Genomic DNA, 56,875 nt, shown 5'->3' on the forward strand with positions numbered 1-56,875 from the left:
CGATACACAAAGCAAAATCATGAACTTGCAGATCACAATCATACTCTGCAAAAGCTTCCTTATATGCGTGAAACCAAACTGTTTCTGTGTCCACAATCAGTCCATCAAAATCGAATATTACAGCTTTAATCATGATAGTGGTCTCCTTACTTATTAATATTCTACTCTAAATTCTATTACTTTAAGTAAATACTAATCTTATAAAAATTCAAGTAATACTTCTTAATCACACTTTATGATATATAATTAGAATAATCAGATAAATATATGAAAAGGGAGGCGACTGTATGACCTTTGTCTATAAAGATTATGACGGATTAGGATTGGCTACACTCATTAGGAACAAGGAAGTAACGAAAGAAGAAGTCCTTCAAGCTGCCATTCAAGAGATTGAAAGTCATAATGGAGCACTAAATGCTGTTAACAACAAGTTCTATGGAGACGGTAGAGTTCCTAGGTCAGTAGAATCTGGTAGATTTGAAGGAGTTCCTGTTCTATTAAAGGATCATTTACAACAAGAAGTGAGTGGAGAAACCATTACATCTGGTTCAAGAGTGTATCAGCATTATAAAGGGAAAGTAGATTCATCATTTGTCAAAAAATTAAAGTCTTCAGGGGTAGCCATTTTAGGGCAGACGAATATCCCTGAATTCGCTTTAATGGGTATCACTGAGCCAGCACTACATGGTCCTACCCGCAATCCGTGGAATGTTGACTATACTCCTGGTGGGTCAAGTGGTGGTTCAGCGGCAGCAGTATCAGTAGGTATGGTTCCCATTGCCGGGGCCAATGATGGCGGTGGATCCATTCGAATACCCGCAGCATTTTGTGGAATATTTGGTCTAAAACCCACCCGTGGAAGAACCCCAGTTGGACCTTCCTATGGGCGTAACTGGCAAGGGGCATCCGTTGATCATGTTCTCTCTCGAACAGTCAGGGATAGTGCAGCAATGTTAGACGAGCTCAAAACAACCGAAAGAGGAGCAGCCTATCAAGCCATTCCCTTTGACCAGTCATACTTAGAAATAATGAATAAACCTATGGGCAAGCCCCTAACCATTGCTTATTCCACACAGTCACCTATTGGTAGTGACGTTGATGCAGAATGCAAAGAGGCCGTCCTAAAAACAGCCAAGCTTCTTGAAGAGATGGGACATCATGTTGAGGAAAAAGATGCTCCTGTCGATGGAGCTAAAATTGCAAAGAGCTATATTCACATGTACTTCGGTGAAGTTGCTGCTAGCCTTCGTGGAATGGAAGAATTATTGGGACGAACTACTAGATTTGGAGATGTTGAACCTACCACTTGGCTACTAGGATTATTAGGAAGAGTAACTACAGCTGAGGAGTTTGTGCTAAGCATCCAAGAATGGGACAGAGCTTCATACCAGATGGAGGAATTCCATCAACAATATGATTTATATTTGACTCCAACAACCGCTTTTCCACCCTCTAAAATAGGAGAGTTGAATTCTACAGGCTTTGAGAAAGTACTGATTGAACTTGTTGGAAGGCTAGGTTGGGCCGGACTTTTAAAAAAAGCAGGAATGATTAATCAGATTGTAGAGAATAGCTTAAGACGAACCCCCTTTACTCAACTTGCTAATTTAACTGGACAACCTGCAATGTCTGCACCACTTCATCTAACAAAGGACGGACTTCCTTGTGGTGTTCAATTTATCGCTCCAAAAGGTAAAGAAGACATACTATTCCAACTAGCAGGAGAGTTAGAACGAACTGAGCTTTGGTTACCTCCTGTATATAAAATAAAAAACCATACATAGCTAGTATGGTTTTTACACTTCTTTTATGATTAAAGAAACTTCATTTCCCTTGTCATTAAATACTACCTGACTTACCATCTTACACATCATATAGATTCCTCGGCCGCGGGTAGAAAACTTTTGTTCGTCCAGTAGCTGATCTAACCCTTGTTTTTGGATTAGATTTATTTTTTTGCTGACTAAGAAGCCTTCTCCCTGGTCTCTCACTGTAATCGTAACATCATTAGGTTGAGTAACAAATTGAATTGAAATTGGGAAATCTCCATGCTCCATTGCATTGTGAACTGCTTCATATAAGGCAACTTTTGTTGAGAATTGTTGGGAGGTGGAGTGAAGTATGGTCAATTGCTTATTTAATTGAACACAAACCTCATCATATTGCTCCATATTATTAATCGTGAATCTGGTATTGTTCTCTAATAATGGCATCAATATTCCCCTCCCAAACGACCACTAATCTGTCACATCTAAAAATATTATAGTAAATTCAGAGTAGTTATTTTCAGAATTGCTCTGAATTGTAGACATCCAAGTATAAAATGTCGAATCGTGTCCTTTATTGTAATTATCGGTCGGACACGACTTTTCATAAGGCTATAGTGGAAAAAACCAAAATTTACTTTTTTAGTTTATTGTCCGTTTCTCTTTTAAACACCCCTACATAAGATGTATTAACCTTTTAATTGGAGGTGTGATCTATGAGTGGTGGATATGGTGCTGGATTTGCGCTTATCGTTGTATTGTTCATCCTACTAATTATTGTAGGTACTTCTTATGTAAGCTACTAATTTATTAAGTGAAACCCTAGAGGTCAAATCAAATATTTTGGCCTCTAGGCCGTTTTACTAATAACGAAAAATGTACAAACAAACCCTCCTTCAAATACATATAATACAACAACACCTTAATAAGGAGGGAACAGCATGAGTGATATGTTTAAAGGGATCGAGAAAAAAACTGGAGTGAAAATGCAGGATATCATGAAGGTAGCTCAATCCCTGAATGGTGCCAATTTACAAGATGAGAAGACCATTAGAAATCTAGTAAAAGATTTAGCTCAAATGGCTAATAAAAATGTGCCGAAACAATTAGAAGATAAAATAGTAGAAACTCTTGTCAATAATAAACAAAAAATTGACGCATCGACTATTTCTAAGATGCTTGGCAAAAAATAAATTCTTCACGTAAAAAGGAAAGCTGTTTCATTAAACAGCTTTCCTTTCTTTCTTTAATTTCACTTTCCATTTAGGAATTTTGTAAGAACTGGGCTAACCTGGTCCATTAATTTTTTCATTTGCTTCGCAGTACCATCAATCTTCTTAAAGTCAATGCCCCCATCTGGTGTTTGATAATAAGAGAATAAGTTTGTTTTTTTTCCCGGCTGAGCATTTCCTCCCTGTGGTCTAGGGGGATAAGGTGGCGGAAAATAACGTCTATTTGGAAACATATCAAATCCCTCCTCTTATATTTAGTAGTCCATATATCCTATGAATCGTTCGTTTATTATGTTTAGTATACATGTCCCTAGTTCATAAAATTTCGTACAAAGAGTTCAGCCAAGTTAATAAAGAGCCGGTACATGCTCCTTCCTCTTGCCATATACTATGGAAAAAGGAGTTGTATATATGTTTAACTTAATACTTGGGCCCGTTATCTTTAATAGCAATGAAGGAATCATAACAGGAGCTACACAAAATGCTTCACCTACTAGCACGGGTAAAACCATAACCGGTTCGGGAAGTTTTAACACAGGATTTTCGGTTGCTACTAATAACGGAATTAGTGCCTCTTCTACCATTGACCCAGATACTGTAGATTCAACGACAACAGAGGCTATATAACGAATAGTAGTACACTTTTTACAAACCAAAAAGAGCAAACCTACTTTTAAAAAGTAAGTTCGCTCTTTTTCTTTTTGGTAACGCCTATCCGTTCTGTCATTTTTTCGTATAAAAATATACAAATCATTAAGTATATAAAACCAATAGCAAAACCAGCTATAACATCTGTAAGATAGTGTGCTCTGAGTAAGATTCGACTTACCCCAATAAGAAATATATACAAGCCAAGGGATATCAAAACTCCAGTTTTCACAGTCGAAGACGTCATGTGCTTACTAATTAAGTATAGGATCATTCCATAAAAAGCCATGGAAACAGTGGCATGTCCACTTGGGAAACTATACCCTAACGCATCTATAGCAGGATCTAGGATAGGACGCTCCCTTAAGAAAATGCCTTTTAGAATTTGGAACAGTTCATTACTACCAATTAATACGACTGCCAAAGTCACCATTCCTATGTAATCTCTTGTTTTCCACCATAAAATAATCAAGGAAATTATACCGATTGTGATGACCACTAGCTTATGCCCAAGATTCGTAAATAAGGAAATGAAACTATACAGGCTTCCTGTAATTGATTGTTCTGCCCACTCAACTATACGATTATCAAGTGACAAACCACCGCTCGAATGAATCACAAATGCTAGCGAACAGAATACTATAAGGCTAGCTAAAGTAGCCAGGAGCTTTACTGATATCACACGTCTATTTTCTATTTTTCTACTAATCTCCATTTTATTCCTCCTCATCCCATTTAGTATATAATGAATGGCTAACAGAATGAACCACTTTCTAGACATTCTTTCTCTAAAAAATGATATAGTAATAGTATAAATGTTTTTAAAAATCTGATAAACATTAGGAGGTTATCCACTTGTTACAATCCCTTTTTCAAGAACTAGAAGCCAATTACTCAAAAATGGTGGAGATTCGTAGATATCTACATATGAACCCTGAGTTATCGTACAAAGAAGTGAAAACAGCGGAATACATCGCTAATTTCTATAAAGAGCTTGGAGTCGACGTTCGCACTGGCGTTGGTGGGAACGGGGTTGTTGCAACTATTAAAGGTGATCTTCCTGGGCCAACCGTTGCGCTACGCGCTGATTTCGACGCCCTTCCCATTCAGGATGAAAAGGATGTGGAATATAAATCAACAGTACCTGGTGTCATGCATGCCTGTGGCCATGATGGACATACTGCGACACTACTAGTTTTATCTGAAGCATTTTTAAAGCTAAAGCATCAACTAGCTGGAACGGTTGTCATGATTCATCAGCATGCAGAAGAATTTGCACCTGGTGGAGCCATCACTATGATTGAAGACGGTTGTTTAAATGGAGTCGATGCAATTTTCGGTACCCATCTTTGGGCTTCAGCGCCAACAGGGACCATCCAATACCGAGTTGGTCCAATTATGGCCGCAGCTGATCGGTTTGAAGTGACGATTAACGGATCTGGTGGACACGGTGCACAGCCTCATAAAACAAAGGATTCAGTTGTCATTGGATCACAGTTTGTCATGAATCTTCAGCAAATCGTTAGCAGACGCGTAAATCCTGTTGAACCTGCGGTTGTATCTGTAGGAAATTTCGTAGCTAAAAACGCTTTTAACGTCATTGCCGATAGTGCAAGTCTCATCGGAACGGTTCGAACGTTCAGTGAAGACGTCCGTGACCAAATCGAAGAAGAGATTGAAACAGTACTAAAAGGAACTTGCATGACAAATGGAGCTACGTATGACTACACTTTCTATAGAGGTTACCCGGCTGTAGTGAATCATAAAGAAGAAACAGATTTATTAGTCAATGCCACAAAAGAAATTGCAGAGGTAAATGTGATTGAAGAAGCCGAACCACAAATGGGAGGAGAAGATTTCGCCTACTATTTACAACACGTGAAAGGATCTTTCTTCTTTACCGGTGCTAAGCCTGAAGGTGTGGAAGTTCCATACCCACATCATCACCCCAAATTTGATATCAATGAAAAAGCAATGCTAATCGCTGCTAAAACACTAGGAAATGCCGCATTAACTTATCAAAAAGAGCATAGCGTTGCTGCTGTTAAGTAAATAGAGACGTCTGAAAACCAAGTGCTGCTCTCAAAACAAAAATGGCGTGGAAACTAATGACAGTTTCGACACGCCTTTTTTAAATTTAAGGTTTTTTTAGTCCTGGAAACATAGAGGGTCTTCTTCAATTAAAGCCCCCTTTAGCTTAACAAGCATTTCAACAGGTTCAATCTAATTCTACTTGACGAAGTATATAACTATTCGGGATATTCCCTGCTTTATAAAAATTCTCGAAAACCTTAATTGCATCATTGATATTTAAGACTTCATTCCTTTGGAGTGATATTGCCCCTCCACTGTAATTTATTGAAATTCCCTCCTTGTTTTCCTTTTCTAGTCCTAAAACATTTAATTTCTGTAAATGTTTATATTCTAGTGTAAGTCGTAATTTTGCCCCAGCACATTGTACAAAATCACCTGAATCATTTGTGAGTATGAAAAAAGACTTATTACGGGGGTTAATTTCATTTAGGTTTTCTAAAATAGTTTCAAGTGTTGGATTTTCTATCGTCTTTGTCTCTGAATTCATTTCATATTCAAAAATCATATTTTTCCCTCTCTAAGCGACTCATTTTTTTACGTACATCATTATAAATTCGCTGAATCAATAATATAACCCTTGTTCCACTAAACTCACCCTTTACTTCAACAACAAAGCCCACTGATCCAATCTCTCCCTTTCCGGGGTTTATACAAAAACCATATTGCTAAATATTATTGTTCAGTCATGCTATCATGATTCCACTTCCATCTGAATGGTCAGTCATGCCATCTACAAAATAAAAATAGTGCCAATTTCCATTTCTTGAAATCGGCACCTCGTTTTTTCCAATATTCTTAACGTGACTCTTTTGGAGGCTGGCACACGTCACATTTACGTTGGTGATTATTTCTAAACTTTGTAAATGTTTTTTCAAAATTGCTGCCACATGCACATTTAAATACTAGCTTTTGAGAAAATCCGTGATATTCCGTAGTTAGTAACTTACTATCAGAATTCTTCTCAACAAACTCTTTTATTTTACTAATTGTCCAACGTTTGTTCATTTCCTTACACCACCATCATTAATCGCTTACATAAGATTTTTATTATAACATATAAAGTCATAAGATTTCGCAACTTGCCCAACATTGGAGATGGCATTCTTAATTTTCCTAATAAAATCAATTACTACAACGGAAATGTTTCACAAGAACTGTCCTTTTTTCCTTAAATTTAACTCTCAAGGTTCCATATTGTATTAACGAACCCTTTAGTTTATGAAGACACTCACAAATTTTCAATAGAAAAAGACAGTTATGAAGTTTTTGCTACCTTACTGTCTGCTTAATCTCTCTATTTCAGATTCAACTTTATAAACTCTTTTATTCAATACTTTGATTTTGTCATCAATAAAACCCTAGGTGATCATAAACCATTCCTTGTTAAATAATCCTTACCATTAGTTCAATTAATTCCTTTTTTTCAGCCATACAAATAGGTTTGTAATCAGTTTAGACACAATGAAAAATGCTACATAGAATATAAACAAATATACATAATTTACTCCCTTATACATATGGAAAAAGTGGAAGTTTACCATGATTGGTTTTAACACAAATGCAAAAAATGCAGATAGAAATAACGAGTATAGATAGATATTCTTTTTGTGGTTTAACGTCCACTGGTATAACAACATAAAACTAACAGGGACTAAGGAAGCATCTAAGGCAAAGCTTGGTATAAAGGAGAGTATCTGATACGGATATTCCCATAACCCTAAATTAATCCCAATAGAATTAACATAAGCGAACCAGATATGATAATTAAGTCCAAAAAAACCTAGAAGTAATGTTTTATTCTTATCAATTGAAACGAATAAAACAATTAGTGGTACGATTAACATCAAAATAACTACCCAAAATTGCCATGTTTCGAAATTTGAGAATGATTTCCAATATTCTATTTGAAACTGACTTAATTCTTCAGCCATTGATCTAATTTTATTCAAATAATCTGTTTGTCCATCTTTCATTTACTATCCCACCTAATAATGAAACATTATCAAGTATTCTAACCATTTATTTGTTATACTAAACTGCTCCATTACAAAGGTGATCCATTGTTATTTAAGAGTATCGCACCCGTTTGTGAAACAAAAACATTATCATGATAATTTAAGAAAGTAATCTCTTATATCTTTTGGTAACTCTTCAACTGCAAGAACTTTTAACTTTTGAGTACATTGTGAACCTGGTGAAGTTATTATCAGATAAGATTTTTCATCGTATTCAAACAAGGTAAATTGGCTTATTCTGTTTGGAACTTAAATATGGGACAAAGAAGGCTTATTTAAGCGCCATTCGCGATCTATACGATGGATCAATTATTAGCTATGTACTTGGGCATTCCAATAATAATAACCTTGTATTAAATACGCTTGACCAAGCAACAGCGCTTTTGAATGGAGATCGCCCCCTTATTCATAGTGACCGTGGATTTCAATACACCTCTAGGGGATTCAAACGAAAAATTGATGCAGCGAAAATGAAGCAAAGTATGTCCCGAGTTGGTAGATGTATTGATAACGGACCAATGGAATCTTTTTGGGGAACCCTCAAATGTGAGAAGTATTATAGGCGTAAATATAAGACATTTGAGGAACTTTCTCTTGCGATAGATGAGTACATCCATTTTTATAATCATGAAAGATACCAAAAACGATTAAACGGCCTTAGTCCTATGGAATATAGAGCTAAAGCCGCTTAAATCATTTTATTTCCACTGTCTACTTGACGGGGGGCAGTTCACAATCCCCATGCCAATTAGTATGTCTTTTAATTATAATGCACCTCAAAACAGAACGGTTTATCACAAGAAGGTAGAGAATCTTTTGAAACTAGTTCTATGCAGTTACATCGTGACTGTTAATCTTACGTAAACCTGTTTTTCTAAGTCCCCAAAGGTCTAGAATACTAAAACCAACTTTTGAAAAGATCGGCAAAATAATGAAAGAAAGTATAGCTATACTATCTTGCAATATTGCAAGTCCAGATGGTCCGAGTATCCAAACAGTTGGATAGCCAATCCAAAAAAAAGTAAGATAAGCAGCTGAACGATTATAGTGTTTATATAATTCAGCAGATGAAGATTTTGCTATTTTCCTTAAAGGATACCACGTTATGTAAAAAATGATGAGAAGCGACCCTACACCTATAAAGTACCATATATATGTTTGAATACCAGAGGAGAAATCTGCAATTAACCCCGTCAAAATCATCACAACATCTGCACCCATTAGAGAGGCAATTAGCGCTTTATCCTTTTTTTCCTTTTCAAACATTGCCGTAAGTGCCAGTGCAAGTAATAGCAAAGGCGTTGTCACAACCCAGTCTATATATCTGGCAAAGAATATAACCCGCTCACCTGCTTCAAGAAAGCCTTGTCCAAGCGCAATTGATAAATAGGCTGCCCCTGACCAGCACGGAATAAAAATAGCAATGACATACTCGTACTTTGGAACCCCTCGAGGCTTCTTGCTTAACAAATAAAAATACAAGGCTCCTAGAGCCATGACTACAACATAAAACCAATGTAATGTGTAAACCAATATCATCCCACCTCTAGTACTAGATTATTACTTCAGTATCGGAAAAAGTTACTTTTTTCATACTTCACGGTGGATGACGTTTGGAGCAAGAACATTTTTTCCACTATGTTTTTTTGAATGCTTCTCACCCTTTTTCAATAATCAGTGTTGTTGCTTTTTCTTAAACCAGCAAAAATCACACACATAAATAGGCCGAAAATAATATAATTCATCTTCAACCTCTGGTATGTTAATTCGTTTTCAGTATTATTGTTCAGGTATTCTTGCCATTTATAATATTGCTGTTTTCGTATAGATTGTTGCTTACGTAAAAATCCCAAAAGCCGGATTTTTACATGTTAAGACAAAATCTCTGCTTTAAATTTAGAGAGTTGTTCTTTTCTAAGCTTTAAAAAATCAGTTTAATCATATTAAATTTGGCGAAATTGCTGAAATATAGATTGAAAAGCAACAAAGCTTTAGAAAAGAGCCTATAATAAAACGAATTATTTGCAATTTTCATCATAATATTTTCCTTGACTAGGTGATTTACCTTCAGGAGGCGACCAAGCGCTTTGGCAGATTTTCTTATCATGAACAGTATAGGTATATGTCCAATCTTTCTCACCTTCAAATGTTACTTTTAATTGATATGGGTTATATTGCCTACCTTCTTGACGACGTACCTCCCAAACTTCATTTGGATACTTTTCCTCAAGATATTGGTTTAGTTGGTCTATCTTTATTGAAACTTGGTAATCTATCCACTGGGGACGTATTGTAAAAAATAAAAGCATTATTAACATGAGCGTAGAAGCTATAAGTAAACTAAGTCTCCTAACTTTCTTGGGTACTAGCAATGCAATACCCAAAATAACGATTACAAGAAAAACTGAAATAGTTATTTCACTTACTGTTATTGGATGCAATAATGCCCCCTCCTTTATATACATTAACTGCTACGGTTAATTTAATAATACTTAAAACAGATTTTTGACCTTTTCGCGTTTAGTTCCATAATAATTACCCACTTGAACATTTCCAACATATTTAAAACCTAGCCTATAATAATAATGGTTAAGTTTTGTATTGGTAGATTGACAATCTAGCCTAAGTCTATCCTTACCATTCCTACTAGCTAGTTTTTCACATAAGTCAATTATTCTATTCCCAATCCCTGGTACTTCTGTATCACTTACTAGATTATGAAGATAGTAGCTTTTTACACCATCTTTTTTCCAACGCTGATCTTCTTCCAATAATACTACCGCTCCAACAACCTTATCAGAACTTTCATCTTTCATTACATATAGCTCTCCACTTGTAACTTTCTCTTTAAAATATTCTATCGGATATGATTTAAGATAATCTGTCTTATTCCATTGTTCTATTTTATTTGAATCCATCCAATTAATTCGTTGTTTAATAATCTGATAGATAGTTTCAACATCCTTATTTGAACCCTTTATTAATACAAAGTTCTCCATACTTCACCGTCTTCTGTGTTTTATTAATCTATTTCCACCTTTATGATAATAAGTAGTTCAACAAAAAGAGGTGCTAATCCTGCACCGGATCAACACCCTGTTAATGTTATAATGTTTCTACTACTATTTATGGTACTTAATAATTGACTGAATGACTTTACCTAGTGAATACATAATAAATAACGTAGAACCAACTAAATATTCCGTGAATGATTGCCCAGAGAATTGATTTATGAAGACTCCAAGATATAGTAATGGCTAAAGCAGAACCAAAAGTAATTGCATTTTTAGATCCAGCTGAAACATTAAATCCTTTTTCTATCCTCTCTTTCATACCACCACTCCCATGTTCTTTATGACCTGCATTTTCTATATTCAATATTTATTCTTTACAGAGAAAGTTTAGTACCCTCATTGTTAATTACTCTAAATACAATTACTCACTCCAATCTTCCATATCATATGATGATACCCTATCCCCCAATAATCTTTTAACAAGTAATTAGGTTCTCCGAATTTGTTTTTCCAAACTTTTTGTGCTTGAATATACCCACTATCTAAGCAACATTCTTTGATCCCTTGGCTTTGTAATGTATTAAACATTTTGTTCAATAGTAGTTTCCCTACGCCCCTCCCTTGATAGTCTGGGTGGACAAAAACCGTACCAACTTCCAATAAATCTTTGAAGTTATTATTTGTACATTCAATTATGAGATTGCTTGCTGGTCCAAATTCGATGCAACCGATAATTTTATCATTCCTACCATCAACAGCTATCAAAAAATTGCGTCTGTTACCATTGCTTTTATAATCATCTTCTAAATACGCTTCTTTCGTTTTAATTTCATCCTTCATATCATCTAACTTTTCCCCGATGCCTTCTTTATTAAATGTATCTATGATGACAAGTCTAAAAAACTCTTTTACCTGTTCTCTGTCCTCAATTTCGGGTCTTCTTATCTCTACATTCAACACCACAATACCCTCCTATTACTATGGGTAAAAACTCGAAAACTTGAGTAGACTCTTCCAAAAACTACTCCCAAATTTCATCTAATTTATTTGAATAAAAATCAATTGCCTTTTTATAAATTAGAATATCTTCGTCTTTCGTTGTTTCTATTAAACATTTTAGTAATAACTCCATTGCTTTACTATGTTCGTTCAAATTATATAAAGTCATTGAGTAGAATGTTTGAAGGGCTCTATTGTTTGGAAATGTTTCAATTCCCTTTTGAAGTGTCTTTTTTGACTTCTCATATTCTCCAAGTGTTCTATATGTACTCCCTAATCCTAATAAAGCCCCTTCCAATTCATCAGGTGGCAACCCTAACTCAATTGCTTTTTCATAAAAAGGTACTGCTTTAGACTCTTCACCTAATAAATCAAAACTCCAAGCACATTGATAGTTTACCGAAGCATTTTCTGGATGCTCCTGTACCAGTTTCATAAGTAGGACATTTGATTCCTTATTACTCCCAATCTTCCGTAAATGTACAGCTTTGTCTAGTTCTTTTTCCAATCTCCTCAACTCCAATATTTATTCTATATGTACCACCACCTGTTAGACTATTTCACTGATTGACGAATAGAGAAAAAGAGTACTAGCTGCACCCAAGTTTTTTTAATCTATTTTTTTGTATAACTTCTTCCCATTGATGAAGGTGAGAACTTAACTTTATATTTCCCCCAAAGTTCTGACTGAACTTTTTCTGTTAAAAAAGCACCTTTTCTGTTGTGCACTTCCTCCATTTCCATACCATTTTCAATCACCTGGTCTAATTCCCAATCCATCCAATCACCATACTGTGTTGCCCAATTGCTCAATTCTCGCTTTAATTCATTTGATAGTGGTATATCATCTAACTCAAAATTACAGCCACATTGATTACACCAAATTGGATCAGCTCCTACATCGCCTTCCACCTTTAACTTACATGTTTCTTGTTGTTCACAATCACACTTCATTTTCTGCTCCACACTTTCTTTCAATCACTCGTTATTCAAAAAAAAACTTCCGGATAAAGTAGTTCTCCTTTTACCTTTTCTAATTCACCATTCCGGATCTCTACTACCATAAAAACGTCATCTGGTACTTTGTATTGTTTCAATTCTAGACCGAATTCTCTCGCAGGCTTAAAGCCAAATTTAGGATAGTACGTTGGGTGTCCAATTAAGAAGATAAGTCCGAATCCCAATTCTTTACTTCTTCTTATTCCCTCTTCCATTAATTTCTTACCTATACCCGACCTTTGTACCTGTGGATCCACTGCAATAGGAGCTAATACTAAAACCTCTTTTTCCTGTTGTTCATTCATCACTTTTGCTTTACTAATAAGGATGTGACCTACAAGAAGTCCCTCTTGTTCAATCACGATAGAGAGTTCACGAATAAACCCGTCCGACTTTCGAATTCTTTCAATTAATCTTGATTCATCTTCCCGATTTCCAAAGGCACTATAATGAAGATTAAAAACATTTTTATAATCATGATGATTTTCAGTTCGTATTAACACATTAACTCCTCTATCTGCCGTTTTCATTATTAAAGGCTCTTTTCCACTTTTTTAAACTAGTTTATCTGAGGTTAAGCTTATTCCACGTGATAAAATGAAGTATATATCGTTAGAAAAGAGCCTTATTATAAGAAAAGGCATACGTTGATTCGTATGCCTTTCGTGTCATTTACCCGCTATGTACTCTATCTCTTGTTGAAAATTAGGGCTCTTTTACCCTTTATAAAACATTCTCAATCGGTAGCATTGAATGGCTGTTTCTCCTAAATGATCTAATAAATGATAATTAGCGACCGCACCTACCACTGCACCTACACCTGGCACGAGTTGAAGCATCTTTATTAAATCAATATAATCACGGTAATCCTGCTGCCAGGTTTGCCATTCTATACTTCTCACTTTTACGTTTGTATCCCATGCTTCTATGACCTCTACTAATTCTTCTTTTTGCTCTTCTCTTGAGAAAGCAAGCTGAAAAACATGTAAAAGGAAAAGTCGTTCACTCTCTTCACTAGTTGGAAAGCCGTATATCTTACCGACATCAAATAAGTATCTCATTTTTATTCCAAGTAAGAGTGGGAAATCGGCTAAACCTAAAAAAATCCCGCCAGCTCCTGTTCCTGCTCCCTCAAGAGCGGCTGTTCGTTTATAAGCTTGAAGTTTTTCTTGGATTAACTTTTCCCTCTCAAGTAAAGTTAAGTTTGTATTATATGAGCTCTTGGATAAGTACTTTGTACTCGTCATCGTCCATTCGACCATTTGCTTAATGCTATCCGTGATGATATTATGCGCTTTTTGAGGAATCAGACGATTCATTTTAGATTGAGCATTTTTAGAAAAGCGCTCTACCATTCCTTTTCTACGAACTAATTTCTTCTTCCATACCAGTGATTCGAGTTGTATCTCTTCCTCATATGTCATACCTACTTCACCTTATTCCGTAACCTTTACCAGTTTATTTTTCAAGTACATAAAGATAAACAGATAAGTAAAAATGGTTGAAATCACTGCACATAGAAGTGCTACAGCCGCCCCCTTAATAAAGATAACCAGCACTGATAAGAGGATGACATAACCGAGCATTAGTCTAAAGAGCAATTTCAAAAAAGCCGTCCTTCTTGCATCCATTCTAATCGGATATAAACTTAACCATAGTTTTTGATCATGCTGTTTAAACATAGCAAAAAGCTGTAGACCGGACAGATAGATAAAAAATGGAACAATAATAAGAGAACCGTAAGTAAAGTGAACACCTGATAGTATAAATCCTCCTATTACGAGAAGGCGCATATAGATACCTAAGTATTCCCCCGTTCTAACAAACGTTTTTAAATATAGGAAGTCAAACATTTTATCATGTTTTAATGGGATGCTAGAAAAAAGCCAGTTTAACCATCTTCTTGGCTTCACTTCACTTCTTAGGTGTGGAACATCTACAAATAAATTAGCCAGTTGATAGAAGCGATTCATTTGTCTTTGTTCCATTTGAAGTAGAAGCTCCCACTTCACTGTCTTCCCCTTCGTCATCCTGTCAAAAGAAATAGCCCATAGTATGGCAATTGCAAATAGTATGTATAGAAAGGCAGACGACGCTTCTTGGAACAACAATACCAAGAATACAGTCGTAAAGATAAACCGAGTACCGAAATCAAGCCATGTTGATTGCCCGTCAACTTGATGGAGCATCCGCCACGTCAGAAACAAATTCCATCCTTTAAGGACTAGCATAATAAAAAACAAGATCATCAGCTTAACAAGGCTACTGTCGGAAAACTGATTGTACATCGGAACCATGATGAGAAATGTCACTAATATTCCAATCGCATGCATGAAAAAGCTGTATTGAATGCCTTTTCGGAAATAGTCATTCATCTTGTGTTCAACTGGTAGTAAAAAGACAAGATCAGGCTCTTTTAAAAAGGACCTGATTGATGAAGTACTAATGACAAGTCCCAAGATTACCCCCATAATCCATTCAAATGGAAATGTTTCTGGCAATTGAGCAAGCCACTGCCTGTAATAAACGGCACCTGCACTCGCACCGATAAAAGCAACAATCATGAGATGATCATTAAACATATACTTCAAATAACGGCTGAGTTCTTTTATATAGTCTGAGAAACGCTGTCTCCAAATATTATTTAGGTCCATTAGTTATTTCTTCCTTTGTTAATTGAACGTATATATCATCTAATGTGGCACCAGGCATGTTAAATTCCTCCTGAAGTGCCTGAAGTGTTCCCTTTGCTCTTACTTTCCCTTCATGTAGAATGACAAAGGAATCACAATACCTCTCTGCTGTTGAAAGGATATGTGTGGACATCAGGATGCCTGCTCCTTCCTCTTTTTTAGCTTGAAGCAGCTGTAAAAGAGATTGTATTCCAAGTGGATCTAGGCCAAGAAACGGTTCGTCTATAATGTAAAGAGAAGGCTGCACAAGAAACGCGCACAAAATCATGACCTTCTGCTTCATCCCCTTTGAAAAATGAGCCGGGTACCATTTTAAGCGCTTCTCCATATGAAATTCTTTTACAAGAAAATCAACTCTTGTTTTATAATCTTCCTCATTAATGGAGTAAGCCATTGCGGTCATTTTTAAATGCTCTTCAAGCGTAAGCTCTTCATACAAAATAGGCATTTCTGGTATATAGGTAAATTGTGAACGATATCCCTCTGGATTTTCTTTGAGAGTTTGTCCATTTATTGTGATCGAGCCACCTTTTTGATCCATTAATCCTATTATATGTTTAATCGTCGTACTTTTTCCTGCTCCATTTAATCCAATTAGCCCCACTAGCTCATTGGAATGAATGGAGAAATTCACGTTATGAAGTACAGGATTTTTTGTATAACCACCTGTCAGGTCTTTTATTTCTAATAATGGTTTCATACAATTTCCCCACCTAATTTGACTTTCTTCTATCTTACCAAAATTTTCTTTTAAAGAAAAAAATCTTTTTCACATATTTTCGAGTGCATCGGACAAAATATTTCATGAAGAGGAGTTGAAGAAAAAAAGAATCGAAACCAAGCAAATAAACAACCAAATGAGGTGTTTACGGCAGGGATTAATCGATTCAACTCAGAGCCTTCAGTAAATTTATAAAAAAATTGATGAAGGAAGTGGTAAGCTTGAACAAGGATCCTAGATCACGTTACTAGCTCTTACCAAAATTATAAATGAGGTGTTTGTCAAAGACCATTTTGTATAGCAACCAAACACATTCTATTTTAAATGAGGTGTTGGCGGTAAACCATTTTCCATTATTTCTATAATGATTGACTGGTTTATCAAAACTGCAAATGAGGTGTTTATCAAAGACCATTTTGCTAAAGTTACCAAACACATTCCACTTTAAAAATGAGGTGTTGGCGGTAGACCATTTTCCATTATTTCTATAATGACTGGTTTATCAAATTGCAAATGAGGTGTCTACGAAAAATAACCTACCCTTATAATTTCTTTTTTCTTCTATCGCTCCTCTTCAACCGAACAGGATGCAACTAAACGTTGCATCCTGTTTTTTGTCATAACGGCTGACGGGCTGACGGGTATACAGTGGTGGCGAGTGACCGGGATACAGTGCCCGAAAGTAACGGCGACAAGTGACAGGCACTTGTCGATTAATCTTTACCAGACGTGGTGACAGGCACTTGTCGAATTTTCTTTATTTGTAAATTTACCCATCTGTCTATACAATATAAAAAAAGCTATTTCTTGAAAGGATGAGGTGTACATGGAACATAAGGATGATTGTATTTTCTGTAAGATTGTAAAGGGTGAGATTCCTAGTGCAAAGGTGTTTGAAAATGAGCATGTTTTGGCGTTCCTTGATATTAGCCAGGTTTCTAAAGGACATACGCTGGTCATTCCAAAGGTACATAAAGAGAATGTGTTTGAATTGACGCCAGAAATTGCTCAAGAAATTTTTAAGGTGGTCCCTAAGATTTCTAACTCCATTAAGAAGCAGTTTTCACCTATTGGGCTTAACTTGCTTAATAATAACGGGGAGCAAGCTGGGCAATCTGTGTTTCATTTTCATCTTCACATTATTCCTCGTTATGGTAAAGGGGATGGATTTGGGGCTGTATGGAAGTCTCATGCGAATGATTACTCGCCGCAACAACTGTCTGATATTGCTAGTAGTATTTCTTCTGGCATTGAATAACCTGTCGCTTGAGACGACAGGTTTTTTTATGTCTTCTGTTCTTCAATTGTATAGAAGTGTTGAGTAGGTACCCAGTCGGGGTGATCGATTGTTACTTCAAATGTTTTTAACACTTCTTCAACACTTAAGCGAAATGAATGGTTCCACCTCAGTAAATGAATAAACTCTTCTCTCGTTCCACCAAATTGACATAGCTCTTTTACATGTACAAGCATATCTGCTTGCCATATGGCCGGTAATGGTGAGTTACCAGGGATATCCGGGAAACGAACGAAGGAATCTTTAAACCATAAGGCTTTATCACAATAATATGCATAATAGGTATGAATCTGATTCTCTACAGTCCATTTAATCTTTCCATTACTTAGTTCACGTAATTGATAGCCACCCTCTGTTTTATTCATATGTTCTAATTGTTCGGGCTCTAAAAAGGTCACCCATACCTCTGTCTCTGCCCCTTTTACTGGCGCCATTATTGCAGGTAAAGCCCCATAAGGTGCTAAAAAGGAGCCATAAACAATGTCGGTATCTAATAAGGTCGCCCGAAAACAAATATAAAGGTCTGAGACGTTGTGATTTAAATTTGCTTTATATAATAACTGAGCCAAACAAACATTTGAACCATACGCCAACACCGGTATTCTCTTATGAAGTGGTGTATGACCTTCTTCATCAAGAAATTGTGCTAGTGTTACAGCCTTACTTGAACCGGGTAAAAAGGAGCCAAACCTTTCTCCTCCTGTTGATACGTGGATCATTGACTCTTCTAAGCAGACTCTTTCCTCTATACGATGAGCCACTCCCTTATAAAAAACAAACGAACTCCAAGGTCTCGGACCTGGATAGATATCTGGATGATCATATGGACTTATATGTAATGGTTTATTTTCACGGTACATTATGGTGAGCTCCTCTCTATCAAAATTATTCTACTCAAGTCCCCGTTTATACAACAAATTATACATGGTAATTATTAAAAAAAATTGCTTTTTTGGGAATATGTACCTGTATTTAGGTAAAAATGATTCTGTACATAGGCTGTTTTTCGTAGTAAAGGTTGCTTTCAAGGATTTTTTTCCAACTAGTACAATTTGATGTACTTTACATGTAGCGAGCTGCTCTTTTTTAAACCATTACATACGGCTTTTATTGTATCGAAATGAACATCAGATAAAGTTGGTTGAAAAGCAACAAACCTTTAGAAAAAGCTGTACATAAAAAGGAGGTATGGTGTGTGAAGGAAGAACATACTAACAATCAACATTCCGATGATACCCTTACAAACCGTCAGGGTCATCCCGTTACAAACAATCAAAATGTCAGAACTGTGGGAGATCGTGGACCCACTACTTTAGAGAATTATGATTTCCTAGAAAAAATCAGTCACTTTGACAGAGAAAGAATTCCAGAACGCGTTGTTCATGCTAGAGGTGCTGGCGCACACGGGTATTTCCAGTCATATGGAACAATAAACGACGAACCACTCTCGAAGTATACTCGTGCTAAGGTTTTTACAAATACTGACGTACAAACTCCAGTATTTATCCGCTTTTCTACCGTTGTTCATGGAGGGCATTCTCCGGAAACCTTACGTGATCCAAGAGGATTTGCCGTTAAATTCTATACAGAAGATGGTAACTGGGATTTAGTAGGTAACAATTTAAAGGTATTCTTTATCCGTGACCCACTTAAGTTCCCAGATATGGTACACGCCTTTAAACCTGATCCAGTGACAAATGTTCAAGATCCAGAGCGCATGTTTGACTTCTTATGCAATCAACCTGAGTCCATGCATATGATTACCTTCCTATTCTCACCATGGGGAATTCCAGCTAACTACCGTGAAATGCAAGGTTCTGGGGTACATGCTTACAAATGGGTGAACGAAGAAGGAAAGGCTCATCTTGTAAAGTATCATTTTGAGCCAGTACAAGGGATACGTAACCTTTCTCAGAAAGAAGCAGATGAAATTCAATCAACGAATTTTAATCATGCTACTCAGGATTTATATGAAGCAATTAAGCGTGGAGAATATCCGGAATGGGAGCTATATGTTCAGGTTATTGAAGATCATGAGCACCCTGACCTTGACTTCGATCCATTAGATCCAACGAAACTTTGGTACAAAGATAAATTCCCATGGCATAAAGTAGGTAAGCTCGTCCTTAACAAAAACCCTGAAAACTACTTCACCGAAGTGGAACAGGTTGCATTTGGTACGGGGGTTCTTGTAGATGGTTTAGATTTTTCTGATGATAAACTTCTACAAGGTAGAACGTTCTCTTATTCTGATACACAACGTTATCGTGTAGGTTCAAACTATCTGCAATTACCAATTAATCGCCCTAAGAAGCATGTAGCAACAAACCAATCGGGTGGCCAAATGGACTTCCGTACTGATTATGGAAAAGATCAAAATCCACATATCAATTACGAGCCTTCTCTCATTGGTGGGTTAAAAGAAGCGAAAAACCCTGGTAAAGAGCACGAGCCATATGTAGAAGGTAACTTGAAAAGAGAGACAATTTCTCGTGAAAACAACTATGGTCAAGCCGGTGAAACATACCGACGCCTTAATGATTGGGAGCGCGATGAGTTAATCTCTAACCTAGTTGGTGCGCTATCCTCTTGTCGCAAAGAAATTCAAGACCGTATGGTTGAGCACTTCACTCAGTGTGATGCCGATTACGGTAAGCGTGTTGCAGAAGGCCTGAAAATGGCCTCAGAAGGTAATAAAATGGATGAAGCAGTTAGCAAAGCGGAAAAAATGGGGCATCCTTCAGATCCGTATTAATAAGTCATAAAAGCTGAACAAATTAGTTCAGCTTTTATTTCCCTAACGAACAAAAAAATAGAAAATCAAGCAAAATACAATAAAGACGGTCCCAATTCCACCCATCGCCATAGCTTTTTGTTTTAAGATTCTTACAGGTGGATATGCACCTGTTGTTTGAGAAGAGATAAAATATTGAATCATTTTTATATAAAAGAATAAGCCTATAATTCCACAACAAATCATTAATCCTGCTAGCATAGTACGTTCCCCCTCTTTAATTAAATGTATGCTTACAATACTTGATATATGAAGTGTTTAACTCTACTAACAGAAGGGTAAAGTTTTAAAAAGGATTTTGCACCAATCATGTCGAATATAGTAAAAAAATCTTTGGACAAGCTTCTTAAATGTCCAGAATCTTTAATGGAGTGGTGAAAGAAATGAAAGGAAATACGTTTTTTCTTGGAGTACTTGTTGGTGGTGTAATTGGTGGTATGACCATGCTACTTTCAGCACCCAAATCTGGTGTACAGCTTAGAGCTTCTATCAAGGAAAACAGTCAAGAGCTGTCAGAAAAACTGTATGACTTAAAAAGTGAAGCAAAGCAGTTCCTCCAACTACTTGAAAAGTCCACAAGAGAAGGGACGGAAGTTGTAAGGGATTTTACCGAAGACGTGCAAGAAACAATTTCTTCTTGGAAGAAGGACATAGCTCCACATCAGGTTAACATTCATAATGAAATCAAAGAGATTGAAGATACTCTTAACAAGTTAGAGTCCGCTCTACAATCAAGCCGCCACAATGCTCTAAACTAGAGCATGGGTGGCTTTATTTTTAGCTCAATTCCCAGAAAAATATTATCGTATAGAAAATATTTTTCAATTTATGAAAACCTTTTCTTTATTATTTACTAGTTTATTGGCATAATAGATATATAATTCTAGCATAAAGAAAATGCTACGTTAGTAGGTGATTATTCTGAATCATGAAAATGAGTATTCAATGAAAGAAGCTTTAGTCTATAGTCAGAGGATTGCACAACTTAGCAAAGCCTTGTGGAAGTCGATTGAGAAGGATTGGCAACAGTGGATTAAGCCGTATGACTTAAACATTAATGAGCACCATATTCTGTGGATTGCTTATCATCTCAAGGGAGCTTCCATCTCTGAAATTGCAAAATTTGGGGTCATGCACGTTTCAACGGCCTTTAACTTCTCAAAGAAGCTGGAGGATCGAGGGTATTTACAATTCTCGAAAAAAGAGGATGATAAGCGTAATACTTATGTGGAATTAACAGAAAACGGCGAAAAACTTTTACTAGACTTAATGGAAAACTATCGCCCTTCTACTTATTCTGTATTTGGTGGTTCGTTACCTTTGAAAGAGATATACGGTAAATTCCCAGAATTCTTAGATCTAACTAGTATTATTCGTCAAATTTATGGTGATGAGTTCTTACAAATATTTGAGAAATCCATTGAAAATATTGAAGGAGATTTCATTGAAGTCGACGGAAAGCTTTATAAAAGAGTTGAGTAACTAACTGCTCTTTGTGTGTTGTTCAATGATGATATTTTTAAAAATCGTCATTAACGGTACATACATTTGTTCTTTATAAAGCGCTTCAATTGTTTCGATTGCCGTAATTTTTCTGTTTAAACGATCAATAAACATATGTAAAAGCGGAGAGAAGCCCACAAAGCCCTCTGCTTTTTGTCTTTTATACTCCTCCGTTAATTCCTCACATAAACAAAATAATTCATCTACCTCTTCTTCCGTTAACTGTCTTTTAATAATGAGTTGATGTAAGGGCCATTTTTCTAGGTTGACCAACTCTAACATTAATCGCTGATAGTACTCAAGTCTCTCTAATCGTTTCTCTAGTGTATCCAAATATATCCTCCTTTCTTAAAACTTAATTTTCAATACCAAATATGCAAGTTTTAAATCAACATTATTTTAAAAAATTTGACTAAAAAAATTGGTGCAATTCCTATTGACCTTTAACTATAAAGCGAGTAAAGTATCAGAGGTAAAGAGTTACTTAAAGTTCGAGGTGAAGATCATGACCTGCTGGAAAACCATTAATCTATCAAAAGATTACGGATTCCATCGATTATTTTTTCTTTCTTTTTTAATTTCCATATTAGCCTTTATCGTCATGTATGTATCCATGCAGCTATTTTTCCACTCTAGACCACTTGAAGATAATGGCTTAATCTATGTATGCCTAATAGCTCTATTGCTTGTCCCAGGTCATCAGATCATCCATATCATGGCATTGAAACTTATGGGTAAAAAAGTACAAACTAAGATTGTCAAAAAAGGTATATTTCCTATTATAACCATTAAACAATGTGGATTATTATCAAAACCGGTAGCACTACTAACCATTCTTGCACCAATTATGTTCTTTTCAATGGTATTATTCTTATTTAGTTTAATGTACCCTGCTTATATGCACTATGTTTCAATCTTAATTGCGATCAACATTGGAATTTGTGTTTCTGACTTATTATACAGCTACCACATCTTCAAAGCACCTCGTAAATGTATGCTAGACGAAAACAATGGTGGCTATGACATTATTTTATACGAAGAAAACATGTAACTAGACTACAGCAGTAGTCTAGTTTTTCTTATCTAGTCAACTGAAACACTAATTGGTCTTTTTCTAAGTCAAAGTCTTTTACTGAAAGCACCATGTCTTTTTGGAGTTCTATATCTCTAACGTTCACAATAATTTCGTGGCTAGCTGGTCGAACTGTCACCCAACTCGGAAAATGGACTTGTTCTGCTAATAAGCCAAGCACAAGGTCTCCTGGCAATTGAATACGCCCAAGACTAATCTCACGTTCCTGTAGCGTCAGCCCTCCCGTTTCATTTACGACAGGTTCAAACGTCATCTGAAAGGGAATTTCACTGTTAAATACGACGAGATGCCCTCGAAGGTAGATATAATCTTCCAATGAAACCGTATAGTTTATGTTTTGGACCGTTCTCTCTTCTTCATCTAGCTCTTCTTGTATCCATTTATTAATAGCAGTCTTTGTTGTAGATAAAGTAAAGAAGGGCTTTCCCAGGTCTTTATTTTCATTAGGATCAGATGTTAAAGTTGGTTCCGCAAGCAATAACCGAATGGCTACTCCCACAATGAGCAATACCATGGCTAAAACAGTTCCTAATAAAATAAAAAATGCCTTTTTCCAATCAGGGGTTCGCCTCATACTATCACCTCTCCTATTCCCTTTAGATAAAAGCTCTTCTCTATATTTATATTTATGCTCTTGTCTAAAACTTTGTTGCTTTATAACCTTCTTTATCTTAAGTAAAGCTTACTCTAAATGATAAAATGACGTATTTAACGTTTTAGAAAAGGGGGCCTTTCTAGATGATAAGTAGAAGACAATATACTAGTAAGTAAAAATCCTGTTTTTGGATTTTTACTTAAGCAACAATTTATTCGAAAAGAGCCTATATTTAAAAAGCTAATTTAGAGATGTTAGTTACTTAAAAGTTTTAGTACAATTTAACATTTAAAAGCATATCTTCCTAATATATGTTATTTTTCCCACTCTCTCTTAGTTGAAACCGTGAGCTCTCTAAAAATGAATAGTGATGTCGTCCATGTATCAACAGGTTAAATCCGATTTAGATTTTCACCCAAGCAACAATAAAAATTTAAGACCTTAAGATTCCCCTTCATCAAGCAGTATACCTCATAGTTAACCTAATTTAACCGTATGAAGTAAAAATTGGTTCTTTTCGTATAGATTGTTGCTTCGTAAAAATCCCAAAAACCGGATTTTTACTTACTAGTTTAATGTCACCTGCTTTTCATCTAAACAGTTACTCTTTTCTAAACGATAAATACTACATGTACCGTCAAAAGTAAGTTCAACTCCAGATGAATAGATTAAAAAGCAACAAAGTTTTAGAGAAGAGCCTAAAAATTTCATGTTTCCATGTCCTTGTAATTATCTTATACTATAAAAAGGAGGTGCTCAAATATGATCATTGTATTTATTCCTTTTGCTGTATTCATACTCTATTTCATAAACAGCTTAACTAATGCATTATGTATTCAGAAAGAGATACCTGTGGAGCGCCAGCCAAAAGTTTTCCGTACAATTAATATCCTGGTCACCATCTTGCTCATTTCATCTTTTGTTGAGGTAATGTTTACATAATCAGTTAATCAGTTAGATCCTCAAACTATAGACAATAAGACAGGCCCTTGCCTGTCTTATTTGCATTCAAAAAAAAGTGGTGAATGATTCACCACTTTTCTATCATTAGCTTAGTAAGCCCAAGAAGCTCCGATGATAATTAAAAGAATAAATAAAACTACGATTAACGCGAAACCTGCACCATATCCGTGTGACATGAATACATTCCTCCTAAAAATTTATTATTTTTATACAATCTTTAAGATTAATTTAAGTGATCAGGCAGAGATCAACTCTGCCCTAGCTGGCATTATAACCAAGCAGCACCAACAATGATTAAAAGAATAAACAACACAACGATTAACGCGAAACCTGCGCCGTATCCGTGGCTCATGAGAACACCTCCTTTAGCAAAAGGATAAGATATCATATGCAATTACCTTCTCAAACGAATAGGCGTTTATCATGCAATGAAAGAAAATTTTATTTTAGTATCCAACGTAAGCAGAACCAACAATAATCAGTAAAATGAACAGCACGACAATTAACGCAAATCCACCAGTAAACCCGTGACTCATTCAAATTACCTCCTTTTTATCTGAAGTTGTTGTAGCATTTGTTGCTTCCCTAAAGACTGTTTTCTTTAGGATTACTACATACTATACAGCTCGCAAATTTTTGACTAAACGAATGTCCCGGTTTCATTCATAAATGGGCACTTGCCCTAGATAAAATGTATTTGTTCTTCCTCTGTAGAAAAATATGGTATAGTAATGGATGTAGTTTTTTTGGGACATGCTAATTAAGGAAGTCAACCCAGAATTCTACAAATTTCCCAAGATTATAGGAGTGTTTACAGATGAGGAGATACTTACTTGCGCTTGCGCTCTCAATTGGAGTTTTAGCCCTTACAGCATGTAATAACGATGCAGAAGGCGCAGATTCTGAAGTAATTGTAGAATCAGATGCTGGTTCTATAACAAAAGAAGAATTTTATCAAGCCATGAAAGAAAGATATGGTGAACAGGTTCTTCGTGAGCTTGTATATGGAACAGTATTAAGTGAGAAGTATGAAGTAACAGACGAAGAAGTGCAAAAAGAAATTGATACATTGAAAGAGCAATATGGAGATCAGTTCCCAATGCTACTTCAACAAAGCGGATTTAAATCAGAGGATCAGCTAAAGAAAACTTTACGTGTAGGTTTACTACAGGAAAAGTTAGCAATGAAGGATATAGAAGTAACAGAAGAGGAAATTCAAGAGCACTATGATGCATTGAAGCCTGAGATTAAGGCAAGTCATATTTTAGTTGCAGACGAGGAAACCGCTAAGGAAGTAAAGAAGAAACTTGATGAAGGCGCTGAATTTGAAAAGCTTGTAGAAGAATATTCTACTGATACTGGTACAGTACCTGCAGGTGGAGATCTTGGATATTTCGGTTCTGGCGTCATGGACCCAGCATTTGAAGAAGGTGCTTATTCTTTAGAAGTAGGGGAAGTTAGTGAGCCTGTTCAATCAAGTTTTGGCTGGCACATTATCAAGTTGACTGACCGTAAGGAGCTTGAACCTCTAGAAGACATGAAGGCGTCCATTGAAGAAGAGCTTGGTCGCTCTAAAGTAGACTTCACTCAAGTTGAAACAATGGTTCTTAAAGAACTTGAAGATGCTAAAGTGAAAGTTAAAGACAAAGATTTAGAGAACATGTTTGAGGTTACAGAACAATAACATAAGCTAAAAATTAAAAGAAGGTGTCTGCTGACACCTTCTTTTAACTTGCAACTGAATTTCCTTCATCAGAGCCTTGTTTTCTTTTTTCTCTTTCATTCTTTATTCGTTCAATGAAGACCTGACCTTCACGTTCAATATAGAATTGCTCCATTTTTCTTTCTCTTTTTCCTGATTGAACCATCATAACACCACTACCTACAATTCCTACCATTACTAAATAAATCCACCACGGAAGAGTAATCATATCCTATCCCCTTTCAAGACAAGCTCTACTTACGAACAATATATGAAATTCTTCCTCTAATTATGACAGTTTGTTAGCTAGCTGCTTTTAACAATGCAACAAAGTTTTTGAAAAGAGCCTTATTATTTATGGAATGTAGGTTTATAAAATGATCGATTATCTAATGCAAAGACACGATCTGAGAATTCGCCTGGCTTCACGCGCTCTAGTGCACGATCTAACATATTCATCTTGGCATCTAAATTATCAATATAATGTAAGATTTCCGCTTCCTTTATGAGTGGAGGCTTTGGACTTCCCCATTCTGCTTTACCATGGTGACTTAACACGATATGTTGAAGGACGGTAATCTCTTCTGAGTGAATACCAAGTTCTTCTGCTGCTTTACCGATTTCATTTACCATGATAGAAATGTGACCTAATAGGTTACCCTCTACGGTATAAACAGTGGAGATAGGTCCGGACAACTCCATTACTTTTCCTAAATCATGAAGAATAACACCTGCATATAGTAAATCCCGATCAAGTGAAGGATAAAGTCCTGATATTGCCTTCGCTAAGTCCAACATAGATACAACGTGATAGGCAAGTCCTGATACAAATTCATGGTGATTTTTAGTTGCTGCTGGAAATTCTAAAAATGATTGTTGATACTTCTTTACTAAGTGTCTTGTTACACGCTGAATATTAGGATTCTTCATTTCAAAAATATATTGGGTAATCTTGGACATCATTTCGTCCTTTTCAAGAGGAGCAACCTCAAGAAAATCACTAATGGAAACAGCATCATTTTGACTAATAGGACGAATATTTCTTATTTTTAATTGGTTTTTCCCTCTATAACTATGAATATCGCCATATATCTTCACAATGGACTGTGCTGTGAATTCACTTTCACTTTCTGGTGTACAATCCCAAAGCTTGGCCTCTATGTCGCCAGTTTGATCTTGCAGAATGAGGGTAAGAAATGGCTTCCCATTACTTGCAATCCCTTTGGTACTAGATTTAATAAGTAGGTAGACATCAATTTGTTCGCCAACTTCATAATGAACAATTCCTTTCGCCATTTTCATCCCCCTATAGATTGTTGTTTACTAGTATTATAGCATATTCGATATAGGCTAGTTATCAGCCTTTACTTGTTAATTGTTGGTCTAAATAGGTAACCGCGTTTGTATCAAGATTTAATGAAGGTAAGGCTTGTTTATGACACGTAAAAAAGATAACCTGTCTAGTAGTAAATTGACTCTGAAGAACATTCATCGTACGCTTATACCTTTCCTCATCAAAATTTACAAAACTATCGTCTATGATGATAGGAAACCTAATTGACGTTTGATAGTAATACGCAAGCGAGAGTCTAATAGCTAAATAAAGTTGTTCAGAGGTGGCCTGACTTAGTTCTCCTGGTGAATATCTAATACCGCTCTTGTTTTCTACCATAATCTCCTGTGAATCATGTAAAAAGATACGTGAATACTCCTTATTTGTAAGTAACTGAAAAATATGGTCTGCTCGTTGAAGGACTTGTGGAAGTCGGACCATACTATAGTAATCCTTTGTCCGCTGGAGAACCTCTTTGGCGATAGCAAGCTTTGCCCACGTTTTGGCTTTATCATCTAAAAGAGCTTTTTTCATTTCAAATTGTTGAAGCAATGAAGAGTAAGTCCCTTCTTCTTCTAACTGTTTTATAATAATTTTTACTTCTGCTAGCTCTGATAACAAATCCTTCTCTTTTTTGCCTAGCATGTCATACCTTGAAGCCAACTGTTCTTTGTTCTCAACTTGAATGGTTAAATCTTCCCAATCATGAATCAGTTCTTGTTCTAGTTCACGATTATGATGAAGAAGAATGTCGATATGCTCACGCACCTTTTGTAGACGTTCTTCCTGTTCCAGCCAATCTTCTAAACGTTTTGCCTGTTTTCTATATTCTTCTTCACTCTCAACTTCAGCAGCATGAATCAATTGAAGAATTTGATCATGAAAATAATTCATTTCATTAACCTGTTGTGAACATTCTTCGTGTAGCTCATTTACCTTTTCGATTATTGCATGTTTTTCTCTTAGTTTCCGCTTTTCCTCTTCAACGAGTTCCATTAAATGTGAAACAGACATATCTTCAAAGATCTCTAAACGTTGCAATAATTGTTGATATTCCTCATGTACCGTTCTTACTTCTCTCTCAAGCTCTTGTTGTTCTTTGACTATTTTCTGTTTCTCTTCGATTGTTTTAGCTAACAATTCTAATTGCTCATAACATTCAAGAAGTACATGTACAGAATAATCATGAGGAATCTGAAGTTTTTCTTTGAGCTGTTGAACATGAGCGGTAACAGTATAATTGGACTGCTCCCATTTTTCAAACTGTTGAATCGTCCGTTCATACTCCTGATCGAGTTGTTGTAGTAACATCTCTTCCTTATCTATTAGCAGCCTAATTTGATCATCCTTCGCTAGCCGCTGTTCAGCAGCAAGCCAATCTTGATCGTCATCTGTACTAGATACTGTTTGAAGTTGCATGTCAATTTCGTTCAGTTCCTTTTTCAAGAGGGATAGTACTTGTTGATTACTGAACCATTTCGTCATGACTATCCCACCAATTCCGAATATCCCACCAACTAGTAAAAGGAAAAAGCCCGTTCCTTTATGAACCGTAACGAATTGCCATATTCCTATGATAGTCATGAGGATGGTAAGAGGATAAATGATGCTCCATTGAATAAGGTTAGCTGATTTTACCCGTTTCTCTTGTATGGCTATCTGTTTTTTTACTCGCTCATACGCAAGCCTTTTATATTGCACACTTTGCTCTTGCTCCTGTTGGTTGACACGCCTTTTTACAATATTAGTGAATAATTCTCTTTGCTTCTCATCAAGAAGCTGATCTTTATATTGTTTGTTACGGTTTTCCGCTAATTCCATCTTCTCTTTTGTTTGTTCTTGCTGTTGATCCAGTAATTCTTTTTTATTCTGTAGAATAGAATAATCCGCGACGACTGTTTTAAGCTCATTTTTCATGGAGAGTGAGAGTGGTAAACGCTCTACTTCATGATCGCTCAATGTCATACCTAATGACTTTTTTATACTTGTCAACTTTTCTTCTAAGTGAATTAATTTTGAATGTTGCACACGAATCGTTTCTTGTAATACTTCAATCCTCGACCATCGATGACTAAAGCTTTTTATCTCTGCCTCACCGCTAAGCATTTTCTCTTGAATGACAAGGTTAGAGATTTGTTGTTGTAGTTCTTCCTCTTTTTTCTTTAAAACTGCCACTCTAGCTTCTAGAGGAACTAAACGCTGAGATAACTGTTCTAATCTATTTAAGCCATCTATTGGAACATTAGGTTGCCTACCGATGCTTGTCATCTTAGCTTCAATAGTCATCCATTCACTTCGTAAAGGAAGATATTGTTCGAAGAGATCAAGTTTTTTATTCATTGAAGAAAGAGATTTTAGTTCTTCTGTTAGTTGAGCTAATTCTGATTCTAATTTACGTTCTTTCCATACATAGGATTGATAGTCTAGCACTTGCATCTTCTTTTGATTTACTTTTTGTGCCAATTGAGTAATCTCTTCTAACTCCTGGTTGATCTCTGGTCTTTTCCCTCCAGGCTTAAAAAGTACTTCCATTTCCTTATGTAACGTCTTTTCTAACTCGATAATTTGGTCACTTCCAAGAATACTAGTTGATAACAGATAATGACTTAGCTCATTTCCAGTAAGAGATTGTATATTTTGAAGGCCTTTCAATCCAAATGAAAAAATGGAGGTGAACAGCTTCCTATCCATTCCACCTAACAACGCTTGATGCTCGGCCTCTCCTCCGACTGTTCCGTCTTCAAAATAAAGGGTTACTTCCCCCGCTGCTTTTCCTCCAACCCGTTCTATCGTAAGTATTCCGTGTTGTTCCGTTTGTAACGTGATTTTCCCTCCATATTTAAACCCTTGTTTTGGTTCATAGCGATTATCCTGTTGATTGCGAAGTGGAAATCCAAATAGAATACTATGAATAAACGATATCATCGTTGATTTTCCAGCCTCGTTCTCACCATAAACAGCGTGGAAAGACTCTGAGAATGTAATTTCTCTGTCTATTATTTTTCCGTATCCATAAATATGAAGCTTCTTAATAAACACCAAATCACCTCCTTAAGGTCTGTACTTTAATAATTCATCTAGTACCCATTTTTCCGCTTCCTGTTTCAGATCGCTTTGGTCATTTACTGATAATGTTGAAAGAAGTCGTCTTCCATCTCGATGCTTATATAATGGAGCTAAAATGTCTTCATAATCTTCAAAGCCATCAAACTGTTGAAGTAAATCACCATAAAAATGAAGATCCTTTTTCAAGCTGTTCCTGTCTCGAGCGTTTGCTTCAATATATTCTATTGAATGAAGCCAAACAAAGTTTGACCTAGATTCTTCATTCATGAGTAAAAGATCTATCAGCATCTCTCTTTCTGTTTGATCTTGAATGATTGTTGCTAACTCATGATTGACTACTAGTTTAAGCTGAACAATTACACCTTGGTTGACTCTTCTTAATTTCTCTATTTCCTTCTTACATAAGGAGAGCAGTTCATCAAAGTTAATAAGATTGTCAGCTTGTACCTCGTGAGTTTCCCAAATGATACTGTTAGTTTCAATAAAGGTATAGTTGGTACCCGCTTCATTCATTTCAACATAATAACAGCCTTTTTCACCGGTTTCCTTGCGATGACGCCCTTGTATATTACCTGGGTAGATCACCGGTGGATTCTGTTGCAGAACTTGCCTTTGATGGATATGACCTAGTGCCCAATAGTCAAAACCACTGTTTTTTAAATCTGTAAGTTGAAAGGGAGCGTACGGATTATGGTCTTTGTTAGTAGCAACTGTTCCATGTAAAATGGCAATGTGATACCCTTCCTGCACGCCTCTTTTATATTGTTTCGCCATATTTTCTAGGACGGACCTATCCGGATAACTAAAACCATACAAAGTTGCCTGCAGTTCTCCATTTTTATGGAAAGACTTTGACTCAATATTTTCCGAAAAGAAGTGAGTATTCGAAGGCCACTTTAACGGGACCCAGCTTCCATTTAACGGATCATGATTTCCATGAATAATATAAACTTGAATGCCTTCCTCTTGTAAACGTAAAAACTCATCTCTTAGTTTAATTTGCGCTTTTAAGCTTCGTTGCTCAGAATCATATAAATCACCAGCTAGGATGATAAAATCTACTTTCTTTTGTATTGCTAGTTGAACGATGTTCTGAAAGGAAACAAACGTACTTTCTTGAATCCTATCAAAGATAGGTGTTGGTAAATGTTTAAGTCCTAGATACGGGCTATCTAGATGCAGATCTGCTGCATGAAGAAACGAAATTGATTTCATTCTTACACTTCCTCTTCTCTTCGTGACCATATTGTACCATCTTACAAATGCGAATGCACGTTCCTATGATAGATTTATCTTTTCTATTTGTTGTTGGCAGTGGTGGAAATTGGGTTTTGTGCGATTATCTCGATTTACTGTGCAATTATCTTGATTTACTATGCAATTACCTTGAGTTACTGTGCAATTACCTTGAGCTACTATGCAATTACCTTGAGCTACTATGCAATTACCTTGAGCTACTATGCAATTACCTTGAGCTACTGTGCAATTCCAGTTATTTGTGTCGATCCGAACACCTATTTGAGGTGTATTTTATGATGTCAATATCTAGTTCTAGGGGCAGTTACGTAATTGAAATTCTTTTCTAACAAAAAAAGCCCTATTGAAGTACTCAATAGGGGCAAACTTTATTTCTTCGTCACGTTAATCGCTTGTTTAATATCCTTAAAAGAAGAAGATTTTCCATAGAGTAGGACACCACCCTTATAGACTCTTGCACCAAACAAGGCTAAAAGGATAATTGTCCCTACTAGAATTCCGATTCCAAGCGCAATTTCCCAACCTGGTATAGAAAGCATTCCAACTCGTAGGAACATAATCATCGGAGCAAAAAACGGGATAAAAGACGTAACCGTAATAAATGAATTGTCCGGATTACTTAGTCCAAACATAGCAATCATAAAGGCAAGGACAATTAATAAAGTCATCGGAGTGATCATTTGTTGAACGTCCTCTATTCGACTTACTAAGGAACCAAGAACTGCAGCCAAGGTAGCAAATAAGAAATATCCTAGTAAGAAGAATATAATCGCATACACAATCGTGCTTACCGGAAGATGTTCAAATCCAAGGTATTGAAACATTCCATTCTCCATATTAGATAGATTTGACTTTATGGATTGATAACCAACAAGGATCAAAATCGTAAATTGGGTCATACTCAATAAAGCAATTCCTAGAATCTTTCCAAACATTTGATAAATGGGGGATACGCTTGAAATTAGTATTTCCATTACTCTTGAAGACTTCTCCGTTGCGACTTCCATTGCAATCATATTGGCATACATGATAACGGCAATATAAATCATAAAGAGGATGATATAAACGAGTCCCCTTGCCGAATTCAGTTCTTCTTCTGTCTTGGCATTTTCCTCCAAGGCAATCATGTCAAATGTAACAGGTTCATACAGCTGCCCAATTTCTGTATCTGTAAGCCCAATTTGTGAGGTAGCAATCGTTACTTTCAATTGTTGAATAGCATTTTGTAAAGGGAAAGTTGTATCCGTATTAGTGATAGAATTTGCTTTGTACACTGCTTCTGGTAAACCTGAAGCATTATAAGAAAGGATTAATGCTCCATCAAATTCACCAGACTTCACTTCTTCCTCAAGATCTTCCATGCTATTCTCATAAAGTGTTAGGGCCAAATCGTCCTCTACAAATTCAAGATGATCTAGTAAAGGATGGTAGAGTTCATTCGTTTCATCAATGACGGCGATCTGAGTACTACTTCCCTCTCGATCAAAGAACTTGATAATATTTTGTAAATGACTAACCCCTATAATGAGCAAGACTGTTATGGCAGTTGTAATAATAAAGGATTTAGATTTTAATTTATTGAGATAAGTATGAAATAAAATAATCCAAAATTTATTCATGGTAAGCGGCACCTACCTTTTCAATAAAAATATCATTCAGTGACGGTTCTTCTAGTACAAACTTTCGTACAAATCCTTTACCCTGAAGCCTATTAAACAGTTCCATTGAGATCTCTTCCCGTTCAATTTGAAGGGTGACGCCTCCACTTCGTTCTTTAACCTTTACCACACCTTCTACTTCCTTTAAAAAAGATAAGTCAAAGTCAGCTTGAATACTCACATTCTTTTTCCCAAATGATCGTTTTATCTCTTTTAACGCACCGTGTACAACAGGCTTCCCGTGATGCATAATACATAAATGTTCACAGAGCTCTTCTACATGCTCCATTCGATGGCTTGAGAATACGATGGATGTACCTTTATTTTTCAAATCAATGACGGCATTCTTCAATAGCTCAACATTGACTGGATCCAGACCACTAAAAGGCTCATCAAGAATTAATAATTGTGGATTATGTATAACAGATGCGATAAATTGAATTTTTTGTTGATTTCCCTTAGATAGTTCCTCTACCTTTTTATTTTCATAATCAGTGATTTTGAACCGCTCAAGCCAAAGTCTCATCTCTTTTATAATATCCGGTTTTTTCATACCTCTAAGTCTTCCAAGATAAATGAGTTGCTCTCTTACTTTTAGTTTTGGATACAGACCCCGTTCCTCAGGTAAATAGCCGATTATATTACTTGTTTCGTAATTGATGGCATGCTGATTCCACGTAATCGTTCCTGATGTAGGCTCTAATAAACCTAGTATCATCCTAAAAGTAGTAGTTTTTCCGGCACCATTCGCTCCTAGAAATCCAAACATTTCACGCTCTGGGATGGATATAGAAAGATGATCCACCGCCGTGAATGTTCCGAACTTCTTTACTACATTCTCAATGGTTAATGTCATAACTCTTCCCCCTCTTCTTTCCTTATTTACGTTCTAGATTGAAGAATGATTCATTTTTTTAAAGGATTTTTCATAATCTTAGAGAAATAATATACAGATGATTGATAAAGTGGAGGTTTAGTCAATGGCAAACTATACGATAACTGCATTTGATAAAAAAGGCGAAAAACTGCTAGACGAAAGCTTTGAAGCTACTACAGAAGTAGAAGCAAAGGAAAAAGGTGAAGCTCTTTTAAAAGAAAAAGGGTATCTCGAACATACCCATCGATGTGTATCACCAGCAGGTAAGCTGGTTTTGTTCCACCGTTAAGTTTGTATTATATCATAGGTATTTCTCTCAAATGCTCAGAATTCCTGAGCATTTTTTTGTTAGTTTGGTGTTAAACACCATCATCTATGAAGATTGTCAGTGGCCATGCATACCTATTGTTCTTTTTGGAAAAATAGTAAAAAAACGATAAGGATGTAATCTATGAAGGGTAATAAAAGATATGTAATATTAATGATTTTGCTACCGTGGTTAACCGTACCGTTCTTAGGTAGGAATACGATAAAAAGATTTGTGCCTGGTGCTTCACTTATGAGCTTATATGTATTCCTTGAGGGGATTCTCGCTGAGAAGAGAAAATGGTGGTGGTTTTCCTTTAATGTTAAGCCCAATGTACTTGCTGAGTTACCACTCATACTAGGTCCTTTCTTTATTGGATCTTTTTGGATTTTAAAATATACATTTGGAAATTTAAGGTTATACATTTTAGTAAACCTCTTAGTGGACTCATTTTTCACCTATATCGGTTTGGGTGTGTTAAAGAAAATTGGATATGCCTCATTAATAAAACTAAGTAAATCACAACTCTCCCTTTTATTTTTAGTAAAATCAATCGTGATGTATAGTAGCCAAGTTTTATATGAAAGGTATGTCTCACCTAAATAGAGTGTTAATTACTATGGCTTGTTCCTTTATGTTAAGGAACAAGTTTTTTATTTTTAGGCTGTGTTAAAGTACAGTGTTGATTTTTAGCAGAGTTGATTGAAGTGGAAGGACGCGAGACTCCTGTGGGAGAGCGGGTCGGACAAAGGAAGTTCACTTTGTCCTTGTAGACCCCACAGGCACGGTTTTCGCCGAGGAGTGGGATTTTTCGCGATAGAGAAAATATCCTTCATTTACTGCCCACGGAAAGCGAGTGTCCTGGAACGAAAATCAACAACAAGGTTTAACATTTCCTATTTTTAAAATACACACATCTATTTAGCAATTACGAACGTTAGCTTATTATATTTACTTTACGGAGATGACTTTAGTATCATAAAGTTAGTTTATACAAAGAAGAGGGAGAACTTTATGGTAGAACTTGATGATAAGGATTTATATGTAAGAGTTCTCAGGCAGGAAAAATCTGCTCTTGAACAACTCTACATTCGATACGAAAAATTGATCTATTCTTTTTCATACCGAATGATGCAGGATACTGGCCTTGCTGAAGAAGTCACACAAGAAGTTTTCATTAAGCTGTGGAGAGGTTTAGGGCAGTATGATGAAAGCAAAGGGAAATTTTCATCATGGCTGCTTACTATGACGCGAAATACAGCGATTGATCTACTTAGAAAACGAAAACGAGAAAATGTCGTGGAGTTAGAAGATCGAGACGCTCTTCAAAGTCCTGAAGAGTCAGTTGAAGATCTTGTTGAGTGGAAAGAGAAGGGCGAAGACATCCGTGCAGCGGTCAATACGTTAAAAGAAGACCAACAAGTAATCATTAATTTGTTTTATTTTAAGGGTTATACACAACAGAAGATTTCCGATTTGTGTAACATTCCACTTGGAACAGTCAAAGGAAGATTACGATTAGCATTAAAACATATAAGAACATACCTTGAGAAAGAAAGGGGGGAGTATCATGACAAAGCCAAACAATTGTGACCTTTTACTAGATTATTATAATCTGTCCTTAGAAGATGACCAAATGAAAAACTTTGAACAACACCTATCAGAATGTAGCCGTTGTCAGGAAGAATATGAAGAGCTTGTCTCATTAACCGAAGAATTAGCATATTCTAGCACTCCCGTAGACCCACCCGTTGGAATGAAAGATAGAATTTTATCAAATGTCTTTGCTGAAGAAACAGAACATACACTGACAATGGTAAATCAAGAAACCATTCAGGAAAATAATGATTATGCTCTACCTAGAAAAAAGAAAAATTGGATGGTCGGAGCACTTGCCGCAGCCTTACTACTTTCATTAGTAGGGAACTTTTATACGATAAGCCTTACTAATCAAACAGCTGAAGAAGTGGAAACGCCGTTAGATCAGTTAGTGAAAGAAGTGGTACTCCAAGCAACAACCAACCCAAACTTTTCCGGTACTGCCTCTATCGTTGAAAAAAATGGACTTTCACATTTAATAGTAAAAGCGAATGGTCTATCTGCTGTTAAAGAAAATGAAGTATACCAGGTGTGGCTACTAAAAGACGGGACTCCTTATCGAGCTGGTTCCTTTATTCCGAATCAAGACGGAAGCGGCATGGTCACCTATCAGGTGGATTCGGACCTAAACGTTGACTGGGATACAGTGGCCATTACGCTAGAACCAACTATAAATAGTGAATTACCTTTAGGTGAAGTAGTGTTAGCTTCTGAACTGTAATATCTATACACAAAACAAGAGAGCGTGTACTCAACCATACACGCTCTCTTGTTTTTAACTATTTGAAGTTCCAAATTAGGGACCTTACAGCTCGTCTTTCAATACCGTATACACAACTAGCCTTTCATCATGTGTACCTGCTTTTTTATTGAATTCCCCAGTACAGGTAATCAAGTTTAAATTTCTAGTATAGGAAAAACCAAATATATCTTCAATAGGAGCTGACTCTCTTGGATAGCTCTTCTTGTCAACAACTAGAAACACTCTCGATACTCCCGCTTGATCACTCACGATAATCTCGTCACCTTTCTTTAGACGGTGCAAGTAGTAAAAAACAGCCGGACCTGTTTTGCTGTCTACATGTCCTGCCACGACAGCATTCCCCTTGTCTCCCGGTTTGACCCCAGGGGAAAACCAGCCCACCGTTTCCATACTAGTAGGTACTCCCATCTCTCCATTTTCTAATCTTTCGACATTCTCTATGTCAGTTTTTATACCAATGGAAGGAATCTCTATTTGAGAGGGAATAATCCCTCTATCCACCTCTTTTATTGGCCCATTAGGTTTGACCTCACCAATTTGTTTTTCCTTGCTGTTTTCTTCATTCAAATTCTTTTTTTCAAATTCCTGTACGGTCTTATCTTGCGCTTGATCCTTGTCGGAGATTGCATTACAACTTATTAAAAAGGTACAAAGTGCAGTAATAAGTATGAACTTCCATCCGTGTACCATCTCTCTCCTCTTTTCTATAGAATTTGAAAAAAGGAGGGACATCCCCTCCCCCTTTCATTAGTTTTTCATCAATTTTCTTCCAAGTAACATACCAGATATTAAAGCTATTATTAAAATAGCTGCTACAACACCATTTACGGAGTGAGATGTTTCACTCATTCCACCTAAACCTGTTTTAGGCATTTCAGTAGGCATGTCTGTGTGAAACTTTTCTGGAAATTGGTCAACAATGGCACCCGATAAGCCCTTTCCAACTTCAAACATATGCATATAAGCTTCATGAAGAGTTGTATAAGTAGTGTTATAGTCTTTATCCACATAGCTAGTAAATGCTAGTAAAAGCTCATCTACATGCATATTTAGACCTTCTTCTAGAGCTGCTGCCGGTAAACGTCCCTCTGTAGCCGTTTCTAAGAATTTAGCTTGTTCTATGATATAAGCATCCAATTCTTTTATTGCCATTTCTTTTGCTGCTTCATCACTTGCACCAGTTGCTACTACATAGTCTACGAAGTAACCAATGTGACTACTCCAAATCTCTTTGAACTTTGCTGCCCCTTCTTCACCATAAACAGATTTAATTGCATTGGTTAATTCATCTGTATTTTCATTTAAAGCACCCGCTGCTGCTTCAAAGTCTTCAGCCCCGTCAATTCCTTTTTGCATAGCAAGAACAGCCAATGCAACATGCTCTGAAAGTAAGTGATTTAGATGAGAACGAAGGTCTGCCGCAGGAGTGGCAACACTAGTATTCTCAAATTTGTCTGGAAACTGATCTGTAATCGCCCATGATAAGCCCTTGCCAAACCCATACATATGATGAATGGACTCTCTAACACTATCATACGCTTTATCAAAATCCCCACTCACATAATTATCAAATGCCCATAACAACTGATTAATGTGGACTTTTAATCCTTCTTCCAGCTCAGAGGCTTTTAATCTACTACCTGTTGCAGAATCAAAAAATGCGGCTTGCTCGACACGGTATTCATCTAACTCTGCTAAAGCTTTGTCCTTAGCCGCTTGATCATTCGCTCCAGTTGCCTTTACATAATCAACGAAATATCCAATATGACTACTCCAAATTTCTTTAAATGCTGCTCCACCTTCTTCGCCATAGAAAGATGTAACGGCGGCGGTGAGACTATCAGTATTTTCACTTAGAGCACCAGCTGCTGCTTCAAAATCTCCCTTACCATCAATTCCTTTTTGCATAGCAACAACTGCTAAATAGGCATGTTCAGAAAGTAGTGCATCCAGTGCAGCTCTTAAATCAGAAGCTGGTGTGGTCACAGTAGGCGTTTGAGCATGAGCATGCCCGTCACTTCCCTGAGCGTGAACCATACTTACAGTTGGAAATAGTAATGAAAGACTTAACGGAACAGCTACTAAAGATTTCTTAATATTCATTTGATAACTCCCTCTCTTTATCCTAGTTTGTATTTGTTTTTACATATAGGCTAACGAAGGAGTTTTTAGTATGGATCACTCTTTTTATAAATTTTTTTTCAAAGTGCTACGATTGTACAAATGACCTTATTCCTTTCGAGTAAATTAGACAAATTTTGATGACGACTTATAGAAAATTCGAGTTAAGTTCATTAGAATGTATATATGATCTTATTCGTTAGGCAAAGGAGGACAGTTAACATAATGAAGTCTTTAATTAAGTATGGAACACCTATAGTGTTAATCATTGTGTTACTCGGGTGCAGTGTGTATTACTCCTCCAATCCATCCAATCTTCCGGCTACTGCTTTTTCAGTCTTTCCCTATATATTGCTCGGACTCATCATGATGCTATTAGGCTTCGGTTACTGGTTTAATAGATTAAAAGTATTTTATTTAGGCATACATATACTGTTTCTATTCCTCTTGTTGAAAGGGATATTACCCTCACCACCATCTTTTATAGAAATAGTGTTACCATATGTAACGGTGGTGAATATTGCACTCCTTTTCGTTTTTAAGGACGGAGCCGTTTTATCTAATCAAGGGAAAGCAACAGCAATCATTCTCTTAACAGAAGCTCTATTCATTTACATTTTCTTTGAGCACATAATAGGTTTCTTGTCTGATTTGAACTTACCTATAGCGTTTATGTTTATTGAATTGCCTGAATTAGCGGTTCTGTTATTTCTTTTAATGTTTCTTGTTTTCTTTCTTAACATCGTCAGGTCTTTTTCAACGTATAATGTTTTATTATTTGGTTCAGTACTATCTATTTTCCTTAGCCTACCTTTACTAAAGGGTGTAACCGGTGCAGAGCTTTTTTTACTAACAGGTGCCATTCTGCTGTTGTTTGCTGTCGTGTATAGAACCTATGCGATGGCTTATATCGACGAGTTGACTAATATTCCATCCAGGCGAATGCTAAAAGTAGATTTAATGAAGCTTGGAAACAAATACTCAATCGCCATGCTAGACATTGACCATTTTAAAAAGTTCAACGATAAATATGGGCATGATGTAGGAGATGATGTGCTTACACTTGTTGCCAAAGGGTTAGAACGTGTAACGGGTGGTGGGAAGGCTTACCGTTATGGTGGAGAAGAGTTTACCATTGTCTTTCCTAAAAAGGATGTAGAAGATGTCATCACTCATTTAGAGGATTTACGGGAAGAAATATCAAAAAAAGAATACACATATAGAAAAAAGAACAGAAGTGGTGATTCTAGCACGCAAAAGCTAAAGGTCACAATTAGTATTGGGGTGGCCGAGAAACAAAGTAAAACAAAATCGCCTGCTGAAGTAGTAAAAGAAGCAGATAAAGCATTATACCGTGCCAAGAAAAAAGGAAGAAATTGTGTAAGTAAATAAGATGTGTGTAAGTCCCTTTTTATTCAGTTTTACCAAACTGGAATAGGAAGGGATTTTTATTATCATTTCACTTTTTTCTCTAGCTAAGTAGTATATTTCTAGACTCCATTGACATAATAAGCACAAATATACTGGGAAACAATGGGTGGCTATCATGAAGTGGATTAATCAACTATTGAATAAAGAATCAACTTCTATTAAAGAAACGATAGGAGAGTTAAAAAAGTCCTCAGATTTTATGTTTGTTGAGAATGATACGACCACGATTCCGTATTCATTAGTTTATTTTTCTAGCTTAGTTGATCATAACATTATCAACAGGGACATCCTTCCGACCTTAACAAATCTTAAAGATAAAGATATTCGAAAGTCCATACCTATTCAAGATATTGTAAAAACCAATAGTTCTAAAGAAGTCTCTAAGAAGCTATTAGAGGGTTATCTATTGGTTGCAATTGACGGAAGTATTGAGGATGTTTTTTTAATTAAAGTCCAAAAAGATGAAAAACGAAATATTAGTACTCCTGAAGTCGAATTTAGTGTTGTGGGGCCAAAAGAAGCATTTGTTGAATCATTGGAAACAAATATCCATTTAGTTCGGAAAAGACTTCCTATTAAAGAGTTGATCGTAGAAGAACTCAAAATCGGTAAGCTTTCAAATTCATCTGTGGCCATCCTCTATATAGATGGCATTGTCGATATGGAAAATGTAAACACAATGAGACAGCGATTAGAGGACATTGATATTGATTTTATTTCAGATAGTTCTTATATCGCACAAATTATCTCAGATAATGAATTATCACCGTTTCCTCAAGTATTAGATTCGGAAAGACCTGATCGAATATCAGCCGTTTTAGCGGAAGGCAAAGTAGTGGTAATGGTAGATGATTCACCACATGCATTAATCGCTCCTACGACGTTCGTAGAATTTTTCTCATCATTTGAGGATTATCTCTTTAATTGGTATGTTTCATCATTTATTCGTATATTACGTGTGTTTGCGGTATTCTTCTCTATACTCATCACACCTCTTTATGTGGCAGCTCTCACTTATCACTATGAGCTCATACCAAAAGATTTGTTAGCAACACTTATCACTTCAAGAAGAGAAATTCCCCTACCTCCTATTTTAGAGGCTTTGTTTCTAGAATTAACGATTGAGCTATTACGAGAGGCTGGAGCGAGACTACCCACTAAAGTAGGACAAACCATTGGTATCGTTGGCGGGATTGTCATTGGAACCGCCTCCGTTGAAGCAGGCCTTACAAGTAATGTATTACTCATCATTGTGGCACTTGCAGCATTAGCTTCCTTTTCAACTCCAATCTATAAGATGGGCAATACCATTAGACTGATCCGATTCCCATTCCTGGTATTTGCCCATGCATGGGGCCTAATCGGTATTGTCATTTGTTTTTGCTTTCTCATCACCCATCTACTACGCCTTACATCATTGGGTAGACCTTTTCTAGAACCCATTTATCCTCTGCGTGTGAGTGATTTAAGAGATGCGTTTATTAGATTGCCCTTTTCACAATTAGGTAAGAGGCCACAGCAATTACGACCGAAAACTTCAATTCGATTTAGTCCAAAAGATGCAAAAATGAAACGTGATATAGATGAATAATGACTAATGGTGGTGTGTGGCATGGAGAGGATTCCCAATCAATATCTTATTTCGCCTTTTTTAGTTTTTTATCTGATTCACTCTATGCAAGTTGGAGTGGGGTTATTAGGTTTTCAACGAGTTGTGGCAAAGAGTGCAGAGAATGATGCTTGGATCGGGGTCCTTATTGGTGGAATTGCTGTTCACCTTTTAATATGGATGATGTATAAAATTCTTGAAAAAAGTAACGGTGATATTACAGATGTTCATAATTCTATACTAGGAAAATGGGTGGGTCGAGCTCTTTCCACCGTCTTAATGATTTATTTTATTTTGTTAGCTATAACCGTACTTAGAACATATATCGAAATTGTTCAAGTGTGGGTCTTTCCTGGTTTTAGTGTGAAGTTATTTGCGGCTGTGTTTTTACTACTAGTGTTTTATATTATTAATGGCGGATTTCGAACGGTTACTGGTATTGCAGTACTTGGAGTTATACTTCCTTTGTATTTAATATTAACCTTTATATTTCCATTAAAGTATGCATTCTTTGAGAATTTACTACCTATTATGGACCATTCTATCCTCGAAATTTTACAATCAACAAAAGGATTAACTTTAACCATACTAGGGTTTGAAGCATTACTTGTTTACTATCCGTTTATAAAAGATCCTAAAAAATCTATAAAATGGGCTCAGTTTGGTGCGCTATTTACAATCGCATTATATTTACTTGTTTTAATCATAAGTCTTGCCTACTTTTCAATCGAACAATTAGAGAGAACCATTTGGGCATCATTAACGATCTTAAAAATTGGACAACTACCATTTGTAGAGAGAATTGAATATGTAGGAATTGCTTCCTGGATTCTTGTTATTTTACCTAACATTTGTATATCAATTTGGGCGGCAAGTCGAATTGCTAAAAAAGTTTTTAAAATCCGGCAACGTATTTTGCTAATCGTTATCTTAGGTATTACCTATGCCTCCACCATCCTGTTTAGCTCAAGAGAGCAGATCAATTTATTAAACGAGTACACCGCACAAATTGGATTTTATGTCATCTACCTATATATTCCTCTTATGTTTTTCATTAGCTATCTCTACTATCGAAAAAAGGAAAATTTATCATGACGATAAGATTAATTTTAATAATTTTAAGTATACTTTGCCTTTCTGGTTGTGTGGAGAGTCATGTAATTGATGATATTAATATCATTAGTGCCGTTGGCTATGATAAATCCGAAGAAGGAAAGGTCATGGGTACGACCATTATTCCCGTATATGAAGCAGATAAAAGTATTACTAACGAATCATTTTCTGCCGAAGCCACACAAAGCAAAGCCATTCTTCGAAAGATGCAACAGAAATCATCAGACCCACTTGTAAATGGTAGTATTGAAGTGGTTCTATTCGGAAGAGACAAAGCAGAAGAAGGGGTAATCGAAATTGTTGATACATTAGAGCGTGATCCTAATATCGGTAGTAATATCATGATGGCTGTGGTGGACGGGAAAGCCCAAGAGATTCTTCAAGAACAGCTTGGTAACAGGGGGACTGGGACGTACCTATTTAATTTACTTGAGAACAATATGACCAGAAGAGAGCTACCACGATCGAATCTACATTTATTTCTCTTCTCTTATTATTCTAAAGGGAGAGATCCATCCCTGCCCTATATAAAGCTCGAGGGAAATAAAGTAAATATTAAGGGTATGGCAATTTTTACAGATGACAAAGTTACATCTTATGTTGATGATAGTAAAATGTTCTTCTATAAAGCGTTAATGGAGAACTTCAAAAATGGTTCTTATACTCTAGAAGTAGATCAAGAATACGCCACTATTTACAGTTTAACTTTGGATAGAAAGTATGATATTAAAAATACCATGTCCAATCCAAAAGTTCATATTACGGTTACACTAGAAGGCCATATTCGAGAATACTCAGGCAAAAGATTAGAAAGTAAAAGTTTGAGGAAAATTGAAGCAGCCTTCGAAAAACTAATCAAAGATAACTGTGAAACCTTATTGAATGAGTTTAAGGATAAGGGTAGTGATCCCGTTGGAATCGGTTTAATGGCGAAAACACAAACTAGACATTTTGATGAGAAGAAATGGAAAGAAGCCTATAAAAATGCAACATTTCATGTTAATGCAAAGGTAATCATCAGTGAAACAGGTATCGTTGAATAATCACACGAAGGGCTGAATAATATAGGATAGCAAACCAAGGGGGGAAATCTCTTGCAAAAAGTTTTATTATTTTCAGATCCAGGTATTGATGATTCCTTTGCCATTATTTACGCTTTATTACATCCTCAAATTGAATTGGTCGGTATCGTTACGGGATATGGTAGTGTAAAAAAGGAACAAGCTACGCAAAATGCTGCTTATTTGCTGCAACTCGCCAATCAACGTGATATCCCCATTATAGGTGGTGCACAAGGACCTTTATCAGGTGAATCGGTTACCTATTATCCTGAGATTCACGGACCAGAAGGACTCGGTCCCATTAAGCCACCAGAAGGACTGAAGGTAAATCTTCTAAACTTCGACCAAATTTATAAGATTATTGATCAATATCAAAATGAGCTTATTATCGTTTCTATAGGTAGATTAACTGAACTAGCTGTAGCTTTTATCCTTGGTGCTGACCAGATGGAAAAAGTAAAATCCTTTCATGTTATGGGAGGAGCTTTTTTAGTGCCAGGCAATGTCTCACCTGTTGCCGAAGCCAATTTTTATGGAGATCCCATTGCAGCTGACTTGGTCATGCAACGTTCTATACCTTTAAAGGTTTTTCCGTTAAATGTAACAAATCAAGCACTTGTCACACCTGAAGTTATTCAGTATATAAGTCAAACCAATGCAACCCCTTTCCAACCCTTACTTGAGCCAATTTATGATTACTACTTAAAAGCATATAAAAAAAACATACCTGGAATTCCTGGTGCTCCATTACATGATGTTTTAACATTAAGCAGTATTTTCAATCCTACTATGGTTGACTATTATTATCGTGAAGTGCGAGTCGTTCTTTCAGGGGTTGCGAAAGGCCAAAGTATTGCTGATTTTCGTCCAAAGCCTGACCCAGTACCGGAGGAAAACTTAAAAGGAATTGCAATGAAGTTGAACTATGAATTATTCTTAAAAGACTTTGTAGAAATAATGACAAGCGAAACATCAAACACAACGTCCACTTCAAAGTAAAAACATCGCTAGGAGAACTCCTAGCGATGATAGTCGTTACCAGGATAATTGCTTATACGGTTCCATCTATGAGGAAATCTGCTCGTTCGTGCGGCTTCTGTTTTTGAACATAGAGCTCCTCTGCTACCATCCAGTTATTTTCCCACATTTCACGTGCGCCCTCTCCATCTCGTTCAATCCCTCTCAATAAGCGGGTGTCACTTGGACAATTCACCCATATCTTTATATCATATAAGTGTTCTAACTCTTGACGAGTACAGTATACCCCTTCGACAATGACGATTTCACCAGTTGGCACAGTATGCCATTCCGCCAACTTATCCGTATTCCAGTCATATCGCTGATAGAATCCCTCTTTGTCCTGGCTTAATGGTAGCAATACTTGCTCAAGAAGTCGTTTCCAGTCAAAGTCAGCACCTATTGGCTTTTTAGTTGGATCTCCATCTATCAGCTCTGAAGAAGGTAGATAGAAGTCATCGTTGTGAATGATTGTCACATTTGTGTAGTGTTCTTTTATCATATTGGCGAGAGTACTTTTCCCTGCACCTCCGCATCCATCTATTCCAATGAGAAGGGTGGACTGTTTTTTAGCATATGTGCCGATGTAGTACAATAAACGTTCAAACGTAATTGATTTATTCAAGTTTCTCACCCGTCATCAAATAAAATAACGTTTTAGAATCTTCTTCAGAAAACTTTATGTAGACAGATTCCCCTTCTATAATTGTTTCTATTTGTTTTCTATTAGGTGTAATCCAAAATGAGAAAAACAATGATGGATTCATAAAACGATAATCAGGAGGACGTTCCATTTGAACCTCTATATTCTTCTCCCAATTAGTATTCAGTAGTAATTCCTTTAACAAAGCTATCTCATTTTATTCTGATATGATTTTTTTCGTCTGATAACCTAAGCTCGAATTCTCTTCAACTTCTACAGTTTTGAATTCTAAATTCCTGAAAAGCTCGTCTTCTTCCTCTGGAGGGTGAGAAGTAGTCATCTCTTTAAATGCAATAGAATCTTGTTTCGTTTCCAACGATTGACTACTGTGTTCTGATTGATTTGTAACGCTATCTACAAAAAGAAATGAAACTAATAAAGTAATAGCAATTAATAGATATTTTTTCATGATCTACTTTCATCTCTCCCAGCTTATCTTAAATTCTCATCCATATGATATAGATAATAATTTAAGGCTCTTTTCTAAAACTTTGTTGCTTTTCAAGCTAATACTTCTAAACATTGACCCTATTTTGTACGAAAAAACGAAGTAATAATTGTTAGAAAAGAGCAACTCTCTCTATTTAAAGGACTGGACATTGTACTACCTAGTAAAAATCCGGCTATTGGGATTTTTACGAAAGCAACAATCTTTTGAAGACAGCCTAATTTAAAAATAGTCCGGTTAAAAAGCCTAGTAGGAGATTGGTGATCAATAGTCCTCCAAAACCCTCGAACCAAAGTGTGAGAACAGCTGCGATAAATGCTACTATGAATGCTAACCACATTCGAACGTTCGCTTCCTTTTTTCACTCAAAATATTTAACCCCATTTATTCCATTAGGAGAAGGAGGAATCCTTCTAAGAGCACCAAGAGGCAACTAAAAATCCAATCACTTAATGTTCATTAGTGATTGGACTTTCACTCCATTAAATTATTTACCTTGAAAGTTTGGATTTCTTTTTTCTAGAAATGCACGAATTCCCTCTTGATGATCGGCAGTTTTTCTCATCTTGCCTTGATACATGGTTTCGAGCTCAAGAGTTTTCTTCAACTGTTCTATTTGGCTACTTACATAAATAAGCTTTGTTGCAATCATTGCTTGTACAGGCTTTGCAGTCCATTCTGTCACTTTAGCTTGAACAGCTCCTGCCAAATCATCTGTTATTTCGTCAATCATTCCTATTGAGTAGGCTTCATCGGCTGCTAAGGTTTTGCCTTCCCAAATAGTTGTTCTCGCTTTCTTTTCACCTAGTCGTTGTTGCATGAAGAAATGCCCTCCACCATCAGGAACTAAACCAATCCCAATAAAGTTCATTGCAACCTTGGCATTTTTCTCTGCTATTACGTAATCACATGCTAGAGCTACACTTAAGCCCAGTCCAGCAGCCGCGCCGTGAATGGCACTAATCGTTAGTTTTGGCATCTCGTATAATGCCGTAACGACCTGACCGATGATTTCCATAATAGATTCAAAAGGAGTATCAAACGAGGACAGCATCGACTTTATATCTCCACCCGCTGAGAAACCTTTACCACTCCCCTTAAGAATAAGAATATTCTCTTCCATTTGAGCAGCCTTTGATAACGCTTCCAGAAGACTTTTGAGCATAGGCACATCTAATGAGTTGTAAGCCTCTGGTCTATTTAGTGTAAGGGTAATTACCCCCTCTTTCTGTTCCAATAAAACGGTTTCTGCCATGTTGTTTCCTCCTCTTCAAAGTTCTTCTAATATTTATTCGATAAAACTAGGAAATTTCCTTTAAGAGGGATCTTAAGCAAAAAAAATCCCATTTACACATGGGATTTTTGAATATCAAATAATTCGTTTAGAATCTTAATTTTGTCTTCCGTATACTTTTTAAATCCTTCATTATAGGACTTAGGGTCTTTCGGATTAGCAAAACGTGTAATTTTTCCGGTTTCTGGGTGTACAAATTTACTGGATGCCCCACATCCTAAACCAATAATCGTTTGCTTTTCTTCCATAATCATGATGTTGTAAATACTCTCTTGTCCTGGTAAGGAATACCCGACATTTTCTAAGTTGCCTAATATATTTTTTTGGCGATATAAATAATATGGAACGTAGCCATGAGTAGCAGTCCAATTTGTCGCAAGATCCATCATCTGTGTAATCTCGCTACGTTCAGCCACCTTATATTTCTCCTTGTTTTGCGTCATTTCAGAAGCTCTTTTAAACGATAAAGTATGAACGGTCAAGGACTCAGGCATTAACTTTTCTGTCTCATCTAGTGTGTATTGGAACTCTTTTACCCCTTCTCCTGGTAAACCAATAATAAGATCCATGTTAATATTATTCATCCCCATGGTGCGAGCTAGGTGAAACTTGTTAATCGTCTCTTCAACGGTATGATGGCGACCAATTGCTTTTAACGTTTCTTGAATATAAGATTGTGGATTAATACTTATTCGGTCAATATTCCACTTATTTAAGACGTCAAGCTTTTCAGGAGTTATCGTATCAGGTCTGCCCGCTTCTACTGTAATCTCTCTTACCTTTTCAACTGACGGAAATGATTCATACATTTCTTCATAAAGGAGGTCCATTTCTTCGGCAGTAATACTTGTTGGTGTTCCACCCCCATAATAGATGGTCGTAATGGCAATATTATTCTCTTTCAGCCAACGACCTGTTTCCCTTATCTCATAATGGAGCCCACCTAGGAAAGAATCTACCTTACCCTGTTTGCCATTAATCGCATAAGCTGGGAAAGTACAATATGCACATTTAGTTGGACAAAATGGGATGCCTATATAAATACTGACTTCCTTGCCAAGTTCGTATAGGTCTGGAATTACCTTCAACTGGCGATCAACAATGGATTGCATTAATTCAATCTTATGTTCTTGAATTTTGTAATCCTCTCTTAGTTCAGCATGAGCCTCTTCTTTTGACTTTCCTTCCTGAAGCTTCATATGAAGCAGTTTCGTAGGTCTAACGCCCGTCAAAATTCCCCATTGTTGTACCATGCCTGTCACTTCTTGAAGCACAGTTAGAAAAACATAGGAAACCGTACTCTTAACAAGCTTAAATTGCTCTTTTTCCGTTGCATTAGAAGGTACATCCTGTTGGAATTCTGCTTGATAGGTTTGCGTAGTCAGCTGATGTGTTGCATTCGCATTTGCAGTAACTATGTTCTGATTCTCATGAATTTTGATGTCGACAATGAGTTCAGGATTGTCTATATGTTCAAAATGAAGATCCGCTTCTTCAAAGAAAAGCTGTGTAATATGGGTAAGCGGCCTCACAAAACGTTCGTCTTGAATACCGTTTAATTGAATTTTCAATTCTAATCACCTTTCTATTTAAGCTCTTATCTAGTGAGAAGAGCGACTACCTATTAATATTTAAATAAAAATTAGCCTTGTGTTTAGAGCTTTCTTAAGTGTACAAAAGGATGAAGTAGAGGTCAATTTATTCTATTTTCTTCTAATTAATACGATCATATGAACATCATTTGTTAGTCGGTCGTTTAATTTTAGAATTCATTACGTTTACATGAAAAAAAGTGCTGACTCAATGTCAGCACTTAACTTATTTATTTAAATGGGTGATTGAAAGTTGTTTACGAAAATGAGCCATAATCATATACGGTGCCCCGTTTTGATCATTAGTTCTAGTGATCCAATTAGCTGCTTGCTTCACTTCAGCTGGCGCATTCCCCATCGCCACACCGAGCCCTGCTTCTCGAATCATGGCCAGATCGCTATATTGATCTCCCATGACAACCATTTCTTCCTTTTCAATTCCTAAGTATTTTCCTAGTATCTCTAATCCGTTTTTCTTGGAAACCTGTTTAGGCACGATTTCAAGTTTAAGACCATTGTCAGTATAAAGATGAATTCCTTCAAACGCATGCTCTAATGTCGTCATGGCTCTTTCTAACTCTTCTTTATTGGTAAAATACACATCCATTTTAGGAGTAGAGATTGGTGCATCGCGAAGGGTATCCCCTAGCGATTCTACAAATTGCATCGGGTAAAATAAGGGATCTCCCGTTACAATGACAGCCCGCGCCACCATATTATTTTGTAAATGAACACGATTCCCAAGCGAATAGCGTTCATGTAATAATCGAATATTACAATCATAATTCTCTAGCACTTGAACGATATTAAAGGTCTTTTCTTCTGAAATACGATTATTGATAATGGGCGAATCAATAGACGAGGCGATATAACTTCCACCATGAGTGACAAGCAAGCTATCAAGCTTTAACGCCTTCGCTACTTTCTTTGCTGAAGGAAAGTTACGGTTCGTCACAAGCGTAGTATATACGCCTCTTCGTTTCACAAACTCCACCGCTTCTTTCATACCCTTTTGCATTCTACCGTTTGAACGAAGAATCGTTCCATCTATGTTTAACGCGAGCAAGCGATAATACATTTTACCTTCTCCCTTCAAAGGTCTAGTCTCATACTTTAAAATATGACTTTTTAAAGGGGAATAGAACTTTTCTGGCTTTTCGGCCTAGGGTGACGTCTATCCTCTATGGACTGCTATTACGGGCTGGACGGATAAAGTTAGATTTTTACGGGCGATTGTGCAGAAATGTCTACTTATTGTGCACAAATTTAAAAATTTGTGCACAATCTCTCTCAAATCGTGCAGAAATCCGAAATTTCGTGCACAATTACCGCCCATCCGAACCTAAACTAAATCCATTCCACAAAAATAGACCCCACCAACGTGAGGTCTTTTCCTTATTTTTGCATAGGGCCGTATAGTTCTTCTAGTGGCTTCATGATAATTTGATTTAATTCGCCAATTAGCATGCTCATGCGCTGTTCGATTTCCATTAATCCAGCAATCTTCTCATGTTGCTGTACAAGTGCAACTTGACGTTGAGCTTGCTCTACTTCTTCTTGGGTAATTTCCATGCCGGACATTTGCTTTTGTTGAAGTTGTAATTGCATATCTCGGAAGCTTTCAAACAGGCGTTTTGCCGCTTCATCTGCATTTACCTCATCATACAGTTTTTTTAACTGTTGAAACTCGTTACTGTTTCTTACCGCTTTTTCTAATTCATAGGCTACATCATACAGATTGGTAGACATATGGGTCCCTCCTCTTACTTGATTGACAACGTATCTCTACTATTCATACGTTCATACTTTTACAACTATAACAGACCTATCAGAGGATTTCATCCCATAAGCCAAACGATTATGCCTTGAAGGAGCCCGATTAGGCCTCCTAGTAAAGCTCCTAGGTAGGTAATCATTTTAAATTCTTTCTTTGAAATTGACAAAATCATGTCTTCTAAACGAGCTACAGAGAATCCTTCTACCTGATGACGAACCATTTCCTCCACTTTAAGCTTCTGGAGTAACTGGTCTGAGTGATCAGCTAAGTAATGAGCTGCCGCGTGGATGACTGCAGGCACGATTTTCTCCATCACGGTCGCTTTTAGAGGTAGGATGAACTCTGTTACAGGTCGCTTAAATTGAGCGATAATATTTACTTCCTTTAGAATGGCCTTCTTTAGGAAAGAGAGTACATCTTCTTTATGTAACAAGTAAGAAAAATCTTCTACTTTTTTGTCTTTCACTTTGTTCCACTCTTCCTGCAGAAGTGTGGATAAGATATCAATCGTTCCCTGGTGCTTAAGAAACTTAATGATTTCAGGCTGGACTTTGTCAACAAGACTGACATTCCCTAGAAACATTTGAACCATATTACCGAGCATTCCTCTTGTCGCGAGGAAATCGTCAATCATGGTCTTCAGCTTTTGTTTACCAACTTCACTCTGGAAAAACTCAACTCCCTTATTTGATATATACATACTTACTTGAGGGATTTGACTATGTATGGAGCCTACTACACTTTCTGGAAGAAGCTCGTCCACTGTTTTGGAAGTAGAACGTCCCCAAAGTTTCTCTAGCTTTTCTTCAAGATACGAATCTGCCTTTTTCATCAATTTCAATTCTGCATCTTGAATATTTAACCGTTCTAGTAGTTCATGAACCGTTAGCTTTGTGGAGAAAAGCTTGTTAGCCTCAACGGTTACTAAACCGTTAATCTCTTTAATAAACGAAGGGTCAGTAAATTTATTTTTGAATCCTTCGGCTGTTACAAGGTGGTCTACAACTAATTTTCCCATTTGTACAGCAAGCTCTTCTCTTCGTTTTGGTATTAATCCTGGTGTAAACGGAATCCGCTTCCCTTTTATATAAATGGGACGGTGTGGCCGAAATAGCATTTGGATCGCAATATGGTTTGTAAATCCACCTATCATTGCTCCGATTACCACCATCATTCCCATAATGAAAAACACTTTCATCTCAATCAACCTTTCCTTCACCATCTTGAACTGTTATTCATACGATATCAGCAAGTGCCTATTTTATTATAGAGTTTCTTATCTTCTCAATCAAATGAGGGATGTTTATGATTACTAGCGAAAAGTTGAAGTTAATGAGTGACACATTAAAGAGTTCATCTGCGATTACCATTCGAGAAGACTTGTTTATTAAATGGAATCTGTCAATTGGCCAGAAATATCATCTTCAATGTGGAGATGAGTATACCTTTGTTGAGATTATTCCAGACTCAAGTGTCGAGGGAATGATCATGGACGCTAAGTTGCTTGAACAATTAAGAATTCCTACCACATACGAGAATGTCACCCTCTATTTTCACGAAAGTGCTAAGATGCTGTCCATTGGACTCATTGTTGGGCTTTTAACAGAGGTTAGAGAAACAGAATCTGGGCCACATTTTGGCTCTATTCATGATTTTGCTAAAGAATTGGCCGTTTATTGTACTCAAAATCATGTGCTCTTTTATGTATTTTCGTTACGTGCCGTTCATATGGATCTCCTTAACATTCAAGGCTATACATGGAATGGCGAGACGTGGCAGCAGTGTACAGTGCCAACACCACATGTTGTCCATAACCGGATTCATTCTAGAAAAAGAGAAAGATCTGAGAGTGCCGAGTCACTATTCTTGAATTTAAAAGAAAAACAAATCCCGTTTTTCAACGATCATTTTCTTAATAAATGGGAAACACATCAACACCTTGTTCAACACGAACATTTACTCCCCTATCTCCCTGAAACCGAATTGCTTTTAACCCTTGATTTGCTGGAGAAATTTGTGGTGACACATGACATGGTGTTTATTAAACCTATCCACGGAAGCCAAGGAAAGAAAATCATTAGAATAGAAAATAAAGACAATGAATATTACCTAGATTATACAACCTTTCAAAGTGATATGGAGAAAAAATACGACCATATTCGGGACCTCTTCAAAGCAATTAGGCCTCGATTAGCTAAACAGACATCTATTATTCAACAAGGCATTCCGTTACTTACCTACGAAGGACGTGTGTTAGATTTTAGGTTCTTATGTCATATGAACCACATGAATCAGTGGAAAGTGACTTCTGCTGTTGCTAGAATTTCCTCTCCAAGTGAATTTGTTTCAAATCTTGCAAGAGGTGGAGAAATATATAAGGTTGGTAAGGTCTTAAAGGAGCTTCTTGATACTAAAACAGCCCTTGATGTGAATAAGATGTTACATGAGCTTGCACTGGAGGTCGCTTCTTCCATTGGACAGTCAGAGGAAGGACTGTTTGGCGAATTGGGGATTGATTTAGCTCTTGATCACAAAGGACGGCCTTGGATTATTGAAGTAAACACGAAGCCATCTAAAGATTTAGATTCAACCGCACCATTTTTATATGTTCGACCATCTGCTAAGGCCGTTATTCAATATTGTTTATATCTATCGAATCCTTTTCAAAGGAGTGAAATCACATGACTACTCTTGGCTTTCTGACGATAAAAAAACAACAAGAGCTATCCTATTTCACAGAGATTGCTAAGTGCATAAAGAATAGTAAAGTTGGACTCTACCGTTTTACCCCTCTTGACATAGACCCAGGAAGTGAAATGGTTCACGGGTACACATATAACAAAGTAGAGGATCAATGGGAATCTGCCATCTTTCCAATTCCTGATTATATTTATGATCGCTGTTTTTACCAAGGAAATGAACGTTCTAAACGAGCTGAGCCCATTGTCAGATGGTTAAAACAGCGACCTGGCACAACATTTCTTGGCTATGGATTACCAAATAAATGGGAAATCTATCAAACTTTACGAGAAAGTGATGTTCTATCATCGTATCTTCCCTCTACACGTCTAATTGAGAATATTAAACAGCTTAAAGGTTTCCTTAGAAAAGAAAAATCTATCATCATTAAGCCTATTAGCGGTTCCCAAGGTAACGGTGTCATGCATCTTGAACTGTCCTCTCAATCAATCCAAGTACATTCACAACAAAATGGAGAATCCATCTTTCAATCTATACAGTCTTCATTAGAATTTAAACAATTTGCAGAACAGTTGCTTCAAGAGACAGCGTACATTGGCCAATCATTTTTACCACTTACTCATCATGCTAGGCCTTATGATATTAGAATTCTTCTCCAAAAGAACGTACATGGTCAATGGATCGAACAAGGAAGAGGTGTCAGACTTGGAAAGGAAGCTGGACTTGTGTCTAACCTTCATCATGGTGGTGAGGTGATCCCTGTTTCAGATATCATGTCTAATTGGCCCCCTCCATTAAAAGAGTTAATTCAAGAAGAAATGAATACGATTGTGGAGGAACTCCCTTTGTTCCTAGAAGAGAGGTTCGGAAGGTTATTTGAACTAGGTCTTGATATTGGTGTAACTAAAGAAGGAGCGGTCTATGTATTAGATATTAATTCCAAGCCTGGCAGAAAAGTCATTATGACCTTGAATAACACTATTCACGATGAACTGTATCGTGCTCCATTATCCTATATTCAATATTTAGATCGTGCTAAGTCCGAATCAAAATAAGGTTTCCACGTTTAGTAAAGGCTTTTTTCTAACAATTATTACTTCTGTATAAAAGTATTAGAAGAAATTTATTTGAAAAGCAACAAAGTTTTTAGAAAAGAGCCTTAGTGAAAGGAGATGTTCGTCATGCAAGTAAAAATGTGGATAAAAGAACTACCAGAAAAAGAAGGCACGATTCTATCAGGCAAAAGACTTCCCTATCAATTCGTTGGATTTGGGACAAAGACAATGGCTTGCCAGTTTGAAGTAGACCAACGTTGTGAAGAGGATACTCTTTATATAAGTAAGGATCTCCTTACACGTCTCAGTATTCCTAAGAACCGAACTCTCCACCTATTCAACAATGGAGAAACTCTTCAGATTGGACCAGTGATTGGAATTTTCACCGCAGGATTTACCGAATCTACCTTACGCCCCATTGGCGAGCGTTCCTTATTTTTTGCAAAGCTCTTAACAATGGAAAAACCAGTCGGTGTCTGTGCTTATGTGTTTGGTGCTCATCTTATTAACTGGAATGAAGGAACTGTGAACGGATACTTCTATGATGAAAAAGAAGGGTGGATGATGCAAGAGGTTCCTCTTCCTAATGTCATTTACGACCGGTTACCTAATCGAAAAACCGAGAACCACTATGCTATAAAAAAGATTAAACAAAGATTAAAGGATGAATATATCATTCCATGGTATAATCCTGGCTTCTTTAACAAATGGGATGTCTTTCAACTCCTCAGAAGGGATACATCACTCTCAAAGTATCTACCTGAGACCATTTTAGAGCCCAGTATGGATGATATCCGTAAAATGATTAACCGTCATAAATTCATCTATATAAAGCCAGCTAATGGTAGTTTAGGACTTGGAATTTTTCAAGTCATCTCTTCAGAAGATGGCAATGCTTTCTACTGTCGCTATAAAGATGGAGAGGAAAATCGGTTACAAAAATTTTATAAGATAGAAAAACTCATTCAATATATTTTTAGGGATCGGTCCATCAAAAGCTATATTGTACAGCAAGGAATTCATCTCATACGTTACGAAAATCGTCCATTAGATTTCAGAATCCATACGAACCGAGATCAACAAGGTGCTTGGCAAGTGACAGCTATTGGCGCGAAGGTAGCTGGACGAGGAAGCGTCACTACTCATTTAAATAACGGCGGGTTGGTTAAAACACTAGACGAGCTTTTCCCTGACGAAAAGCAAAGAGAACAACTCGAAGAACAATTCCATCAAGCGGTTATAGCATTAAGTGAAGAATTATCATCTACTATTGAAGGTTATATTGGAGAGATTGGGTTTGATATTGGATTAGACCGAGAAGGAAAGCTTTGGCTATTTGAAGCAAATTCAAAGCCTGGTAGAGCGATTTTTTCCCATCCTAAATTGCGTACACAAGATAAGTATACTCGTCAATTGTCTATGTCCTATGCGATTTATTTAACTGAACAAGGGATTCGACACCCAGAGGTGCAGCTTCAATGAAGCAATATTTACAAGATTATAAATGGACAACAGATTCTCCTTTACCAGTTACATGGGGAAAAAAAGCGGAGGTTGTTCTACACTCTCCTTCACTTACAACACATTCCCTGTCCATTACCCAAACAGAGAAAATCCAGCCTTTAGTTGGAATCATTACTAGTAATCATAAAACTAGAGGTTTTGCAGGAAATGCTGCTGCTTTTCAACGTATTCAATTGGCCCTTCAACAAACCGGAGGGCTTTCTTATGTTTTTACCCCAAGTGAATGGAGGCATGACGAAGTTACTGGCTATGTCTATGACTTTCGTCAAAATAAATGGGTGGAAGGTCATTTTCCTATACCAGATCTCGTATACAATCGAATTCCCTTTCGAGCCCAAGAACAATTTGATGACGTCCAATATGTAAAGGAATATTGTCAACTTCAGAATATCCCTTACTTTAATGACTCGTTTTTAAGAAAGGAACAGGTTTTTCAGTGGCT

The 56,875-nt window shown here is 36.6% G+C and carries 67 protein-coding genes and 1 pseudogene (2 of these 68 running past the window's edge); 26 read left to right on the top strand and 42 right to left on the bottom strand.

Features of this window, described 5'->3' with window-relative positions:
• A protein-coding gene (locus LT143_RS01465) for an HAD family hydrolase (protein ID WP_246938797.1) crosses the window boundary here: on the bottom strand, positions 1–133 show its 5' portion. Its footprint begins 533 nt before the window's first position; the window shows 133 of its 666 coding nt (coding positions 1–133); it begins with the start codon at positions 131–133; the stop codon falls past the left edge of the window.
• Positions 134–287: 154 nt separating this feature from the next.
• Here LT143_RS01465 and LT143_RS01470 point away from each other — a divergent pair, with 154 nt between their 5' ends.
• Positions 288–1,784, top strand: coding sequence for an amidase family protein (locus tag LT143_RS01470; RefSeq protein ID WP_246938798.1), 1,497 nt, complete (start codon positions 288–290; stop codon positions 1,782–1,784).
• Positions 1,785–1,796: 12 nt separating this feature from the next.
• Here LT143_RS01470 and LT143_RS01475 read toward each other — a convergent pair whose 3' ends face one another.
• Entirely contained in the window at positions 1,797–2,213 is a 417-nt protein-coding gene (locus LT143_RS01475; RefSeq protein ID WP_246939137.1) for an ATP-binding protein, read from the bottom strand.
• Between the two features lie 269 nt (positions 2,214–2,482).
• On the opposite strand from LT143_RS01475, the gene LT143_RS01480 reads away from it, so the two are divergent.
• Both LT143_RS01480 and LT143_RS01485 read left to right on the top strand, forming a co-directional pair.
• The gene (locus LT143_RS01480) at positions 2,483–2,572 is read left to right on the top strand and encodes a YjcZ family sporulation protein (protein WP_246938799.1); all 90 of its coding nucleotides are present in this window, start codon (positions 2,483–2,485) and stop codon (positions 2,570–2,572) included.
• 135 nt (positions 2,573–2,707) lie between these two features.
• A complete protein-coding gene (locus LT143_RS01485) occupies positions 2,708–2,959 on the top strand; it encodes a stage VI sporulation protein F (RefSeq protein WP_246938800.1) in 252 nt (83 codons plus the stop codon).
• A 59-nt stretch (positions 2,960–3,018) separates the two neighbouring features.
• Here LT143_RS01485 and LT143_RS01490 read toward each other — a convergent pair whose 3' ends face one another.
• On the bottom strand, positions 3,019–3,231 hold the full coding sequence (locus LT143_RS01490; RefSeq protein ID WP_246938803.1) for a YppG family protein: 213 nt from the start codon (positions 3,229–3,231) through the stop codon (positions 3,019–3,021).
• 178 nt (positions 3,232–3,409) lie between these two features.
• Between LT143_RS01490 and LT143_RS01495 the strand changes: the two genes are divergently transcribed.
• Positions 3,410–3,625 carry a spore germination protein gene (locus LT143_RS01495; protein ID WP_246938805.1) on the top strand — a complete coding sequence of 72 codons (216 nt, stop codon included), beginning with the start codon at positions 3,410–3,412 and terminating at the stop codon, positions 3,623–3,625.
• Positions 3,626–3,671: 46 nt separating this feature from the next.
• On the opposite strand, the gene LT143_RS01500 is transcribed toward LT143_RS01495, so the two are convergent.
• Entirely contained in the window at positions 3,672–4,361 is a 690-nt protein-coding gene (locus LT143_RS01500) for a phosphatase PAP2 family protein (RefSeq protein ID WP_246938807.1), read from the bottom strand.
• A gap of 140 nt (positions 4,362–4,501) precedes the next feature.
• On the opposite strand from LT143_RS01500, the gene LT143_RS01505 reads away from it, so the two are divergent.
• Entirely contained in the window at positions 4,502–5,698 is a 1,197-nt protein-coding gene (locus LT143_RS01505) for a M20 family metallopeptidase (protein WP_272495650.1), read from the top strand.
• Between the two features lie 166 nt (positions 5,699–5,864).
• Here LT143_RS01505 and LT143_RS01510 read toward each other — a convergent pair whose 3' ends face one another.
• The 4 genes from LT143_RS01510 to LT143_RS01525 all read right to left on the bottom strand — a co-directional run bounded on the left by LT143_RS01510 (position 5,865) and on the right by LT143_RS01525 (position 7,713).
• On the bottom strand, positions 5,865–6,245 hold the full coding sequence (locus LT143_RS01510; protein ID WP_246938810.1) for a hypothetical protein: 381 nt from the start codon (positions 6,243–6,245) through the stop codon (positions 5,865–5,867).
• Positions 6,246–6,423: 178 nt separating this feature from the next.
• Positions 6,424–6,615 (bottom strand): hypothetical protein, encoded by a 192-nt coding sequence (locus tag LT143_RS01515; protein ID WP_246939172.1) that lies wholly within the window; start codon positions 6,613–6,615, stop codon positions 6,424–6,426.
• Positions 6,536–6,745: a hypothetical protein gene (locus LT143_RS01520; protein WP_246938812.1), complete on the bottom strand. Its 210-nt coding sequence runs from the start codon at positions 6,743–6,745 to the stop codon at positions 6,536–6,538. The genes LT143_RS01515 and LT143_RS01520 overlap by 80 nt, the downstream gene beginning before the upstream one ends.
• 404 nt (positions 6,746–7,149) lie before the next feature.
• Entirely contained in the window at positions 7,150–7,713 is a 564-nt protein-coding gene (locus LT143_RS01525; RefSeq protein WP_246938814.1) for a CBO0543 family protein, read from the bottom strand.
• Between the two features lie 287 nt (positions 7,714–8,000).
• On the opposite strand from LT143_RS01525, the pseudogene LT143_RS01530 reads away from it, so the two are divergent.
• Positions 8,001–8,447, top strand: a pseudogene (locus tag LT143_RS01530) (IS3 family transposase); the annotation flags it as partial.
• A gap of 136 nt (positions 8,448–8,583) precedes the next feature.
• Here the strand turns inward: LT143_RS01530 and LT143_RS01535 are convergent.
• The 11 genes from LT143_RS01535 to LT143_RS01585 all read right to left on the bottom strand — a co-directional run bounded on the left by LT143_RS01535 (position 8,584) and on the right by LT143_RS01585 (position 16,160).
• Positions 8,584–9,288, bottom strand: coding sequence for a bacteriorhodopsin (locus LT143_RS01535; protein ID WP_246938816.1), 705 nt, complete (start codon positions 9,286–9,288; stop codon positions 8,584–8,586).
• Between the two features lie 485 nt (positions 9,289–9,773).
• Complete coding sequence (locus LT143_RS01540) at positions 9,774–10,196, bottom strand: hypothetical protein (protein WP_246938818.1); 423 nt, start codon at positions 10,194–10,196, stop codon at positions 9,774–9,776.
• A gap of 51 nt (positions 10,197–10,247) precedes the next feature.
• Positions 10,248–10,754, bottom strand: a complete 507-nt coding sequence (locus LT143_RS01545) for a GNAT family N-acetyltransferase (RefSeq protein WP_246938820.1) — start codon at positions 10,752–10,754, stop codon at positions 10,248–10,250.
• Positions 10,755–10,911: 157 nt separating this feature from the next.
• Positions 10,912–11,088 (bottom strand): hypothetical protein, encoded by a 177-nt coding sequence (locus LT143_RS01550; RefSeq protein ID WP_246938822.1) that lies wholly within the window; start codon positions 11,086–11,088, stop codon positions 10,912–10,914.
• Between the two features lie 92 nt (positions 11,089–11,180).
• A complete protein-coding gene (locus LT143_RS01555; RefSeq protein WP_246938824.1) occupies positions 11,181–11,729 on the bottom strand; it encodes a GNAT family N-acetyltransferase in 549 nt (182 codons plus the stop codon).
• A 61-nt stretch (positions 11,730–11,790) separates the two neighbouring features.
• Positions 11,791–12,276: a tetratricopeptide repeat protein gene (locus LT143_RS01560; RefSeq protein WP_246938826.1), complete on the bottom strand. Its 486-nt coding sequence runs from the start codon at positions 12,274–12,276 to the stop codon at positions 11,791–11,793.
• Between the two features lie 107 nt (positions 12,277–12,383).
• A complete protein-coding gene (locus LT143_RS01565) occupies positions 12,384–12,722 on the bottom strand; it encodes a hypothetical protein (RefSeq protein ID WP_246938828.1) in 339 nt (112 codons plus the stop codon).
• A gap of 35 nt (positions 12,723–12,757) precedes the next feature.
• Positions 12,758–13,297 (bottom strand): GNAT family N-acetyltransferase, encoded by a 540-nt coding sequence (locus LT143_RS01570; RefSeq protein ID WP_246938830.1) that lies wholly within the window; start codon positions 13,295–13,297, stop codon positions 12,758–12,760.
• 186 nt (positions 13,298–13,483) lie between these two features.
• Positions 13,484–14,191: an EcsC family protein gene (locus tag LT143_RS01575; protein WP_246938831.1), complete on the bottom strand. Its 708-nt coding sequence runs from the start codon at positions 14,189–14,191 to the stop codon at positions 13,484–13,486.
• A gap of 12 nt (positions 14,192–14,203) precedes the next feature.
• Positions 14,204–15,421, bottom strand: a complete 1,218-nt coding sequence (locus LT143_RS01580) for an ABC transporter permease (RefSeq protein ID WP_246938832.1) — start codon at positions 15,419–15,421, stop codon at positions 14,204–14,206.
• Complete coding sequence (locus LT143_RS01585) at positions 15,408–16,160, bottom strand: ABC transporter ATP-binding protein (protein ID WP_246938833.1); 753 nt, start codon at positions 16,158–16,160, stop codon at positions 15,408–15,410. Before LT143_RS01585 ends, LT143_RS01580 begins: the two co-directional genes overlap by 14 nt.
• 847 nt (positions 16,161–17,007) lie before the next feature.
• Here LT143_RS01585 and LT143_RS01590 point away from each other — a divergent pair.
• Positions 17,008–17,439, top strand: a complete 432-nt coding sequence (locus tag LT143_RS01590) for an HIT family protein (protein ID WP_246938834.1) — start codon at positions 17,008–17,010, stop codon at positions 17,437–17,439.
• 26 nt (positions 17,440–17,465) lie between these two features.
• On the opposite strand, the gene LT143_RS01595 is transcribed toward LT143_RS01590, so the two are convergent.
• Positions 17,466–18,338: a hypothetical protein gene (locus LT143_RS01595; protein ID WP_246938835.1), complete on the bottom strand. Its 873-nt coding sequence runs from the start codon at positions 18,336–18,338 to the stop codon at positions 17,466–17,468.
• A gap of 335 nt (positions 18,339–18,673) precedes the next feature.
• On the opposite strand from LT143_RS01595, the gene LT143_RS01600 reads away from it, so the two are divergent.
• Positions 18,674–20,233: a catalase gene (locus tag LT143_RS01600; RefSeq protein ID WP_246938836.1), complete on the top strand. Its 1,560-nt coding sequence runs from the start codon at positions 18,674–18,676 to the stop codon at positions 20,231–20,233.
• A 42-nt stretch (positions 20,234–20,275) separates the two neighbouring features.
• Here LT143_RS01600 and LT143_RS01605 read toward each other — a convergent pair whose 3' ends face one another.
• Positions 20,276–20,473 carry a membrane protein YhzF gene (locus LT143_RS01605; protein WP_246938838.1) on the bottom strand — a complete coding sequence of 66 codons (198 nt, stop codon included), beginning with the start codon at positions 20,471–20,473 and terminating at the stop codon, positions 20,276–20,278.
• Positions 20,474–20,622: 149 nt separating this feature from the next.
• Here LT143_RS01605 and LT143_RS01610 point away from each other — a divergent pair, with 149 nt between their 5' ends.
• Together LT143_RS01610 and LT143_RS01615 are read left to right on the top strand one after the other, a co-directional pair.
• Entirely contained in the window at positions 20,623–21,030 is a 408-nt protein-coding gene (locus LT143_RS01610; protein ID WP_246938840.1) for a YtxH domain-containing protein, read from the top strand.
• A gap of 160 nt (positions 21,031–21,190) precedes the next feature.
• Positions 21,191–21,754, top strand: coding sequence for an HTH-type transcriptional regulator Hpr (locus tag LT143_RS01615; protein WP_418909789.1), 564 nt, complete (start codon positions 21,191–21,193; stop codon positions 21,752–21,754).
• On the opposite strand, the gene LT143_RS01620 is transcribed toward LT143_RS01615, so the two are convergent.
• Positions 21,755–22,108, bottom strand: coding sequence for a DUF1878 family protein (locus LT143_RS01620; protein ID WP_246938841.1), 354 nt, complete (start codon positions 22,106–22,108; stop codon positions 21,755–21,757).
• 172 nt (positions 22,109–22,280) lie between these two features.
• Here LT143_RS01620 and LT143_RS01625 point away from each other — a divergent pair, with 172 nt between their 5' ends.
• Positions 22,281–22,826, top strand: a complete 546-nt coding sequence (locus LT143_RS01625; RefSeq protein ID WP_246938843.1) for a DUF3267 domain-containing protein — start codon at positions 22,281–22,283, stop codon at positions 22,824–22,826.
• Between the two features lie 28 nt (positions 22,827–22,854).
• Here LT143_RS01625 and LT143_RS01630 read toward each other — a convergent pair whose 3' ends face one another.
• Entirely contained in the window at positions 22,855–23,442 is a 588-nt protein-coding gene (locus tag LT143_RS01630; RefSeq protein ID WP_246938845.1) for a YpmS family protein, read from the bottom strand.
• A 783-nt stretch (positions 23,443–24,225) separates the two neighbouring features.
• Here LT143_RS01630 and LT143_RS01635 point away from each other — a divergent pair.
• Positions 24,226–24,405 carry a hypothetical protein gene (locus LT143_RS01635; protein WP_246938847.1) on the top strand — a complete coding sequence of 60 codons (180 nt, stop codon included), beginning with the start codon at positions 24,226–24,228 and terminating at the stop codon, positions 24,403–24,405.
• A 110-nt stretch (positions 24,406–24,515) separates the two neighbouring features.
• On the opposite strand, the gene LT143_RS01640 is transcribed toward LT143_RS01635, so the two are convergent.
• The 3 genes from LT143_RS01640 to LT143_RS01650 all read right to left on the bottom strand — a co-directional run bounded on the left by LT143_RS01640 (position 24,516) and on the right by LT143_RS01650 (position 24,962).
• Positions 24,516–24,602, bottom strand: coding sequence for a YjcZ family sporulation protein (locus LT143_RS01640; RefSeq protein ID WP_246939143.1), 87 nt, complete (start codon positions 24,600–24,602; stop codon positions 24,516–24,518).
• A gap of 92 nt (positions 24,603–24,694) precedes the next feature.
• Positions 24,695–24,778 (bottom strand): YjcZ family sporulation protein, encoded by an 84-nt coding sequence (locus LT143_RS01645; RefSeq protein WP_246939146.1) that lies wholly within the window; start codon positions 24,776–24,778, stop codon positions 24,695–24,697.
• Positions 24,779–24,872: 94 nt separating this feature from the next.
• Positions 24,873–24,962, bottom strand: coding sequence for a YjcZ family sporulation protein (locus LT143_RS01650; RefSeq protein ID WP_246938849.1), 90 nt, complete (start codon positions 24,960–24,962; stop codon positions 24,873–24,875).
• Positions 24,963–25,243: 281 nt separating this feature from the next.
• On the opposite strand from LT143_RS01650, the gene LT143_RS01655 reads away from it, so the two are divergent.
• Positions 25,244–26,110, top strand: a complete 867-nt coding sequence (locus tag LT143_RS01655) for a peptidylprolyl isomerase (RefSeq protein WP_246938851.1) — start codon at positions 25,244–25,246, stop codon at positions 26,108–26,110.
• A 43-nt stretch (positions 26,111–26,153) separates the two neighbouring features.
• Here LT143_RS01655 and LT143_RS01660 read toward each other — a convergent pair whose 3' ends face one another.
• From LT143_RS01660 to LT143_RS01685, 6 genes are all read right to left on the bottom strand, one after another.
• Entirely contained in the window at positions 26,154–26,357 is a 204-nt protein-coding gene (locus LT143_RS01660; protein WP_246938853.1) for a sporulation YhaL family protein, read from the bottom strand.
• 122 nt (positions 26,358–26,479) lie between these two features.
• Positions 26,480–27,424, bottom strand: a complete 945-nt coding sequence (gene yhaM / locus LT143_RS01665; protein ID WP_246938855.1) for a 3'-5' exoribonuclease YhaM — start codon at positions 27,422–27,424, stop codon at positions 26,480–26,482.
• Between the two features lie 61 nt (positions 27,425–27,485).
• The gene (locus LT143_RS01670) at positions 27,486–30,500 is read right to left on the bottom strand and encodes an ATP-binding protein (protein ID WP_246938857.1); all 3,015 of its coding nucleotides are present in this window, start codon (positions 30,498–30,500) and stop codon (positions 27,486–27,488) included.
• Positions 30,501–30,512: 12 nt separating this feature from the next.
• Positions 30,513–31,742, bottom strand: a complete 1,230-nt coding sequence (locus tag LT143_RS01675) for a metallophosphoesterase family protein (RefSeq protein WP_246938859.1) — start codon at positions 31,740–31,742, stop codon at positions 30,513–30,515.
• A gap of 410 nt (positions 31,743–32,152) precedes the next feature.
• Complete coding sequence (locus tag LT143_RS01680) at positions 32,153–33,403, bottom strand: ABC transporter permease (RefSeq protein WP_246938860.1); 1,251 nt, start codon at positions 33,401–33,403, stop codon at positions 32,153–32,155.
• On the bottom strand, positions 33,396–34,298 hold the full coding sequence (locus LT143_RS01685) for an ABC transporter ATP-binding protein (RefSeq protein WP_246938861.1): 903 nt from the start codon (positions 34,296–34,298) through the stop codon (positions 33,396–33,398). Before LT143_RS01685 ends, LT143_RS01680 begins: the two co-directional genes overlap by 8 nt.
• A gap of 124 nt (positions 34,299–34,422) precedes the next feature.
• Here LT143_RS01685 and LT143_RS01690 point away from each other — a divergent pair, with 124 nt between their 5' ends.
• From LT143_RS01690 to LT143_RS01705, 4 genes are all read left to right on the top strand, one after another.
• Positions 34,423–34,608 (top strand): YhzD family protein, encoded by a 186-nt coding sequence (locus LT143_RS01690; protein WP_246938862.1) that lies wholly within the window; start codon positions 34,423–34,425, stop codon positions 34,606–34,608.
• Positions 34,609–34,770: 162 nt separating this feature from the next.
• On the top strand, positions 34,771–35,232 hold the full coding sequence (locus LT143_RS01695) for a hypothetical protein (protein ID WP_246938863.1): 462 nt from the start codon (positions 34,771–34,773) through the stop codon (positions 35,230–35,232).
• Positions 35,233–35,640: 408 nt separating this feature from the next.
• Positions 35,641–36,219 (top strand): RNA polymerase sigma factor, encoded by a 579-nt coding sequence (locus tag LT143_RS01700; RefSeq protein WP_246938864.1) that lies wholly within the window; start codon positions 35,641–35,643, stop codon positions 36,217–36,219.
• On the top strand, positions 36,197–36,946 hold the full coding sequence (locus LT143_RS01705) for an anti-sigma factor (protein ID WP_246938865.1): 750 nt from the start codon (positions 36,197–36,199) through the stop codon (positions 36,944–36,946). The genes LT143_RS01700 and LT143_RS01705 overlap by 23 nt, the downstream gene beginning before the upstream one ends.
• An 84-nt stretch (positions 36,947–37,030) precedes the next feature.
• Here LT143_RS01705 and LT143_RS01710 read toward each other — a convergent pair whose 3' ends face one another.
• Complete coding sequence (locus LT143_RS01710) at positions 37,031–37,678, bottom strand: class F sortase (protein WP_246938866.1); 648 nt, start codon at positions 37,676–37,678, stop codon at positions 37,031–37,033.
• Positions 37,679–37,735: 57 nt separating this feature from the next.
• On the bottom strand, positions 37,736–39,091 hold the full coding sequence (locus tag LT143_RS01715) for a copper amine oxidase (RefSeq protein WP_246938868.1): 1,356 nt from the start codon (positions 39,089–39,091) through the stop codon (positions 37,736–37,738).
• A gap of 243 nt (positions 39,092–39,334) precedes the next feature.
• Between LT143_RS01715 and LT143_RS01720 the strand changes: the two genes are divergently transcribed.
• From LT143_RS01720 to LT143_RS01740, 5 genes are all read left to right on the top strand, one after another.
• A complete protein-coding gene (locus LT143_RS01720) occupies positions 39,335–40,501 on the top strand; it encodes a GGDEF domain-containing protein (protein WP_246938869.1) in 1,167 nt (388 codons plus the stop codon).
• Positions 40,502–40,655: 154 nt separating this feature from the next.
• Positions 40,656–42,131, top strand: coding sequence for a spore germination protein (locus LT143_RS01725; RefSeq protein WP_246938871.1), 1,476 nt, complete (start codon positions 40,656–40,658; stop codon positions 42,129–42,131).
• A gap of 21 nt (positions 42,132–42,152) precedes the next feature.
• A complete protein-coding gene (locus tag LT143_RS01730) occupies positions 42,153–43,244 on the top strand; it encodes a GerAB/ArcD/ProY family transporter (RefSeq protein WP_246938872.1) in 1,092 nt (363 codons plus the stop codon).
• Positions 43,241–44,305, top strand: coding sequence for a Ger(x)C family spore germination protein (locus LT143_RS01735; protein WP_246938873.1), 1,065 nt, complete (start codon positions 43,241–43,243; stop codon positions 44,303–44,305). Before LT143_RS01730 ends, LT143_RS01735 begins: the two co-directional genes overlap by 4 nt.
• Positions 44,306–44,356: 51 nt before the next feature.
• Positions 44,357–45,322 (top strand): nucleoside hydrolase, encoded by a 966-nt coding sequence (locus tag LT143_RS01740; protein WP_246938874.1) that lies wholly within the window; start codon positions 44,357–44,359, stop codon positions 45,320–45,322.
• A 52-nt stretch (positions 45,323–45,374) separates the two neighbouring features.
• On the opposite strand, the gene LT143_RS01745 is transcribed toward LT143_RS01740, so the two are convergent.
• From LT143_RS01745 to LT143_RS01780, 8 genes are all read right to left on the bottom strand, one after another.
• Entirely contained in the window at positions 45,375–45,953 is a 579-nt protein-coding gene (locus LT143_RS01745; RefSeq protein WP_418909790.1) for a uridine kinase family protein, read from the bottom strand.
• Between the two features lie 4 nt (positions 45,954–45,957).
• The gene (locus LT143_RS01750) at positions 45,958–46,188 is read right to left on the bottom strand and encodes a hypothetical protein (protein WP_246938876.1); all 231 of its coding nucleotides are present in this window, start codon (positions 46,186–46,188) and stop codon (positions 45,958–45,960) included.
• A gap of 12 nt (positions 46,189–46,200) precedes the next feature.
• The gene (locus tag LT143_RS01755) at positions 46,201–46,452 is read right to left on the bottom strand and encodes a hypothetical protein (protein WP_246938877.1); all 252 of its coding nucleotides are present in this window, start codon (positions 46,450–46,452) and stop codon (positions 46,201–46,203) included.
• A 526-nt stretch (positions 46,453–46,978) separates the two neighbouring features.
• Positions 46,979–47,746 (bottom strand): enoyl-CoA hydratase, encoded by a 768-nt coding sequence (locus LT143_RS01760; RefSeq protein WP_246938879.1) that lies wholly within the window; start codon positions 47,744–47,746, stop codon positions 46,979–46,981.
• A gap of 92 nt (positions 47,747–47,838) precedes the next feature.
• Positions 47,839–49,356 carry a coproporphyrinogen III oxidase gene (locus LT143_RS01765; protein ID WP_246938880.1) on the bottom strand — a complete coding sequence of 506 codons (1,518 nt, stop codon included), beginning with the start codon at positions 49,354–49,356 and terminating at the stop codon, positions 47,839–47,841.
• Positions 49,357–49,603: 247 nt separating this feature from the next.
• The gene (locus LT143_RS01770; protein WP_246938882.1) at positions 49,604–50,455 is read right to left on the bottom strand and encodes a Cof-type HAD-IIB family hydrolase; all 852 of its coding nucleotides are present in this window, start codon (positions 50,453–50,455) and stop codon (positions 49,604–49,606) included.
• Between the two features lie 317 nt (positions 50,456–50,772).
• Positions 50,773–51,126, bottom strand: a complete 354-nt coding sequence (locus LT143_RS01775) for a YlbF/YmcA family competence regulator (protein WP_246938884.1) — start codon at positions 51,124–51,126, stop codon at positions 50,773–50,775.
• Positions 51,127–51,215: 89 nt separating this feature from the next.
• Positions 51,216–52,352: a DUF445 domain-containing protein gene (locus tag LT143_RS01780; protein WP_246939149.1), complete on the bottom strand. Its 1,137-nt coding sequence runs from the start codon at positions 52,350–52,352 to the stop codon at positions 51,216–51,218.
• Positions 52,353–52,459: 107 nt separating this feature from the next.
• Here LT143_RS01780 and LT143_RS01785 point away from each other — a divergent pair, with 107 nt between their 5' ends.
• The 4 genes from LT143_RS01785 to LT143_RS01800 all read left to right on the top strand — a co-directional run.
• Positions 52,460–53,839: a YheC/YheD family endospore coat-associated protein gene (locus tag LT143_RS01785; protein ID WP_246938886.1), complete on the top strand. Its 1,380-nt coding sequence runs from the start codon at positions 52,460–52,462 to the stop codon at positions 53,837–53,839.
• Positions 53,836–54,909, top strand: a complete 1,074-nt coding sequence (locus LT143_RS01790; protein WP_246938888.1) for a YheC/YheD family endospore coat-associated protein — start codon at positions 53,836–53,838, stop codon at positions 54,907–54,909. Before LT143_RS01785 ends, LT143_RS01790 begins: the two co-directional genes overlap by 4 nt.
• 126 nt (positions 54,910–55,035) lie before the next feature.
• Complete coding sequence (locus LT143_RS01795) at positions 55,036–56,391, top strand: YheC/YheD family endospore coat-associated protein (protein WP_246938890.1); 1,356 nt, start codon at positions 55,036–55,038, stop codon at positions 56,389–56,391.
• Positions 56,388–56,875 carry the start of a YheC/YheD family endospore coat-associated protein gene (locus LT143_RS01800; protein WP_246938891.1) on the top strand. The gene runs 679 nt beyond the window's last position, so 488 of the gene's 1,167 nt are visible here — the first part of the coding sequence; the start codon lies at positions 56,388–56,390; its stop codon lies off the right edge, out of view. The genes LT143_RS01795 and LT143_RS01800 overlap by 4 nt, the downstream gene beginning before the upstream one ends.

Origin of the sequence: Bacillus pinisoli, assembly GCF_023036475.1 — a bacterium.
GTDB lineage: Bacteria > Bacillota > Bacilli > Bacillales > SA4 > Bacillus_BS > Bacillus_BS pinisoli.

What these genes read in the sequence shown, in the direction of transcription:
- LT143_RS01550 (WP_246938822.1), bottom strand. Translation starts at nt 11,088, where the DNA reads ATGAAAGAGAGGATAGAAAAAGGATTTAATGTTTCAGCTGGATCTAAA.
- LT143_RS01790 (WP_246938888.1), top strand. Translation starts at nt 53,836, where the DNA reads ATGACTACTCTTGGCTTTCTGACGATAAAAAAACAACAAGAGCTATCC.
- LT143_RS01760 (WP_246938879.1), bottom strand. Translation starts at nt 47,746, where the DNA reads ATGGCAGAAACCGTTTTATTGGAACAGAAAGAGGGGGTAATTACCCTT.
- LT143_RS01625 (WP_246938843.1), top strand. Translation starts at nt 22,281, where the DNA reads ATGACCTGCTGGAAAACCATTAATCTATCAAAAGATTACGGATTCCAT.
- LT143_RS01630 (WP_246938845.1), bottom strand. Translation starts at nt 23,442, where the DNA reads ATGAGGCGAACCCCTGATTGGAAAAAGGCATTTTTTATTTTATTAGGA.
- LT143_RS01480 (WP_246938799.1), top strand. Translation starts at nt 2,483, where the DNA reads ATGAGTGGTGGATATGGTGCTGGATTTGCGCTTATCGTTGTATTGTTC.
- LT143_RS01725 (WP_246938871.1), top strand. Translation starts at nt 40,656, where the DNA reads ATGAAGTGGATTAATCAACTATTGAATAAAGAATCAACTTCTATTAAA.
- LT143_RS01690 (WP_246938862.1), top strand. Translation starts at nt 34,423, where the DNA reads ATGGCAAACTATACGATAACTGCATTTGATAAAAAAGGCGAAAAACTG.
- LT143_RS01640 (WP_246939143.1), bottom strand. Translation starts at nt 24,602, where the DNA reads ATGTCACACGGATATGGTGCAGGTTTCGCGTTAATCGTAGTTTTATTT.
- LT143_RS01565 (WP_246938828.1), bottom strand. Translation starts at nt 12,722, where the DNA reads ATGAAGTGTGATTGTGAACAACAAGAAACATGTAAGTTAAAGGTGGAA.
- LT143_RS01785 (WP_246938886.1), top strand. Translation starts at nt 52,460, where the DNA reads ATGATTACTAGCGAAAAGTTGAAGTTAATGAGTGACACATTAAAGAGT.
- LT143_RS01710 (WP_246938866.1), bottom strand. Translation starts at nt 37,678, where the DNA reads ATGGTACACGGATGGAAGTTCATACTTATTACTGCACTTTGTACCTTT.
- LT143_RS01735 (WP_246938873.1), top strand. Translation starts at nt 43,241, where the DNA reads ATGACGATAAGATTAATTTTAATAATTTTAAGTATACTTTGCCTTTCT.
- LT143_RS01720 (WP_246938869.1), top strand. Translation starts at nt 39,335, where the DNA reads ATGAAGTCTTTAATTAAGTATGGAACACCTATAGTGTTAATCATTGTG.
- LT143_RS01575 (WP_246938831.1), bottom strand. Translation starts at nt 14,191, where the DNA reads ATGACATATGAGGAAGAGATACAACTCGAATCACTGGTATGGAAGAAG.
- LT143_RS01500 (WP_246938807.1), bottom strand. Translation starts at nt 4,361, where the DNA reads ATGGAGATTAGTAGAAAAATAGAAAATAGACGTGTGATATCAGTAAAG.
- LT143_RS01730 (WP_246938872.1), top strand. Translation starts at nt 42,153, where the DNA reads ATGGAGAGGATTCCCAATCAATATCTTATTTCGCCTTTTTTAGTTTTT.
- LT143_RS01495 (WP_246938805.1), top strand. Translation starts at nt 3,410, where the DNA reads ATGTTTAACTTAATACTTGGGCCCGTTATCTTTAATAGCAATGAAGGA.
- LT143_RS01525 (WP_246938814.1), bottom strand. Translation starts at nt 7,713, where the DNA reads ATGAAAGATGGACAAACAGATTATTTGAATAAAATTAGATCAATGGCT.
- LT143_RS01775 (WP_246938884.1), bottom strand. Translation starts at nt 51,126, where the DNA reads ATGTCTACCAATCTGTATGATGTAGCCTATGAATTAGAAAAAGCGGTA.
- LT143_RS01545 (WP_246938820.1), bottom strand. Translation starts at nt 10,754, where the DNA reads ATGGAGAACTTTGTATTAATAAAGGGTTCAAATAAGGATGTTGAAACT.
- LT143_RS01675 (WP_246938859.1), bottom strand. Translation starts at nt 31,742, where the DNA reads ATGAAATCAATTTCGTTTCTTCATGCAGCAGATCTGCATCTAGATAGC.
- LT143_RS01475 (WP_246939137.1), bottom strand. Translation starts at nt 2,213, where the DNA reads ATGCCATTATTAGAGAACAATACCAGATTCACGATTAATAATATGGAG.
- LT143_RS01470 (WP_246938798.1), top strand. Translation starts at nt 288, where the DNA reads ATGACCTTTGTCTATAAAGATTATGACGGATTAGGATTGGCTACACTC.
- LT143_RS01490 (WP_246938803.1), bottom strand. Translation starts at nt 3,231, where the DNA reads ATGTTTCCAAATAGACGTTATTTTCCGCCACCTTATCCCCCTAGACCA.
- LT143_RS01590 (WP_246938834.1), top strand. Translation starts at nt 17,008, where the DNA reads ATGGAACATAAGGATGATTGTATTTTCTGTAAGATTGTAAAGGGTGAG.
- LT143_RS01650 (WP_246938849.1), bottom strand. Translation starts at nt 24,962, where the DNA reads ATGAGTCACGGGTTTACTGGTGGATTTGCGTTAATTGTCGTGCTGTTC.
- LT143_RS01605 (WP_246938838.1), bottom strand. Translation starts at nt 20,473, where the DNA reads ATGCTAGCAGGATTAATGATTTGTTGTGGAATTATAGGCTTATTCTTT.
- LT143_RS01485 (WP_246938800.1), top strand. Translation starts at nt 2,708, where the DNA reads ATGAGTGATATGTTTAAAGGGATCGAGAAAAAAACTGGAGTGAAAATG.
- LT143_RS01510 (WP_246938810.1), bottom strand. Translation starts at nt 6,245, where the DNA reads ATGATTTTTGAATATGAAATGAATTCAGAGACAAAGACGATAGAAAAT.
- LT143_RS01755 (WP_246938877.1), bottom strand. Translation starts at nt 46,452, where the DNA reads ATGAAAAAATATCTATTAATTGCTATTACTTTATTAGTTTCATTTCTT.
- LT143_RS01520 (WP_246938812.1), bottom strand. Translation starts at nt 6,745, where the DNA reads ATGAACAAACGTTGGACAATTAGTAAAATAAAAGAGTTTGTTGAGAAG.
- LT143_RS01705 (WP_246938865.1), top strand. Translation starts at nt 36,197, where the DNA reads ATGACAAAGCCAAACAATTGTGACCTTTTACTAGATTATTATAATCTG.
- LT143_RS01780 (WP_246939149.1), bottom strand. Translation starts at nt 52,352, where the DNA reads ATGAAAGTGTTTTTCATTATGGGAATGATGGTGGTAATCGGAGCAATG.
- LT143_RS01660 (WP_246938853.1), bottom strand. Translation starts at nt 26,357, where the DNA reads ATGATTACTCTTCCGTGGTGGATTTATTTAGTAATGGTAGGAATTGTA.
- LT143_RS01700 (WP_246938864.1), top strand. Translation starts at nt 35,641, where the DNA reads ATGGTAGAACTTGATGATAAGGATTTATATGTAAGAGTTCTCAGGCAG.
- LT143_RS01680 (WP_246938860.1), bottom strand. Translation starts at nt 33,403, where the DNA reads ATGAATAAATTTTGGATTATTTTATTTCATACTTATCTCAATAAATTA.
- LT143_RS01645 (WP_246939146.1), bottom strand. Translation starts at nt 24,778, where the DNA reads ATGAGCCACGGATACGGCGCAGGTTTCGCGTTAATCGTTGTGTTGTTT.
- LT143_RS01635 (WP_246938847.1), top strand. Translation starts at nt 24,226, where the DNA reads ATGATCATTGTATTTATTCCTTTTGCTGTATTCATACTCTATTTCATA.
- LT143_RS01770 (WP_246938882.1), bottom strand. Translation starts at nt 50,455, where the DNA reads ATGTATTATCGCTTGCTCGCGTTAAACATAGATGGAACGATTCTTCGT.
- LT143_RS01685 (WP_246938861.1), bottom strand. Translation starts at nt 34,298, where the DNA reads ATGACATTAACCATTGAGAATGTAGTAAAGAAGTTCGGAACATTCACG.
- LT143_RS01715 (WP_246938868.1), bottom strand. Translation starts at nt 39,091, where the DNA reads ATGAATATTAAGAAATCTTTAGTAGCTGTTCCGTTAAGTCTTTCATTA.
- LT143_RS01695 (WP_246938863.1), top strand. Translation starts at nt 34,771, where the DNA reads ATGAAGGGTAATAAAAGATATGTAATATTAATGATTTTGCTACCGTGG.
- LT143_RS01795 (WP_246938890.1), top strand. Translation starts at nt 55,036, where the DNA reads ATGCAAGTAAAAATGTGGATAAAAGAACTACCAGAAAAAGAAGGCACG.
- LT143_RS01570 (WP_246938830.1), bottom strand. Translation starts at nt 13,297, where the DNA reads ATGAAAACGGCAGATAGAGGAGTTAATGTGTTAATACGAACTGAAAAT.
- LT143_RS01585 (WP_246938833.1), bottom strand. Translation starts at nt 16,160, where the DNA reads ATGAAACCATTATTAGAAATAAAAGACCTGACAGGTGGTTATACAAAA.
- yhaM (WP_246938855.1), bottom strand. Translation starts at nt 27,424, where the DNA reads ATGGCGAAAGGAATTGTTCATTATGAAGTTGGCGAACAAATTGATGTC.
- LT143_RS01610 (WP_246938840.1), top strand. Translation starts at nt 20,623, where the DNA reads ATGTCCAGAATCTTTAATGGAGTGGTGAAAGAAATGAAAGGAAATACG.
- LT143_RS01655 (WP_246938851.1), top strand. Translation starts at nt 25,244, where the DNA reads ATGAGGAGATACTTACTTGCGCTTGCGCTCTCAATTGGAGTTTTAGCC.
- LT143_RS01595 (WP_246938835.1), bottom strand. Translation starts at nt 18,338, where the DNA reads ATGTACCGTGAAAATAAACCATTACATATAAGTCCATATGATCATCCA.
- LT143_RS01580 (WP_246938832.1), bottom strand. Translation starts at nt 15,421, where the DNA reads ATGGACCTAAATAATATTTGGAGACAGCGTTTCTCAGACTATATAAAA.